General features: G+C 61.5%; 53 protein-coding genes and 2 tRNA genes (2 of these 55 cut by a window edge). 20 read left to right on the top strand and 35 right to left on the bottom strand.

The window, feature by feature from the left end; genetic code table 11:
• Window positions 1-721, top strand: the 3' portion of a protein-coding gene (locus tag RQ865_RS01575; protein WP_311476881.1) for an SDR family oxidoreductase. It extends 83 nt beyond the left edge of the window; 721 of the gene's 804 nt are visible here — the last part of the coding sequence; the start codon falls outside the window, past its left edge; the stop codon is at window positions 719-721.
• 160 nt (window positions 722-881) lie between these two features.
• Here RQ865_RS01575 and RQ865_RS01580 read toward each other — a convergent pair whose 3' ends face one another.
• The 14 genes from RQ865_RS01580 to RQ865_RS01645 form a co-directional block, all read right to left on the bottom strand.
• Window positions 882-1,277, bottom strand: a complete 396-nt coding sequence (locus RQ865_RS01580; protein WP_311476882.1) for a DCC1-like thiol-disulfide oxidoreductase family protein — start codon at window positions 1,275-1,277, stop codon at window positions 882-884.
• Window positions 1,278-1,286: 9 nt separating this feature from the next.
• The gene (smpB, locus tag RQ865_RS01585; RefSeq protein WP_311476884.1) at window positions 1,287-1,772 is read right to left on the bottom strand and encodes an SsrA-binding protein SmpB; all 486 of its coding nucleotides are present in this window, start codon (window positions 1,770-1,772) and stop codon (window positions 1,287-1,289) included.
• Between the two features lie 10 nt (window positions 1,773-1,782).
• Window positions 1,783-2,700: a permease-like cell division protein FtsX gene (ftsX, locus tag RQ865_RS01590; protein WP_311477053.1), complete on the bottom strand. Its 918-nt coding sequence runs from the start codon at window positions 2,698-2,700 to the stop codon at window positions 1,783-1,785.
• Window positions 2,697-3,611 carry a cell division ATP-binding protein FtsE gene (gene ftsE / locus RQ865_RS01595; RefSeq protein WP_311476887.1) on the bottom strand — a complete coding sequence of 305 codons (915 nt, stop codon included), beginning with the start codon at window positions 3,609-3,611 and terminating at the stop codon, window positions 2,697-2,699. Before ftsE ends, ftsX begins: the two co-directional genes overlap by 4 nt.
• Window positions 3,612-3,738: 127 nt before the next feature.
• Complete coding sequence (locus tag RQ865_RS01600; RefSeq protein WP_311476889.1) at window positions 3,739-3,849, bottom strand: methionine/alanine import family NSS transporter small subunit; 111 nt, start codon at window positions 3,847-3,849, stop codon at window positions 3,739-3,741.
• 13 nt (window positions 3,850-3,862) lie between these two features.
• On the bottom strand, window positions 3,863-5,566 hold the full coding sequence (locus tag RQ865_RS01605) for a sodium-dependent transporter (RefSeq protein ID WP_311476891.1): 1,704 nt from the start codon (window positions 5,564-5,566) through the stop codon (window positions 3,863-3,865).
• Between the two features lie 177 nt (window positions 5,567-5,743).
• Window positions 5,744-6,865, bottom strand: coding sequence for a peptide chain release factor 2 (gene prfB, locus RQ865_RS01610; protein ID WP_311476893.1), 1,122 nt, complete (start codon window positions 6,863-6,865; stop codon window positions 5,744-5,746).
• A 73-nt stretch (window positions 6,866-6,938) separates the two neighbouring features.
• Window positions 6,939-7,385 (bottom strand): pilus assembly protein TadG-related protein, encoded by a 447-nt coding sequence (locus tag RQ865_RS01615; RefSeq protein ID WP_311476895.1) that lies wholly within the window; start codon window positions 7,383-7,385, stop codon window positions 6,939-6,941.
• A complete protein-coding gene (locus tag RQ865_RS01620) occupies window positions 7,385-7,885 on the bottom strand; it encodes a hypothetical protein (protein WP_311476896.1) in 501 nt (166 codons plus the stop codon). Before RQ865_RS01620 ends, RQ865_RS01615 begins: the two co-directional genes overlap by 1 nt.
• Window positions 7,869-8,201 carry a TadE/TadG family type IV pilus assembly protein gene (locus RQ865_RS01625; protein WP_311476898.1) on the bottom strand — a complete coding sequence of 111 codons (333 nt, stop codon included), beginning with the start codon at window positions 8,199-8,201 and terminating at the stop codon, window positions 7,869-7,871. The genes RQ865_RS01620 and RQ865_RS01625 overlap by 17 nt, the downstream gene beginning before the upstream one ends.
• A gap of 109 nt (window positions 8,202-8,310) precedes the next feature.
• Entirely contained in the window at window positions 8,311-8,556 is a 246-nt protein-coding gene (locus RQ865_RS01630) for a hypothetical protein (RefSeq protein WP_311477060.1), read from the bottom strand.
• A 28-nt stretch (window positions 8,557-8,584) separates the two neighbouring features.
• Entirely contained in the window at window positions 8,585-9,532 is a 948-nt protein-coding gene (locus tag RQ865_RS01635) for a type II secretion system F family protein (protein ID WP_311476900.1), read from the bottom strand.
• Window positions 9,520-10,386, bottom strand: a complete 867-nt coding sequence (locus tag RQ865_RS01640) for a type II secretion system F family protein (protein ID WP_311476901.1) — start codon at window positions 10,384-10,386, stop codon at window positions 9,520-9,522. The genes RQ865_RS01635 and RQ865_RS01640 overlap by 13 nt, the downstream gene beginning before the upstream one ends.
• Window positions 10,383-11,693 (bottom strand): ATPase, T2SS/T4P/T4SS family, encoded by a 1,311-nt coding sequence (locus tag RQ865_RS01645; protein WP_311476902.1) that lies wholly within the window; start codon window positions 11,691-11,693, stop codon window positions 10,383-10,385. Before RQ865_RS01645 ends, RQ865_RS01640 begins: the two co-directional genes overlap by 4 nt.
• Window positions 11,694-11,802: 109 nt before the next feature.
• Between RQ865_RS01645 and RQ865_RS01650 the strand changes: the two genes are divergently transcribed.
• Window positions 11,803-12,543 (top strand): VIT family protein, encoded by a 741-nt coding sequence (locus tag RQ865_RS01650; RefSeq protein WP_311476904.1) that lies wholly within the window; start codon window positions 11,803-11,805, stop codon window positions 12,541-12,543.
• A 72-nt stretch (window positions 12,544-12,615) separates the two neighbouring features.
• Window positions 12,616-12,696, top strand: a tRNA-Leu gene (locus RQ865_RS01655).
• On the opposite strand, the gene rdgB is transcribed toward RQ865_RS01655, so the two are convergent.
• From rdgB to murI, 3 genes are read right to left on the bottom strand one after another with little or no spacing between them, the layout of a single operon-like run.
• Window positions 12,678-13,316 carry an RdgB/HAM1 family non-canonical purine NTP pyrophosphatase gene (rdgB, locus tag RQ865_RS01660; protein WP_311476906.1) on the bottom strand — a complete coding sequence of 213 codons (639 nt, stop codon included), beginning with the start codon at window positions 13,314-13,316 and terminating at the stop codon, window positions 12,678-12,680. The two genes, RQ865_RS01655 and rdgB, sit on opposite strands and share 19 nt — an antisense overlap.
• On the bottom strand, window positions 13,313-14,041 hold the full coding sequence (gene rph, locus RQ865_RS01665) for a ribonuclease PH (RefSeq protein ID WP_399521793.1): 729 nt from the start codon (window positions 14,039-14,041) through the stop codon (window positions 13,313-13,315). The genes rdgB and rph overlap by 4 nt, the downstream gene beginning before the upstream one ends.
• Window positions 14,041-14,925: a glutamate racemase gene (gene murI, locus RQ865_RS01670; protein WP_311476910.1), complete on the bottom strand. Its 885-nt coding sequence runs from the start codon at window positions 14,923-14,925 to the stop codon at window positions 14,041-14,043. Before murI ends, rph begins: the two co-directional genes overlap by 1 nt.
• Window positions 14,926-14,993: 68 nt before the next feature.
• Here murI and RQ865_RS01675 point away from each other — a divergent pair, with 68 nt between their 5' ends.
• A complete protein-coding gene (locus RQ865_RS01675; RefSeq protein WP_311476912.1) occupies window positions 14,994-16,361 on the top strand; it encodes a nicotinate phosphoribosyltransferase in 1,368 nt (455 codons plus the stop codon).
• Window positions 16,362-16,435: 74 nt separating this feature from the next.
• Here RQ865_RS01675 and RQ865_RS01680 read toward each other — a convergent pair whose 3' ends face one another.
• From RQ865_RS01680 to RQ865_RS01695, 4 genes are all read right to left on the bottom strand, one after another.
• Window positions 16,436-16,711, bottom strand: coding sequence for a DUF3039 domain-containing protein (locus tag RQ865_RS01680; RefSeq protein WP_311476914.1), 276 nt, complete (start codon window positions 16,709-16,711; stop codon window positions 16,436-16,438).
• Between the two features lie 54 nt (window positions 16,712-16,765).
• Window positions 16,766-18,310, bottom strand: coding sequence for a hypothetical protein (locus tag RQ865_RS01685; RefSeq protein ID WP_311476916.1), 1,545 nt, complete (start codon window positions 18,308-18,310; stop codon window positions 16,766-16,768).
• Window positions 18,310-19,728, bottom strand: coding sequence for an ABC transporter ATP-binding protein (locus RQ865_RS01690; RefSeq protein WP_311476918.1), 1,419 nt, complete (start codon window positions 19,726-19,728; stop codon window positions 18,310-18,312). The genes RQ865_RS01685 and RQ865_RS01690 overlap by 1 nt, the downstream gene beginning before the upstream one ends.
• A gap of 110 nt (window positions 19,729-19,838) precedes the next feature.
• The gene (locus tag RQ865_RS01695; protein WP_311476919.1) at window positions 19,839-20,657 is read right to left on the bottom strand and encodes a carbon-nitrogen hydrolase family protein; all 819 of its coding nucleotides are present in this window, start codon (window positions 20,655-20,657) and stop codon (window positions 19,839-19,841) included.
• A 134-nt stretch (window positions 20,658-20,791) separates the two neighbouring features.
• On the opposite strand from RQ865_RS01695, the gene RQ865_RS01700 reads away from it, so the two are divergent.
• The 3 genes from RQ865_RS01700 (at window position 20,792) to RQ865_RS01710 (ending at window position 22,426) form a co-directional block, all read left to right on the top strand.
• Window positions 20,792-21,118, top strand: a complete 327-nt coding sequence (locus RQ865_RS01700; protein WP_311476921.1) for a hypothetical protein — start codon at window positions 20,792-20,794, stop codon at window positions 21,116-21,118.
• Window positions 21,119-21,356: 238 nt separating this feature from the next.
• Window positions 21,357-21,881, top strand: a complete 525-nt coding sequence (locus tag RQ865_RS01705) for an Lrp/AsnC family transcriptional regulator (RefSeq protein WP_311476923.1) — start codon at window positions 21,357-21,359, stop codon at window positions 21,879-21,881.
• Window positions 21,882-21,901: 20 nt separating this feature from the next.
• On the top strand, window positions 21,902-22,426 hold the full coding sequence (locus RQ865_RS01710) for a MarR family transcriptional regulator (RefSeq protein WP_311476924.1): 525 nt from the start codon (window positions 21,902-21,904) through the stop codon (window positions 22,424-22,426).
• A 23-nt stretch (window positions 22,427-22,449) separates the two neighbouring features.
• On the opposite strand, the gene RQ865_RS01715 is transcribed toward RQ865_RS01710, so the two are convergent.
• On the bottom strand, window positions 22,450-22,719 hold the full coding sequence (locus RQ865_RS01715) for a metal-sensitive transcriptional regulator (RefSeq protein WP_311476926.1): 270 nt from the start codon (window positions 22,717-22,719) through the stop codon (window positions 22,450-22,452).
• A gap of 533 nt (window positions 22,720-23,252) precedes the next feature.
• Between RQ865_RS01715 and RQ865_RS01720 the strand changes: the two genes are divergently transcribed.
• The 5 genes from RQ865_RS01720 (at window position 23,253) to RQ865_RS01740 (ending at window position 29,946) form a co-directional block, all read left to right on the top strand.
• Window positions 23,253-24,941 carry a thiamine pyrophosphate-dependent enzyme gene (locus RQ865_RS01720; protein ID WP_311477055.1) on the top strand — a complete coding sequence of 563 codons (1,689 nt, stop codon included), beginning with the start codon at window positions 23,253-23,255 and terminating at the stop codon, window positions 24,939-24,941.
• Between the two features lie 163 nt (window positions 24,942-25,104).
• Window positions 25,105-26,319 (top strand): hypothetical protein, encoded by a 1,215-nt coding sequence (locus RQ865_RS01725; RefSeq protein WP_311476928.1) that lies wholly within the window; start codon window positions 25,105-25,107, stop codon window positions 26,317-26,319.
• A complete protein-coding gene (locus RQ865_RS01730) occupies window positions 26,316-27,929 on the top strand; it encodes a substrate-binding and VWA domain-containing protein (RefSeq protein WP_311476930.1) in 1,614 nt (537 codons plus the stop codon). The genes RQ865_RS01725 and RQ865_RS01730 overlap by 4 nt, the downstream gene beginning before the upstream one ends.
• A gap of 13 nt (window positions 27,930-27,942) precedes the next feature.
• The gene (locus RQ865_RS01735) at window positions 27,943-28,665 is read left to right on the top strand and encodes a hypothetical protein (protein ID WP_311476933.1); all 723 of its coding nucleotides are present in this window, start codon (window positions 27,943-27,945) and stop codon (window positions 28,663-28,665) included.
• Between the two features lie 33 nt (window positions 28,666-28,698).
• A complete protein-coding gene (locus RQ865_RS01740) occupies window positions 28,699-29,946 on the top strand; it encodes a toxic anion resistance protein (protein WP_311476934.1) in 1,248 nt (415 codons plus the stop codon).
• Window positions 29,947-30,020: 74 nt separating this feature from the next.
• Here the strand turns inward: RQ865_RS01740 and RQ865_RS01745 are convergent, their stop codons facing one another.
• The 3 genes from RQ865_RS01745 to RQ865_RS01755 all read right to left on the bottom strand — a co-directional run bounded on the left by RQ865_RS01745 (window position 30,021) and on the right by RQ865_RS01755 (window position 31,480).
• The gene (locus RQ865_RS01745) at window positions 30,021-30,629 is read right to left on the bottom strand and encodes an MBL fold metallo-hydrolase (protein WP_311476936.1); all 609 of its coding nucleotides are present in this window, start codon (window positions 30,627-30,629) and stop codon (window positions 30,021-30,023) included.
• Between the two features lie 83 nt (window positions 30,630-30,712).
• Entirely contained in the window at window positions 30,713-31,153 is a 441-nt protein-coding gene (locus tag RQ865_RS01750) for a hypothetical protein (RefSeq protein WP_311476938.1), read from the bottom strand.
• A gap of 135 nt (window positions 31,154-31,288) precedes the next feature.
• Complete coding sequence (locus RQ865_RS01755) at window positions 31,289-31,480, bottom strand: CsbD family protein (RefSeq protein ID WP_311476940.1); 192 nt, start codon at window positions 31,478-31,480, stop codon at window positions 31,289-31,291.
• A gap of 335 nt (window positions 31,481-31,815) precedes the next feature.
• Here RQ865_RS01755 and RQ865_RS01760 point away from each other — a divergent pair, with 335 nt between their 5' ends.
• The gene (locus RQ865_RS01760; protein ID WP_311476942.1) at window positions 31,816-32,838 is read left to right on the top strand and encodes a hypothetical protein; all 1,023 of its coding nucleotides are present in this window, start codon (window positions 31,816-31,818) and stop codon (window positions 32,836-32,838) included.
• Between the two features lie 475 nt (window positions 32,839-33,313).
• Here RQ865_RS01760 and RQ865_RS01765 read toward each other — a convergent pair whose 3' ends face one another.
• Complete coding sequence (locus tag RQ865_RS01765; protein WP_311476943.1) at window positions 33,314-33,889, bottom strand: hypothetical protein; 576 nt, start codon at window positions 33,887-33,889, stop codon at window positions 33,314-33,316.
• Window positions 33,890-34,034: 145 nt separating this feature from the next.
• Here RQ865_RS01765 and RQ865_RS01770 point away from each other — a divergent pair, with 145 nt between their 5' ends.
• Entirely contained in the window at window positions 34,035-35,240 is a 1,206-nt protein-coding gene (locus RQ865_RS01770; protein ID WP_311476945.1) for a Fic family protein, read from the top strand.
• Between the two features lie 284 nt (window positions 35,241-35,524).
• Here RQ865_RS01770 and RQ865_RS01775 read toward each other — a convergent pair.
• From RQ865_RS01775 to RQ865_RS01790, 4 genes are all read right to left on the bottom strand, one after another.
• A tRNA-Met gene (locus tag RQ865_RS01775) sits at window positions 35,525-35,601 on the bottom strand.
• An 88-nt stretch (window positions 35,602-35,689) separates the two neighbouring features.
• A complete protein-coding gene (locus RQ865_RS01780) occupies window positions 35,690-36,976 on the bottom strand; it encodes an MFS transporter (RefSeq protein ID WP_311476947.1) in 1,287 nt (428 codons plus the stop codon).
• Window positions 36,977-37,077: 101 nt separating this feature from the next.
• The gene (locus RQ865_RS01785; protein WP_311476949.1) at window positions 37,078-40,068 is read right to left on the bottom strand and encodes a UPF0182 family protein; all 2,991 of its coding nucleotides are present in this window, start codon (window positions 40,066-40,068) and stop codon (window positions 37,078-37,080) included.
• 47 nt (window positions 40,069-40,115) lie between these two features.
• Window positions 40,116-41,273 (bottom strand): S16 family serine protease, encoded by a 1,158-nt coding sequence (locus RQ865_RS01790; RefSeq protein WP_311476951.1) that lies wholly within the window; start codon window positions 41,271-41,273, stop codon window positions 40,116-40,118.
• An 82-nt stretch (window positions 41,274-41,355) separates the two neighbouring features.
• Between RQ865_RS01790 and RQ865_RS01795 the strand changes: the two genes are divergently transcribed.
• Window positions 41,356-42,744 (top strand): zinc-dependent metalloprotease, encoded by a 1,389-nt coding sequence (locus RQ865_RS01795; RefSeq protein ID WP_311476952.1) that lies wholly within the window; start codon window positions 41,356-41,358, stop codon window positions 42,742-42,744.
• Window positions 42,745-43,570: 826 nt separating this feature from the next.
• Here RQ865_RS01795 and RQ865_RS01800 read toward each other — a convergent pair.
• The gene (locus RQ865_RS01800) at window positions 43,571-45,343 is read right to left on the bottom strand and encodes an ATP-dependent helicase (protein WP_311476954.1); all 1,773 of its coding nucleotides are present in this window, start codon (window positions 45,341-45,343) and stop codon (window positions 43,571-43,573) included.
• Window positions 45,336-46,313, bottom strand: coding sequence for an NAD(+) diphosphatase (gene nudC, locus RQ865_RS01805; protein ID WP_311476956.1), 978 nt, complete (start codon window positions 46,311-46,313; stop codon window positions 45,336-45,338). Before nudC ends, RQ865_RS01800 begins: the two co-directional genes overlap by 8 nt.
• A gap of 86 nt (window positions 46,314-46,399) precedes the next feature.
• Between nudC and RQ865_RS01810 the strand changes: the two genes are divergently transcribed.
• On the top strand, window positions 46,400-47,482 hold the full coding sequence (locus RQ865_RS01810) for a phosphotransferase (RefSeq protein WP_311476958.1): 1,083 nt from the start codon (window positions 46,400-46,402) through the stop codon (window positions 47,480-47,482).
• A 73-nt stretch (window positions 47,483-47,555) separates the two neighbouring features.
• Here the strand turns inward: RQ865_RS01810 and RQ865_RS01815 are convergent, their stop codons facing one another.
• Window positions 47,556-51,011 carry an ATP-dependent DNA helicase gene (locus tag RQ865_RS01815; RefSeq protein ID WP_311476960.1) on the bottom strand — a complete coding sequence of 1,152 codons (3,456 nt, stop codon included), beginning with the start codon at window positions 51,009-51,011 and terminating at the stop codon, window positions 47,556-47,558.
• Entirely contained in the window at window positions 51,008-54,403 is a 3,396-nt protein-coding gene (locus RQ865_RS01820; RefSeq protein ID WP_311476961.1) for a PD-(D/E)XK nuclease family protein, read from the bottom strand. Before RQ865_RS01820 ends, RQ865_RS01815 begins: the two co-directional genes overlap by 4 nt.
• Before the next feature lie 88 nt (window positions 54,404-54,491).
• On the opposite strand from RQ865_RS01820, the gene RQ865_RS01825 reads away from it, so the two are divergent.
• Window positions 54,492-54,704, top strand: coding sequence for a DUF3107 domain-containing protein (locus RQ865_RS01825; protein ID WP_201517214.1), 213 nt, complete (start codon window positions 54,492-54,494; stop codon window positions 54,702-54,704).
• Window positions 54,704-55,048 (top strand): hypothetical protein, encoded by a 345-nt coding sequence (locus RQ865_RS01830; protein WP_311476964.1) that lies wholly within the window; start codon window positions 54,704-54,706, stop codon window positions 55,046-55,048. Before RQ865_RS01825 ends, RQ865_RS01830 begins: the two co-directional genes overlap by 1 nt.
• 63 nt (window positions 55,049-55,111) lie before the next feature.
• Here the strand turns inward: RQ865_RS01830 and RQ865_RS01835 are convergent, their stop codons facing one another.
• On the bottom strand, window positions 55,112-56,371 hold the full coding sequence (locus RQ865_RS01835) for a glutamyl-tRNA reductase (RefSeq protein WP_311476966.1): 1,260 nt from the start codon (window positions 56,369-56,371) through the stop codon (window positions 55,112-55,114).
• A gap of 62 nt (window positions 56,372-56,433) precedes the next feature.
• On the opposite strand from RQ865_RS01835, the gene hemE reads away from it, so the two are divergent.
• Together hemE and RQ865_RS01845 are read left to right on the top strand one after the other, a co-directional pair.
• Window positions 56,434-57,474, top strand: a complete 1,041-nt coding sequence (hemE, locus tag RQ865_RS01840) for a uroporphyrinogen decarboxylase (RefSeq protein ID WP_399521791.1) — start codon at window positions 56,434-56,436, stop codon at window positions 57,472-57,474.
• Window positions 57,471-57,671, top strand: partial view of an FAD-dependent oxidoreductase gene (locus RQ865_RS01845; RefSeq protein WP_311476970.1) — the beginning only. Its footprint extends 1,137 nt past the window's final position; 201 of the gene's 1,338 nt are visible here — the first part of the coding sequence; the start codon lies at window positions 57,471-57,473; the stop codon falls past the right edge of the window. The genes hemE and RQ865_RS01845 overlap by 4 nt, the downstream gene beginning before the upstream one ends.

The raw sequence follows: 57,671 nt of genomic DNA on the forward strand, positions 1-57,671 counted from the left end.
GGTCATCGGAGTCGACCTCCAGAACGCTGATATCAACGCTGACCTTTCAACCGTCAAGGGTCGTCACGATGCCGCTGCACAAACCACCGAACTCGCCGGCGGCACCATCGACGCTGTGATCGCCTGTGCCGGCATCGCAGCCCCAATCCCCAAGACCGTGTCGGTCAACTATTTCGGCGTCGTCGAATTCGTTGAGGCACTGCTGCCCGCGCTCAAGACCTCGGCCGCACCGCGCGTCGCCGTCGTCTCGTCGATGGCCTCGCTGCAGCAGAACGACCCCGACATGGTCGAAGCGATGCTCGCCGGCGACGAAGCGAAGGCCCTCGAAATCGCCGCAAGCCACGTCACCGACGACCCGATGACCGGCTACGTCTCGTACCCGTCGTCGAAGCGCGCACTCGCCCGCTGGGTGCGCCGCGTGTCGATCAGTGACGAATGGGCCGGCGCCGGCATCCCGGTCAACGCGGTCGCACCCGGCACCGTACTCACCCCGATGACCGAGCAACTGCTCTCAACTCCCGAACAGATCGCTTTCGTTGACAGCCAGGTACCCATGCCGCTCAACTACCACCAGCCGCCAGAGTCGGTTGCCAACGCCCTCATCTGGATGACCAGTGTCGAAAACACCCACATGGCTGGCCAGGTCGTCTACGTCGACGGGGGTGCTGAAGTAACGCTGCGTGGCGAAGATGTCTGGGCCTGGAACGACGCCAACCTCTAACCACCAGCTACATGGCAACCGCGCAAACACGCAGCGATTGCGCCGCAAAACCACGGTGGGGTGTGTGTCCGCAACGGGCACGCACCCCACCGGTGTTTTCCTAAGCCGGCAGCCAAACGTGTTCCAGCTAGTCAACAGCCGGCAGCCAAACGCCTACCGGCTACTCAACAACCCGGCAGTTATCACCACAATCGGAGCTACCAAATAAACCACCGGCCCGCAGCCGCATCCGGTTCGCCGCCACCCACGCATAGCCGCGATCAGCCAGCCCACGCGCCGGCGCCCACGAATACAGTCGCGACCCCCACCGCCAGCCGCACACCGCATCCAGCGCACACAGCACCGCGCCAGCACCACCGACGAGCACGCCCGAAGGATGCCGCAGCCACACGCGAGCCTGCGCCTGCGCAGCCGTCAGACCGCACGCATCCAGCACACCCGGTGTCTCGCTCGAAACACAGCGCACCCGGCCGCGTCGATCAATCCGCCGCAACCGGCGCACCATCGCCACACAAAACGGGCACCGGCCATCGTAAATGAGCACCGGCCCGGGCATCAGCGCCGCCTACTCACCCACGTATCCGCGCGCCGACATCGCCCGCTGCGCCTCACGCTTATCTCGTTTTTCGCGCAGCGCCTGTCGCTTGTCGTATTCGCGCTTACCCTTGGCAACACCGATCTCAACTTTCGCGCGACCGGCCTCATTGAAGTAGAGCTGCAGCGGCACAATCGTGTAGCCGCCCTCGCGGGTCTTCGCCGCAATTTTCGCGATCTCGTGCCCGTTCAGCAGCAGCTTCCGCCGCCTGCGGGTGGCATGGTTGTTCCACGAACCCTGAAAATACTCGGGAATGTGCACGTTTTCGAGCCACACCTCACCGCGGTCGACCATCGCGAATCCGTCGACGAGCGACGCACGCCCCTGCCGCAAGGCTTTCACTTCGGTGCCGTGCAGCACCATGCCTGCCTCGTAGGTGTCTTCAATCGTGTAGTCGTGGCGGGCCTTCCGGTTTGTGGCCACTACCAGGCGACCGTCCTTCTTTGCCTTCGCCATTCAACCAACTTTACACGCGCAGATAGCGTCGAATCGAGATGCTCGATGCCAGCGCGGCCAACCCGACGCCCAGCACGACCAGCACGCCGCACACGATCACCGCATCCGGCCAGACGCTCACCAACTGCAAAGCTGGCATCCGCGGCGAAAGGTAGCCCTGCACGAAGAAGTGCGTTCCGGCAAGAATCGCGCCCGAGGCCAGCAGCGAACCAACCAGCCCCGAGAACACACCCTCGAGAATGAACGGTGTTTGGATAAACCCGTTGGATGCACCCACCAGGCGCATGATCCGCAGCTCACGACGGCGAGAAAACGCCGACAGTCGAATCGTCGTCGATACCAACAGCACCGCGGCAACCAGCATCACGATCGCCACCGAGAGCGCGGTAAACGAGGCTGCATTCAACACCGAAAAAATCGAGTCAAGAAATTGACGCTGGTCGGTCACCGACTCAACGCCGGGCATCCCACTAATGGTTTGGATGATCACATCCGAGTCTTCGGGGTTGACCAGGTTCACCCAATAGGCCTCGTTGAGCTGTTCGGGACGCACAAATGAAACCATCGGGTCATCAGCAAACTGTTCAACAAAGCGGTCGTAGGCTTCCTGCTGCGACTCAAAGTAGAACTGGTGCACATAGGGTGCCAGGGCTCCCCCGCTTAGCTCGGCCTTAACCGCGTCTATCTGTTCGCTGGTGGCTTTGCCTGCCGCACAGTCGGGTGATGCTGACACCTCGGTGCAAAAATCGACCGCTACCTGAGCTCGGTCGTACCAGTAGGTTTTCATCGATTGGATCTGCAACTGGATGAGCCCTGCCGCACCCACGAAGGTGAGCGACACGAACGTCACCAGCACCACCGAGATCACCATCGAAGTGTTGCGACGCAGCCCCTGCCACATCTCGTTCATGACAAAGCCGAACATCAGCGCGCCTCCTTTTCGTCGGCGGCTGCCCAATCGTCAGTCTCTTCTTCGTGTTCTGGCAGTCGCGTTGTGGGCGAGTCGATGTCTGCCGCATTGCTGCCCCGCGCCTTCGTGCGGGCAGCAGCTCCGTCTTCACCGGCAACCCGTTTAGCCATGACTTCAGCGATGGTTGGGCGGGCCGGTGCGGGTTCGGCAACCTCGGGCGACTCGGGTTCTTCGTAAAGCACGATCTCGGGGGTGTACACACCGCCCGACTCGTCACGCACCAGGCGTCCTTCCAGCAACTCGAGCACACGTTGTTTGGCCTCATCCACAATCGACACATCGTGCGTGGCCATGATGACGGCGGTGCCGTTGCGGTTGATACGGCGCAGCACGCGCATGATCTCGCGCGAGGTGGCGGGGTCGAGGTTACCGGTGGGCTCGTCAGCCAGCAGAATGGCGGGCTTGTTTACCACGGCGCGCGCAATTGCCACTCGCTGCTGTTCACCACCCGAAAGCTCGTGCGGGAAGCGGTTTTCTTTGCCGTCGAGCCCGACGGTTTCGAGCACCTCGTTGACCGCCTGGCGAATGTGGCCGCGCCGCTTTCCGATCACCTTCTGGGCGTAGGCCACGTTTTCGTACACCGTCTTATTGGCGAGCAGCCGAAAGTCTTGGAAAACCATGCCAACGTTGCGGCGATAGTACGGAACCTTGCGCGATGAAATCTTGCGCAGATCCTGACCGAGCACGTGCACGGCTCCCTCGGTGGGGAGATCTTCGAGCAGGATGTGCCGTAGCACGGTCGATTTACCCGAGCCTGATGGGCCGACGAGAAACACAAACTCGCCGCGGAGAATCTCGAATGTAACATCATCGAGTGCCGGAGCGCTCGAGCCCCGGTAAACCTTGGATACCTGGTCGAATCTGATCATGGTCTTCCCCAAGTTACGCCCGACAGGTCGTACAAGACGCGCGACTCGCGCAAGATTACGGGATGCATCAAAAAAGCCGGCAACGGCCCGCCAAAGTTGCGGAGCCGCTGCCGGATACGAGAGCTGCTTAGTGCTCGCGGTCGGAGCTGCGCAGGCGCAGGTTCACGATCGCAGCCACCAGACCACCCCACACGGTGAGCATGGCGACCAACATCATGATGATGGCTTCTGCAGTCATGATTCAGTACCTCCTAGTTCGCTTCGGTGTCGGTGGAAATGGGGCGGCCTGCTGCGTGGCGACCCGGAATATGCCCCGGTGGCACTTTGGTGTCGTCGAAGCCGTCGCCGTCGAGGTCATCGGCATCGAACTTGCCAGCAAACGCGTCGTCGAAGTCGCAGGTCAGTTCATCCTCACTCACCTTGACGGTAACGTTTCGGTTCCAGGGCAGCATCGCAAGCACGATGGCAATCACAACCAGCGCGCCAGCCATACCCCATCCGAGCAGGCCGACCAGCTCAGGCGGGTAGCCGCCATAGACTTCACCCATCTTGACGATGAAGTCATCAACGAGCACATAGGTGAGGATGAGCGGCACGATCGCGGCTACCGCTACGATCCACCAGCCGCCAACGCGCACCGACGACACCCTGGTGAGGTGAGCGCTCAGTGTGCTCGACTTGCGGGCAATCCAGACGACACCGATCACTGAAACGAGGGCGGCGGCAAGGATGCCGTACTTGTTGACGAACTCATCCATGATGTCGAGGGCAAACAGGCCGGTGGTGGTGGGGAAAAGCAGCACCGATATCGTCGCCAGCGGTAACACCACGATGATGGTTGATACCGGTCGTGACAGGTTGAGCTTGTCACGCACGGCGGCCACGACTACCTCGACAATCGAGATGAGCGAGGTAAGCCCGGCAAACACGAGTGAGCCGAAGAACAGCACACCGATCAGCTGCCCCGCTGGGGCTTCGGAGATGATTGTCGGGAACGCGACGAAGGCGAGCCCGATACCGGCCTGTGCCACCTCATCCACCGCAATGTTCTGCGCGTGCGCCATGAATCCGAGCGCCGAGAACACACCGATACCGGCGAGCAGTTCAAAGCCCGAGTTCGAGAAGGCGACGACCATACCCGAGCCGCTGAGGTCGCTGCGGTGCTTGAGGTAGGAGGCGTAGGTGATCATGATGCCGAAGCCCACCGAAAGCGAGAAGAAGATCTGGCCCACGGCTGCGGCCCACACCTGCGGGCGACCAAGCGCACTCCAGTCGGGGGTGAACAGTGTGTTGAGGCCGTCGGTGGCGCCCGGCAGCAGCAGTGCCTGTACCACCAGCGCGAGGAACATCAGCAGCAGCAGCGGCATGAAGATCAGGTTGGCGCCGGCAATACCGCGTTTGACACCCAGGATGATGATGACCAACACCGCCGCCCACACCAGCAGGTGCGGAACGAGCACGCTGGGTACGAAGTCGAGCCCGATTCCCGGTGCGTCGGCGAGCTGCAGGAAGGTGTCCTCGAAGAAGCCGCCGGCACCGTCGGGGTTTTGTTCCCATGCCTTGGTTGCCGAAAAAATCATGTACATGGCGGCCCAGGCGACAATCACCGCGTAGTAGATGGCGATGATGACGCACACCAGCACCTGCCACCAGCCGATGGTTTCAAGCCACCGCTGGATGCGCGCGAACGACAGCGGCGCCGAGCCGCGGTAGCGGTGGCCGATGGCGTAGTCGAACAGCAGCAGTGGAATACCGGTGACCAGTAGCGCCACCAGATAGGGAATGATGAACGCGCCGCCGCCGTTGTCATAGGCCGTGTACGGGAATCGCCAAATGTTTCCCAGACCTACCGCCGAGCCGATGGCCGCGAGGATGAAGAAATTTCGCGATGCGAAGAACTCGGTACGCCCGCCGGAACCAGTGCGTGGTCGAGGCGTCTGCTGCTGTGCAGTCATGATGACTCCTGTGTCTTCTAGCCAAACCACGAGGTCGCGAGGAGGTTCGCGACTGCGGAACCGCTGCTACAAACGGCGGGCCCTGGTTCGTGGTAGGGCACAGCCTAGCACTTCCTGAGCGTTCGCTGAGTGTTTCTTGGGCTGTGTGACAGTGACTGCGGAGTGGGTTTGGCGAAGCTATTCGGCGGCAGACTCTTGCTGGCTGGTTTTGCGCCAGCGGATGCCGGCATTGATGAAGTCGTCAATATCACCATCGAACACTCGATCGGGGTTAGAGGTTTCGAATCCTGAGCGCAGGTCTTTCACCATCTTGTAGGGCGCAAGCACATAGTTGCGCATCTGATCACCCCAAGACGCGGTGATAGTGCCCGCGAGCTCTTTCTTTTTGGCTTCTTCTTCTTCGCGCCGCTGCAGCAGTAGTCGTGATTGCAGCACCCGCATCGCCGCGGCGCGGTTCTGAATCTGTGATTTTTCGTTCTGACAGCTCACCACGATGCCGGTGGGCAGGTGCGTGATGCGCACTGCCGAGTCGGTGGTGTTCACCGACTGACCGCCGGGGCCCGATGAACGGTACACATCCACGCGGATATCGTTGTCGGGAATTTCGATGTGCTCGGTCTGCTCAATTAGCGGCACCACCTCGACCGCCGCGAAGCTCGTCTCGCGGCTTCCGGCTGAGTTGAACGGGCTCATACGCACAAGCCGATGCGTGCCCGCCTCAATCGACAGCGTGCCGAAAGCATACGGGTGGTCAACTTCGATGGTCGCTGATTTCAGCCCGGCCTGTTCGGCGTAGCTCGTGTCGAGCACGTTGACGCGGTAGTCGTGCTGTTCGGCCCAGCGGGTGTACATGCGCAGCAGCATCTCGGCAAAGTCGGCCGCATCCACACCGCCGGCCCCGGCACGGATCGTCATCACGGCTGGCCGGTCATCGAACTCGCCGTCAAGTAGCGTCTGCACTTCGAGATCGCCGATGAGTTTGGTGATTGCTTTGAGTTCACGTTCGGCTTCGGCCGCGGTATCGGCGTCATTGGCTTCGTTGGCCAGTTCGACCAGCACTTCGAGATCGTCTAGCCGCTGCTCGGTTTGTGCCAGCCGTTTGAGATCGGCCTGGGCGTGCGAGAGTTTGCTTGTGACCAGCTGCGCGTTTTCGGGGTCATCCCACAGATCAGGAGCAGCCGCCTGCTGCTCGAGCTGCGCGATCTGGCGTTCGAGTTCGGCAGGGTCGAGCACATCGCGAATCTGCCCGAATGTGGTGCGCAGCTCGCCGATCTCGGCAGAATAATCCAGGTTGATCATGATCGCTCAAGCCTACCGGTTTCGGTTCTGAGAGCCGCAGCAGCCACCGTGGGTGATGGGTTTCGCGGGCACGCTAGCTGCCGTCTGCCCGTTCGAGCACGGCCCGCGAAGTTACCGTTACCTGCAATTGCTGTTTCGGCGTCACAAGCTGCCCGGTGAAGGGGTTCGTCCACTCGATGCTGAGCGTCACCGTTACCCGGTCGCCGTCCACGTGTAAATCGATCAGCTGGTATGCATCCCCAAAGTGAGCTAGTTGCGCCTGGGCGGCCTGTCTCGCCCGGGCCGGCGACAGGGTGAGCTGTGGTGTCGAGTCTGCAGCAAGCTGCGGTGCGACTTCGGCGGTGCCGCTCGCCGCGAGCGCAGCCGCGTCCGCCACCGAATAGAGCCGTTTGTTGGCGAGGTAGAGGTTGGCTGCGCTTGCCACGATGAGGGTGGCAACCAGTGCAATGAGCACATACACCGCGATGAGTGGGCTGATCGAGCCGCGTTCGGCGGTGGCTGGTTGCGTAACGGGACGCATTAGGGACCTCCCGGTGCGAGGGTTGGCGGTGTTGGTTCGGGCACCGGTTGTGGCCCAACGTTTGCTCGCGGATAGGTGGCGCGTGCTTCCACGGGAATGCCGAGACTTCCCGTGCCGGCTGGTAGCCCCGGTAGTGTCGCTCGGATGCGTACCGTCACCGTGATCGATTGGCCTGCGGGCGCCGGGTCGGCAAGACAGTTGGGATCGGGGTGGCAATGGGTTTCGATGGTGGCATCGGCGGGGTCGATTCCCTGGTCGATGAAGGCGTGGTGCAGATGCTCCCGCGCCAGTGATTCGCTAGCGGCAGCGTCGTCGCCGAGCACACGGGCCGCGTTGCGTGCGGCGAGTTCAGCCGCGAGCGTTGTCTGTTCGAGCCCGACTAGGGTGAGTGTACCGTAGCTGATCGGCACGAGGAGCAGCACTCCCAGCCCGAGAAATTCGAGGGTTGCCGAACCGCGCTCATCACGCATCCGAGCTACGAAGCTATTCCACCGGCGCATGGGCGCTCACCTCGATACCTTCGGGGATGCCAACGAGCCCGAGTAGCGGCATCGGACTTCGTACGGTGACGGTGATGATGCGGTCGGTGCGCGTGACTTCGATATCGTCGGAATACTGGTCGTTGAGAGCAGCACTAATGAGTTCCCGGGTGCGGATGTGGCCATCGGCGTTGCTGGCTCCCGAAAGCCCCGCCGCGCGGGCCCCCTCGGCGGCAGCATCAATGAGGGTGGTGCGCACGTGCAATGCGAACGATACCTGCAGCACTGCGAGCAATAGCAGTGTGAGCAGGGCCGCAACCAGGGTCCATTCGACCACCGCTGAGCCTCGGTCTGCGTGCAGTCGACGTGTAAGCAGAGTCGACTGCGATGGCAGCTGTTGCGTGTTTTGCTGTCGGATGCCTCGCGTGTAGCGAGTGCCGCGAGCGCTAGAAGTTGCCGGTAACGCGCGCCAGGGCATCTTCAAACACCTGGGTGAGAAGCGGCCCAGCCAGGGTCCACAACACGATTACGAGCCCGGCCGACATGAGTGCAACCAGCACCCATCCGGGCACGTCACCTCGCTCGACAATTAGGCAGTGCTGGATGCGTTGGCGCAGACGTGCGTGCCAGCGGAGATTGTTGAGGCTGTTGTCGGGCAGTGGCTTGGGTGTCGCTGAAATGCGGTGGTTCATTGCGTGTCCTTTCGAGTTGCGCAAAGCGCTAGAACGTGGTGGTGAGAACGAAGTAGGAGGGATAGATCGCGAAGAGCACGGTCACGGGCAGCACAAGTAGCACGAGGGGCACCATCATGGTGATTTCTTTTCGCCCGGCTTGTTCGAGCAGGTCGCGTTTGGCGAGCTCTCGGGCGTCTTGGGCTTGAGCGCGCAACACCTCAACCAGCGGCGCGCCACGTTCAAGCGCGGTGACGATGTGGTCACAGCTGCGTTCCCACGGCCGGTAACCGAGTTCGCGTGCCACTGTGGTGAGTGCCGAGGTGGTGCTTTCGCCCGATTGCACTCGCACCACCACACGTGAGATCTCGGCGGCGAGCTCGCCCCGCCCCGTGCGGCTTACTCGCTGCATTGCTGCGAATATGCCCTCACCGGCCGACAGTGACAGCGACAAGAACTCGAGCACGGTCGGGTATTCGTCGGCAATGCGCCGCAGTCGTCGTGTGACGCTCATGCGCAGCAGCAGATCGCGGCAGGCGGCTCCCGCAACCGCGAGCATCGGCGGCAGCATGATTGCAGCCGGCAGGTTGCGGCTGCTCTGCTGCAGCAGTGCGGCCGCTAGCAGCCCACCCAACGCAAAACCGAGCACTGCAGCCGCGGCCTGTTCGGTGCGATATCGTTCGACGTTCACGCTGCCACCTGCACGGCGCAGCCGCTGCTTGAGCCTGTGGTCGTTGCCAGTGATCGCGGCGATGGCCCGTTTCGCTGCTCGCAGCACGGGGCTAAACAGCCACCAGATCGCCGGGAGTGTCTCGAGGCGTTTGCGGGCCACATCGTGGCGAGCGGTTTCGGAAATATCTACAAGCTGTGGCGCGATCCGTTCGGCAAGCCGGGGCCGGGTCATAGCCGGCAGCATCGACATGAGCGTCCACAACCCAATACCGAGCATGGCACCCAGTAGTAGGGCCAGGCCGAGCTGTTCTGTTAGGCGAACCATCGGCCCTCCTCTCGGAAGCGACCAATACGTGTCATCAGTCGGTACGTCACCACCGTGATGGTTAAACCACTGAGGATGACGATGGCACCGGCTGGTGTGTTGTAGGCCGCCGCTGCTTCGGGGCGGCTCGCCAGCATGATCAACACCAGCCACGGAGCGACCACTGCCAGCCGGGCGGCGTTCATCACCCACCCCTGGCGGGCTTCGGCTTCGTGACGCACCGCCTGTTCTTCACGCAAGAACGTTCCCAGCGACCGCAGCACCGTCACCAGTTCTGTACCACCCACTCGCCGGGCCATACGCAGTGTTTCAAAGATTCGATCGGCGGTGGGGTCTGCGAGCCGGTCTTTAATCTCGTTCACAGCGTGGTCGAACGACCCGGTGGCCCGGTACGAGCGCGAAAAGTGGGCGAAGTCGTCCCGTAGCAGCTCCGGCCCCACCTTGGCCAACTGCGCGATCGACTCGCCCAGCCCCAGTCCTGACCGCACCGCCGCAATCAGGTGATCGATTGCATCCGGCCACACACCACGGTGGGCACGTCGACGCTGCCGCGCCCGCCACTGAATGATCGCAATCGGCGTCCATCCGCCAACCACCGCCGCTAGCAGCGCCAGCACCGCAATACCGGTGGTGGCAAGCGCGGTCGCACCGCAGACAATCCCGATGAGCACGATCGCCACTATGAACGCCACCGGCGGCACCCGCTCGATCCCGGCCCGCACAAGCACATCTTCGAAGCGCCGCGCCAGCGAGCGCGAATTCGCGGCCTCACGGGTGACGGGATAGCGCAACGCCACCAGGATGAGTGCCATCCCCGCACCCATCAAAAGTGTTGGCAGCAGCACTCCGTTCATGCCAAACCTCCACCGTAGCCGTAGTTTGTTGGCGCAAAAACGCCACCATCACCATTCCACCGAGCTGGCTGCGTGGCAGCCGCGCGCGAGACCGGTGCCCGGGTCGGATCATCAGAATCAACCGGTGCCACTCGCCTCGGCCGCGGGGCAGGAGCACCGGTGGCCGCTAGTTCACCACTGCTTCGATCAAACAACGCCACCGCCTCAACTACACCCGCATGCACTGCGCCGGTGGGCGCAATAATCTCAGCCACGCGGCGTTTGCCGTGTGCTGTCATCTCTAGATGCACCACCAGATCGATCGTGCTGGCGATAGTTGGCACCACAAAGGATGCGTCAATGTTTCGCCCCGCCAAAAGCGGTAGCGTCGACAGCTTCACCAGCGCATCCCGGGCCGAATTTGCGTGAATCGTGCACATTCCGGGCACACCCGAGTTCAACGCGATGATGAGTTCAAGGGCCTCCGCTTCACGCACCTCGCCAACCACCAAGCGATCAGGACGCATCCGCAGCGCCTCTTTCACCAGTCGCCGCAGCGTGATCTCGCCCGTCCCCTCAAGTGACGGCTGGCGACACTGCAGCGCAACCACGTCGCGAGCCACCACATCCAGTTCGAAGGTCTCTTCCACCGTGACGATTCGTTCGCGCGCCCCAATCGTCGCCAGCAGCGCCGTCACCATCGTTGTTTTCCCGGTGTGTGTGGCACCCGATACCAGCACATTTGCACCGGCAACCACCGCTGACCGCAGCATCGCGGCTGCTTCAGCGGTGAGCGAGCCTGCATCGACCAGCGCGTTCAGATCACGCATTCGCCGGCCGAACTTACGGATATTGATGGATGGGTACCGTCGCGCGATCTCGGGTATCACCACGTGCAATCGCGAGCCGTCCGGCAGGGAAGCATCCACAAACGGACTCGAAACATCCACCCGTCGGCCAGTCGATTGCAGCATCCGGTCGATGAGGTCACGCAACTCATCGACCGGAATCACCGTAGAGGTCAACTCGGCAACACCGTTTCGGGCAACAAACACCCGCGTTGGCGCATTCACCCAAATCTCTTCAATTTCAGGGTCGTCAAGATACGGCTGCAACGCGCCGTATCCAGCAACCTGTGCCAGCACAGCCGCGATCACCGCCTGCTCGTCGGAAATCACCGGACCATCATCGACCAGAGTGCGTTCCACATAGCCGCGCACCTGCTCGGCCACAAGATCGCGAGCGATCGCCTCGGAACCAAGTTCGATTCCTTCCCGACGCACGCGCTCACGGACAAGCTGCGTAATTTCTGCAACGGCTGTGTTCACGGTCGCTATCTTGAACCAATTTCGAAGCCGCTGCAGAAGTTATCCACAGGTATAGAAGGGAAGCCAAACCTAGCTACCAGCCGGCTCAAATCGGTGCTGGAATTGACACATGATCACTAATCAGGCCCATCCCGCTGAGCCACAGCATCCGGTCGATGACTTCCACGCCGGCGACCACTCCCAACGCCTCAATTGGCTGCGAGCCGGTGTGCTCGGCGCTAACGACGGCGTTGTCTCAACCGCCGCACTGGTGGTGGGTGTGGCTGCCGCAACACCCGAGTTCACTCCCCTGCTGATCGCCGGTGTCTCGTCGCTGCTGGCTGGCGCCATGTCGATGGCCGTCGGTGAATACGTCTCGGTATCAACCCAACGCGACACCGAGAAAGCACTGATCGCGAAAGAAAAGTGGGAGCTCGAACACATGCCCGAACAAGAGCTCGAAGAACTCACCCAGCTGTACGAAGCCAAAGGTCTGCAACGGGAAACCGCGGCCCAGGTAGCCCGTGAACTGCACGAGCACGACGCACTCGCGGCTCACCTTGAAACCGAACTGCATATGGGAGGTGAGGATGAACTCACCAACCCCTGGGCCGCTGCCGGGGCGTCTGCGCTCGCCTTCACGCTCGGTGCAATCCTGCCGCTGTTGGCGGTGCTGCTTGTGCCGGGTGTTGCGAAGATCCCAGTAACTTTCGCGGTGGTGCTCATCGCGCTCGGCGTCACCGGTTGGTTGTCGGCAAAGCTCGGTAGTGCCCCCATCCGCCCGGCTGTGCTGCGCGTCATCGGTGGTGGAGCACTGGCCCTACTCATCACCTACGCGATCGGTTCGCTGCTTGGCACCTCAATTGCTTAGCGGCCGGGCGCGGCGCACTGATCGAAACTCCGGCTGCGAACCGCTAAACTGAACTGTCCCTTGATGGGATTCGCGGGCGTGGTGGAATTGGTAGACACGCAGGATTTAGGTTCCTGTGCCTTGCGCGTGGGGGTTCAAGTCCCCCCGCCCGCACACTCTGTTTCAGCACCGGCACACACGCGGCGCAGCTCTACCGCCAGCTCCGCAAATGCCCGGTGACGGTGACTGATCGAGTTCTTCTCCGCCGCCGAGAGCTCGGCTGCGGCATGAGTCTCGCCCTCCGGCAAGAAGATCGGGTCATACCCGAAGCCGCCAGTGCCACGCCGTTCACGCAGCACCGATCCCGGCCACTCCCCGCGCACCGCAAGTTCTTCCGCACCCGGTATCACCAGGGCGGCGGCACAAACGAACCTGGCAGCGCGCGCTTCATCGGGAATATCTGCCAGCTGCCAAAGCAGCAGGTCGACGTTATCGGCATCATCACGACCGGGGCCCGACCAGCGCGCCGAGAGAATGCCCGGCGCGCCACCCAAAACATCGACACACAGACCAGAATCATCCGCGATCGCGGGCAGACCGGTGCGCTCGGCCGCGTCTCGCGCTTTTATGAGTGCGTTGGCCTCGAATGTCAGCCCGTTTTCAACCGGGCTCGCCCCGGTATCACCGATCAGTTCTAGCCCCAACTCGTCGAGCACCGGCCCCAGGATGCACTGAAGTTCTGCAAGCTTGTGGGCGTTGCGCGAGGCCAACACGATCTGCTTGCGGTCGGTCATCTTGCGAGCACTTCCTGCTGCACACGCACGAGCTCTCTGTTGCCTAGCAGCGCAAGGTCAAGCAGCGTGTCCAGTTCGTTGCGGTCGAATGGTGTGCCCTCAGCGGTGCCCTGCACCTCAACAAATTTTCCGTCACCGGTCATCACCACGTTCATGTCGGTTTCGGCGCGCACATCCTCTTCATAGGGCAAATCGAGCATCGGTACGCCGTCGACGATACCCACCGAGATCGCGGCGATCGTATTGGTGAGCACTTCGGCTTTACGGCCGATAAGCCGCCGGCGGCGAGCCCACTCGATCGAGTCGGCCAATGCCACAAAAGCACCGGTGATTGCGGCGGTGCGGGTGCCACCGTCAGCCTGCAGCACGTCACAGTCAAGCACAATGGTGTTCTCGCCCAGCGCCTCGGTGTCGATCGCGGCGCGTAGCGAGCGACCGATTAACCGTGAAATCTCGTGTGTGCGGCCGCCGATCTTGCCCTTCACCGACTCACGCTGGCTGCGTTCGTTGGTGGCGCGCGGCAGCATGGCATATTCAGCGGTCACCCAGCCGCTCCCCTGCCCGGTGAGCCACTTGGGTACGCCCGCGGTGAACGATGCGGTGCACAGCACACGGGTGCGACCAAACGAAATCAGCGCCGAGCCCTCAGCCTGTTCGCTCCATCCTCGCTCGATCGTGACCGGACGCAGTTCGTTCGCAGCACGCCCATCGGCACGCTTGTTCATCATTCCGAAGTTTCCTCTCCATCAGTTTCGGTGACCGCGGCGGCCGAACTGAGCGCTTTCTTGTCCCGCTGCGGCAGTGTGATCGCGCCGGTACGAAGCAATCCCACGTGTTCGACACTGGCACCTAGAAAACGGTTTGCCAGTGTCCGGAAGGCGGCGGTGTTTGCCCCGGTGGCGCGGTAGTTATATTTCGGCACCGTACTCGTGTCGTTTAACAGTTGGTGTTCGAGCAGCGTTCGGTAAACATCCTTGGCAGTTTCAACATCACTCGACACCAGCTGCACCTGCGGCCCAAGCACATAACCCAGCACACCTTTGAGGTAGGGATAGTGCGTGCAGCCAAGCACGACCGTGTCGACTTCGGCTTCTTGAAGCGGCGCAAGATATTCGCTTGCCACGGCCACTAGTTCTTTTGAGGTGGTGTCGCCACGCTCAACAAAATCAACGAATGCGGGGCAGGCCCGTGCGCTCAGCCGCAGATCAACCGCGGCTGCGAAAGCATCCTGGTAGGCGCCGGATGCGATGGTTGCTTCGGTGCCAATCACGCCAACGCGACCGGAGCGGGTGGCACGCACAGCTGCACGCACAGCCGGCGCGATAACCTCAATCACGGGCACGTCATAGCGTTCGCGTGCGTCTCGCAGCACTGCTGCCGAGGCGGTATTGCAGGCGATCACGAGCATTTTGGCACCCTCGCTGGCGAGCTCATCGAGAATCTCGAGCGACCAGCGCCGCACATCCGCAATTGCTTTTGAGCCGTAGGGAGTGTGCAGTGTGTCACCCACATAGGTGATCGACTCGTGTGGCAGCTGTGCGCGTATCTCTCGAGCCACCGTCAGGCCGCCGACTCCCGAGTCGAAGATTCCAATGGGTGCGCTACTCACAGCCGACTATCTTACGACGCATGCCCGGGTATCAGATGCGCGACCAGTGGCAGCGCTAGGGTGCTGATATGCCGCAAGCTAATACAAACGCGTCCCTATCAAGCCCGGTTCCAGCATCCACCGCGTTGCTGACCGATCATTACGAACTCACCATGGTCGATGCAGCGTTGCAGGATGGCACCGCTAATCGCGAGTGTGTGTTCGAACTGTTTGCCCGCAAACTCCCCAACGACCGCCGATACGGCATTGTCGCCGGAGTGGGACGGGCACTTGAGCAGCTCGCGCACTTCCGTTTTGACGATGCCGAACTTGAGTTTTTGCGTCAACAACAAGTGGTGTCTGACAGCACCCTCAACTGGCTCGCGAACTACCGTTTCTCGGGCTCGATTCGCGGCTACCGCGAGGGCGAGGTGTATTTCCCGCAGTCGCCCCTGCTTGAGGTTCGTTCGACTTTTGCCGAGGGCGTCGTACTCGAGACGCTGCTGCTGAGCGTGTACAACTACGACTCAGCAGTGGCTTCGGCTGCCGCCCGCATGGTGGGCGCCGCTGACGGCCGCCCGCTAGCCGAAATGGGTTCACGTCGCACCGGTGAACGCTCGGCGGTTGCTGCCGCCCGTGCCGCCTATATTGCGGGATTCTCTGCCACCTCAAACCTCGAAGCCGGACGCAGCTACGGTGTGCCCACGATGGGTACCGCGGCCCACTCGTGGACGCTACTGCACGATAGCGAACGCGATGCATTCACCTCGCAGGTCGCCGCACTTGGCACCGACACGACGCTGCTGATCGACACTTACAACGTGACTGATGCGGTGCGCACCGCTATCGAGGTGGCCGGCCCGACACTTGGCGGTGTTCGTCTCGATTCGGGTGATCTGCCGGTGCTGGTGCGCGAGGTGCGTGAACAGCTGGATGATCTGGGCGCAGTAGACACGAAGATCACGGTCACAAACGACCTGGATGAGTTTGCTATCGCCGCGCTGGCGGCCTCACCGGTCGACTCGTTTGGTGTGGGTACGAGTGTGGTCACAGGTTCGGGTTCAGTTGCGTCAGGAATGGTGTACAAGCTGGTGGCCCGCCGCGATGATGCTGGCGAGTGGGTACCGGTTGCTAAGGCCTCGCCGGGTAAGCAATCAATTGGCGGGATGAAGTATGCGGTTCGGCGCCGCGACGAGCGCGGCATTGCCACCGGTGAACTGATTTCTGTTGGTGGGCTCCCGGTTGGCGATGCGGATGACCGGCCGCTGTTTGTTGATCTGGTCACCGATGGCGAGATTGCCACCGAGTACACCGGCGCGCCCGGCGTGCAGGCCGCCCGGAAGCACTGTGCTGCAGCGCTTCAAGAGCTGCCACGTACAGCTAGGCGTTTGGGTAAGGGCGACCCAGCAATCAACACCTATTTTGTGCATCCCGATGGCACGATGGAGCGCGACTAGACATACCGGCGCCGATCAGTAGCGGCGGCGTGACTACATTTTTGCCGCGCCGCCGCTACCTTACTCCGTCGCGCCTACTCGTCGCGCATCATCTCGTAGATGCGCTTGCAGTCGGGGCAAATCGGGAAGCGGTCGGGGTTCGCGTTTGGCTTCCATTTCTTGCCACACAGTGCACGTACGGGTTTACCCGTCACCGCTGATTCAACGATCTTTTCTTTACGAACGTAGTGCGCGAACTTATCGTGATCGCCGTCGTCATACTGTTGGCCTTCAAGCAGCTCCTCCAGCTCGCGATCGAGCACGGCAGTGCCACCGGCAGGTGAATCGGTTTCAAGAGGGGCGTTTGTCATGCTGCCATTGTAGGCGCGGCAACCGCTGCGTGGCGGTGAGTTCCCCGTCGCGCACTAGCTTTGTTGCGCAAAGTGCAGCAACTGTACTGTCCGCCGCTCGTAGAGTTTGCCGCCGATGACGATACCTGCCCACAGGCATCCGACACCGATAGCAAGCGCCAACGCGCTTGCTATGACCGCGTGAACCCATGATGATTCGTTAATCGCGACCACCGCCAAGAGCATCACCGGCAGGCATAGGGCGGCTTCGGTGATACCTGCAACCGGATGCGCGAATACGGCCGCTCCCCACGAACGCACCGGTTGGCTCAGCGGCGGGTCATCCGGTCGAGCCACCGCGTAGGGAGCCACCACCGACATGATTGATGAGCCGCCCAGTGACACCAGCAGTAGTGCCAGTGAGACCGCTCCCGTGGCAACCGCCTGCGGCCACCCGTTCACGAACAGCCCCAGAAAACCGACACCGCCGAGCACCGCCACTGTACCGACAATCAGGGTCGGTAGCACCCGGCCAAAGCGATCAGCACTCCCCCGCATCCCCGAAGTGAAGTGAATCCACGAAGCCGACGAATCGAATGCCAGGTCGTTGTGGACGGCCCAGCCCAGCAAAAACGCCGACAGCGGCAGTGGCAGTAATGCCAGCCAGCCGCGATCGGCACCACCAATCAGCAGCGGAATCACGATCAGCACCGGCAGGATGATGACAGTCACCATCACCGTGATGTAGCGGTGATCGCGCAGCCACGCCATCCCGATTCGCCAGGCAATTGCGCGTGACGAACTTCCCGCAGCCGCGCCCATGAGGCCGAGCCTGCTGGCGCCGCCATCGGTGCGGGCATGCATCATCCGACGCCCGGTGCGAACACCGATGGCGGCGAGCACCGCAGCCAGAACGAGCAGCAAAACAACAGCAACCCCGAGCGCGCGGGCGGTGATGGCGGGCTCGTCAACCGTGCTCGCGAGCATCGCACTCGAAACCGGCAACCACAGGGCGACTCGAGCATAGGCCGCGTCGAATTGCGCAATGCCTGTTTGCCAGGGCAGCAAGAGCAGTGTGTAGCCCGCGATCGCCACGGCTCCGGTAACGACGTAACCCCCGACGGCTCGCGCTTCACGGGCCGCACCGTATTCCACAAGCCCCCGGGCGCTCACCACACCGGCACGGTCGATGAGCACCAAAGACACGCCCACCAACAGCCCGGCAAACAGCGTGACGATGCTGAACCCGCTCACAGCGGTCAGCAGCCCCCCGAGCAACCACAGCACGCCCCGTGGCGAACACAGCGAGGCAATTAGTGCGCTCACCGCGGCGGCGACTGGTGGTTGCCCGGCCTGCACCAGCGCTCGTTCATCGAGCGGATCTTCGGCGTGCGAGAACATGCCAAACAGAAATGCGAGTGTGCCGGCAAGAAGGCTCAGGTTTGCGAGCCAGAAACGGTCAGTTTCAGCGGCGCCATGAAGTCGCCAGCTCATGATCACGAACGCGCACACCGCCACGAATACCAGCAGCTGCACCACCAGTTGTCGACCGCGCGCGGGCGCACCCGGTCGCAGCGATTGTCGCAGCGACGTCCATGTCAGTTGAATTAACGCACCCATTAGCCGAACGAGATTTCTAGCCAGTCGAGCCCGGTGGTTTGCTCTGGGCCGCGCACCAGGTTACGGAAACGTTCTTCAAGCGTGATGCCGTCACGCACTTCCTCAACGGTGCCCTCAGCGAGCACTTCACCGTCAACGATTACCACGACGTGGTCACAGGTGCGCTGCACGAGATCCATCGAATGGCTCGACAACAGCACAGTGCCGCCGCGGTCGGCGTAGTCGATCAGCACATCAATGAGCACGCTGGCAGAAACCGGGTCGATAGTTTCAAACGGTTCGTCGAGCACGAGCAGCTGCGGCGAATGGATGAGAGTGGCTGCCAGTGCGAGCTTCTTGCGCATCCCCGCCGAATAGTCGGTCACCAGTCGGTTGGCGCTTGAACGCAGCTCAAACTGGTCGATGAGGGCGTCGGTGCGCTCGAGCGTTTGATCGCGGTTGAGCCCGCGAATCGACCCCACATAGGTGAGGTATTGCGCCCCGGTGAGATGTTCAAACATGCGTAGCCGGTCGGGCAATACGCCTATGCGCTGGGCTGCTTCGCGGCGTGACTTCCACACGTCGGTTCCGGCAATCGTCACCGAGCCTTTCGACGGTGGCAACAGTCCCGAGATGATGTTGAGCAGCGTCGTTTTTCCAGCACCATTGGGCCCAACGAGGCCCGAGAACGATCCTTGACGGATTCCGTAGCTCACCCCGTTCAGGGCGCGTTTCGAACCAAACGACTTGCTCACCTCAGTGATTTGCAAAACGGTGTCGCCATAGTCGCGGTCGGCAGCTGCGGTTTGCATCGCCACCGGGGTCATCGTGGCGAGCCCCTCGGCGGTTTGCTGGCCCAATCGCAGATCGCGCATCTGGGTAGCGGGTGTCTGAGTGCTGGGCTCAGCATCAGCGCGTGCGTTAACGTCAGCGGGCACCTCAGCGTCGGCCGCCGGGGCGTCAACGGCTACATAGATGTTGGCGCTGGCGGGCTGCTCAGTGGCTTCGGCATCGTCTGGTTCGAGCTCAATTTCGGGTTCAGATTCTGACTCCGAGCTTTCAGCTTCTGCGCCGTCGGCTCCGGCATCGTCAGCGTCGAATTCCTCAGCTTCGAGAACGTTAATATCCGGGCCATCAGCGTCTGAGTTGTTCGTTTCGGCTCCGTCCGCACCCGAACCATCTGCGCCCGATGCATCTGCATCCGAGCGATCTGTTTCAGCCGGATCTATCCAGGTCACGACGGTCCACTCGGCGTATTCCTCAACCACTTCGAGCTGGCCAGGTTCCGGTGCCAGTTCCTGGTCGGAGGCCACTTCCGACCCCTCATCGACGGTTATTGCCGCCACCAAATTGAACGGAGTGGAGTTGCCTGACTTTGTGGCGTGTTCTGCCTCACCGCGCGCTTCATCGTCGACTGCGTGTTCGTTCTCAGTGGTCACCGGTACAGGCTAGCAAGAGACGGCAATCCAGTGGATGCAGCAGGCAAACTGCACACGCGGGTATGATGTGCTCGCGTGATTGCGTTAGCTGTGCGGATGTGCGCACCAAGTCACTGTGCACCATCCAGCGCGGTGACCGTATATTTGCGCAGTTTCAGGGCCGGGTTTGTTTTACGCACCTCGGCAATTTCGTCGGGCTCAATCCACGCCACCGCGACACCCTGCTCGACACCGATCTTGGCCATCACCACGCCCCTCGCATCGATAATGCACGAGTGACCGACGGCAACCGGTGGCGCATGATCGGCTGCTGCCACCGCAACCGTGTTTTCAATGGCGCGCGCCCGCAGCAGCGTCTGCCAGTGGTGTTCTTTCAGCGGGCCGCGCACCCACTCAGCCGGGATTACGAGCACCTGTGCGCCCGCATCCACCAGCCGGCGACTCACCTCCGGGAACCGCAGGTCGTAGCAGGTCTGCAAACCGAAACGCATCCCGTTAACCTCGAATGTTGCCGGCGCGTCATTCGGGTTACCCGCCTGCAGCCAGTTGCTCTCGATGGTGCCGAAGGCATCGTAGAGGTGAAGCTTGCGGCTCTTGGCGAGCACTCGACCCTCACCCACTGCGATCAGGGTGTTAAACGGTTTCTCATCTGCCGTCGTGCGTTCGAGCATGCCCGCCACGATCACAAGACCGAGGTCGTTCGCGATCTCGATCAGCCCGGTCACGAACGCGCCGTCAACGGGCTCGGCAACCTCCGTCATCCAGTCGCCAAGCTCGGCGGCGAACCCCTGCGAATACTCGGGGAACACCACCACGCGGGCACCGCGCTGCGCCGCCAGCGCTGCATACGAACTCATCGCTTCGAGGTTCGTTTCACGTTCGAGCGACGGGTTGAATTGAGCGACTGCCACTGGGATTGGTGCAAGCATGTCGACATGCTACGGCCAGCCCGCTGCAACACTCCACAAAGTTACGACCGATTCAGTGGCATCGACCCCACGAACGCGGTAGTTTCGAAGTAATCAGTGAGCAGCAAGCACACTACAAACCAAGGAGCACCGAGATGCCTAAGTACGCGGTGATGATGCGATACGAGGTCGTATCGGCACTGATCGTTGACGCCGACTCTGAAGATGAAGCCGAGCAGATCGCGACCGATTTTGAAGCTGCTGTTCATGACGCCGCCAATGATGATGGCGCGGTGACCCTCGAAGCTCGCATCTGGGGCAACGGTGACGTCGATATCGAGGCCGCGACCGACGAAGATGACGCACAGGAACGCATCGACACCTGGATCGACACCATCGACTGGGATGAGGATGACGACTACGAAGACTATGACGACGATGACGACTACGAAGACTTCGACGAGGAAGACGACGAAGACTAGCCGGATGCGCGCCCGCCGCTAACGCGCCTGACAACGAATCTGCCGGTGGCCGCCACACTCGATTGAGTGGGTGGTCACCGGCGTTTTGAATGCGGTGCAGCGCGGTTACCGAGGGTGAGCGTCGACGAGCACCCCTTGGAAAATGATTTTCGCGCCTGAGGCTTTTCACTCTGTTGAAGAGGTTTGGAGTTTATGAGTAGATTTGTTCACTAATTTCGACAGGCAGGTGCAAGGACGCATGGACCGACTCGATTATCAGATCGTTGAATTGCTCGACCGCAAACCGGGCACGAGCGTGGTGCAGATTGCCCGCGAACTCGGAGTGGCACGTCCCACCGTGCAGTCGCGGCTCACTCGCATGCGCAAGTCGGGCCTATTGGTCGACATTCTGCCGCGACTCGACACCACTGCGCTCGGTTTTCCGGTGACGGCGCTCACCACGCTGCAAATTGATCAGCGCGTGGGTGTTGATCATTTGCACCGTGAATTGTTGCAGGTGCCTGAGGTGATTGATGCGGTGACGGTGGCCGGCGATTGGGATGTGGTGGTGCGCGTGGTTGCGCGTTCGAATGCCGACCTGCAGCGGGTTATCGATCGCATCGCAGGTATCGAAGCGGTAACCCGCACCTCCACCTCGGTGCAGATGCAACGCATCGCCCACGATCGCATCCTGCCGCTTTTTGAAGCAGCCACCGCCGACTCTGCCGATACAACACCGCGCCTTGCAGCGGCCGGCAACTCGGCGCGTATCAGCGACCGGTGAGCTGTGGCAGAGTTGGGAGCATGGTTGCTGTTCCCGAACCGCGCTGGCTTAACCGCGAAGAACGCGGAGTTTGGATGCGCTTGCAGGCCGTTTTGCAGCTATTGCCTGCAGCACTTGACTCACAGCTGCGCCATGATGCCCAATTCACCCATGTCGAGTACTACGCGCTCGCCATGCTGTCGGATGCACCCAACCAGCAGCTACAGATGAAAGAACTGGCCGGGCACACTAACTCATCACTCCCCCGGCTTTCGCGCGTTATCACCGGCCTCGAAAGCGAGGGCTATGTCACTCGCATCCCTAATTGCCGGGATGCACGAGCAACCGATGTGCAGCTCACGGCAAAGGGGCGGGAGGCGCTCATACTGGCCGCACCCGGCCACGTAAATAAGGTGCGCGAAACCATCTTCGACCCGATTTCTTCGGAGGACGTGGCCACGCTGGTGCGAATCTGCGACGCCTGGCTGGATGTGCTTGACCCCAACCAAACCATGAGCCGCGACCCCGACCATCTGCCCGGGCACCCACCACACCACGACCAGTAGCTGCCGTAACCGGCCGCTTGCAGCTAGGCGAGTGACAGAAATAGTTTTTCGAGTTCTTCGGGTGTGAGTTCTGCTTCACCGTCACCGACCACGCACTCACGCATCGAATTGGCGATGATCACATAGCCGGCCCGGTCAATTGCTTTCGACACGGCGGCAAGCTGAATGACCACATCTCGGCAGCTCTCGCCGCGTTCAACTGCCACGGTGACAGCCGCCAATTGGCCCTGTGCCCGGCGCAGTCGATTCACCACTTTGCGTCGCGCAGCTTCCTGTGCCTGCGAATCACTCATTTCGCCTTCCTCTTGTTGCGGCCTCCGAGTACAAGGGCGGCTTAACGCCGCTATTCAACTATGCACGGACGTTTTAACGTCCGATGATACGCGCCAAGAATCCTCTGCGCCCCTGGCGGGCGGCCGCGCGCTCAGTGTCGCTGTGTTTACCCGAGCACCAGTTGCCAGCAGGCACTGATGCGCACACCATTTCAACGTGCTGGCCGCAACCAGCCCAGGTTGTTTTGCCGCACACCTTACAGGTCACCGGTCGACACATCATCATTCCTTTCTGTGGCAGTCACGATCGCACCGCAATAATACCCCCTGGGGTATTAGAGTGCACCGCATTCACCTCATCCACTCGGCCTGGCAACCCAAACCAGCTTGCCCTTTAGGCATGCCCTACCACCGCGATCACTAAATGAATATCAATCAGTTTCGCTTCGCCACTACTGCCGCATAAGAACGTGCAAAAATGAAAGAATCCCGATTCCACCTTTCACGTACAGCGAGGTACCCAAACGATGAGCAGCTACGAGACCATGCAACCAATGACGGGAGCAATCCCCACAGTTGAAGCGGTCACCGCAGCAAAGCACCAAACAACCACGCGAATGTCTGCCGGACACGTGATTGTGAAGTCGCTCGAGGCGCACGGAGTGCGCCGGGTGCACATCGTTCCGGGTGAAAGCTACCTCGACGTGCTCGACGGCTTGCACGACTCATCAATCGAAACGATCGTTTGCCGCCACGAGGGCGGCGCCGCCTACATGGCTGAAGCCGACGGTAAACTGCAACCGCTACCCGGCGTTGCCATGGTCACCCGCGGCCCCGGTGCCGCTAACGCCCATGTCGGTCTCCACACCGCCTGGCAAGACTCCACCGCAATGGTGCTCTTCGTGGGTTTGATCCCCTTCGAACACCGCGAAAAAGAAGCCTTCCAAGAGTTCGATCCCAAGCAGTGGTTCTCGTCAGGAGCTAAGCGTGTGATGGTGCTCGACCACCCCGCCCGCGCGAGCGAGGTCGTTGCTGAAGCCATGTTCGCCGCCTCGGCCGGCCGCCCCGGCCCGGTAGTTGTGGGGCTACCTGAAGACATCATCCGCGAAGAGATCGAGGGCACAATCCACCCCTATATCCCAGTGGCGTCAGGTGGCATGACAGTCGAAGACTGGAAATCGCTGCGCCGGGCGCTGCTCGAATCCGAACGGCCGCTGTTTGTGTTCGGTGGTAACGACTGGACTCATGCGGGCGCCCGCGAGTTCACCAGGTGGCTCGAAGAGCATGAACTCCCCGCCGCGGCCGAGTGGCGTTGCGAGGGCACTGTGCCGTTCGACTCCCCCAGCTACGTCGGCCCCCTTGGTTATGGTCGTCCAAACTTCTCGAACCGGCTGCTCACCGACACCGACCTCATCGTTTTTGTGGGCACCGTGCCGGGCGATGTGATCACCTCGGGTTTCACCGGCCGACAGAACTGGGATCAGCGCAACTTCATCGTCACTATCGACCCTGATTTGCGCGGCCGCTCGGGCCCGCTCTCGCACCAGATCGTCGCCAAACCGGATGTGTTCGTGCGCGATCTGGTGCGTATGGACCTCGAGGTTAAAGACTCGTGGCGTGCCTGGACCCGAGAACTGCGCGCCTACCAAGAGAACTTCAGCAAACTCCCAAGCGCGCAACCGGGCGAAGGCCCGGCACGGATGGATACGCTCATGGCAAATCTCGTGCCGCAACTGCCGTACGATGCCATGGTCACATTCGGCGCGGGCGAACACACCAACTGGGCCCACCGCTACTTCCCTACTCGCGGCTACGCCTCTATGATCTCGGCACGCAACGGCTCGATGGGCTACTCAATCCCGGCAGCCGTAGCGGCATCACTGCAGTACCCCGGCCGAATGGTGGTTTCGATCGCCGGCGACGGTGAATTCTTGATGAACGGACAGGAACTCGCCACCGCCACCCAGTATGGCGCCACACCGCTAGTGATCGTGATGGACAACCAGGAATACGGCACCATCCGCACGCACCAGGAACACAACTACCCTGGCCGTGTCTCGGGCACCCAGCTGCGCAATCCCGACTTCGCCAAGCTCGCTGAGGGCTTCGGTGGTGTCGGCTTCCGTGTTGAGGCCGATGCCGAAGTACCCGATGCCGTTACCGAAGCGCTCAGGGTGGTGCAACGCGGCAAGCAGTTCGCGCTCATCCACCTGATCACCGAACAGCGAAAGAAGGCCTTTTAATTCACTTTTGCGAAAGCTAGAGTTCATCTTTTTCACCTTCCGGCTACCTAGTTCTGCAAAACTCCAGCCAGCTATCGGTTCGCAATCTTCATGATTTCGGCAGGCTCTGGCCTGAATAGCCGGCAGTTGTAAACGACGGCAACGCTGTGGAGGAAATACAGCTATGAAACTGCGAGCCCCGCACATCATCGGTATCGGGCTGCTCATCGTTGGCATAGTCGCGGTGCTGGTTGTGCAGTTCACGGGCATTGGCCGCAGCGGCACCGGCGCGTTGGGAGCGCGGCACACGCTTGTCGAGGGTGTCGTCGGCTCCGAGAAAGTCGCGTTCTTCCAAGACCCACAAGTGCAGCGAGTGTTTGCTGAGCACGGCTACGAGGTGCGAGTGTCGAAGTCGGGTTCGTGGCGCATGGCCGAACTCGACGGCCTCACCGACTTCGATTTCGCTTTTCCGGCCTCTGAGATCGCCGCCACGCATATCGCCACCACACACAAGGATGCGGTGCGCAGCACCCACAAGCCATTCTTCTCACCCATGGCGATCGCCACCTTCAAGCCGATCGTTGAGTTGCTCAGTGCCGCAGGTGTTGCATCCCAAGATGCGGATGATCGCTGGCAGATCGATATCGAGGCCTACCTCAAGCTCGTAGAGTCTGACACCCGCTGGCGCGATCTGCCCGGTGCCGACAAGCTCTACAACTCGCCGCGCACGGTAATGATCACCTCCACCGATATCCGCACCTCAAACTCGGCCGGTATGTACCTGGCGCTCGCCGCCTACGTGCTCAACGACCAGAATGTGGTCAGCGACCGAGCTCAGGCCGACGCCAACCTCAAGCTGCTCACCAAACTCTTTGTTGGGCAGGGCTATGCGGGTTCGTCGTCGACCGCCCCATTCGACGACTACCTTTCACAGGGTATGGGAGCGGTGCCGATGGTGATGGTGTACGAAGGCCAGTTTCTTGAGGAGCAGCTGCACGACAATTCCCGCATCACCGAACAGATGGTGCTCGCCTATCCGTCACCCACCATCTTCTCGGTGCACACCGGGGTCACGTTCAGCGAGGACGGCCAGGCCGTCATGCAGCTGCTCGAGACCGACCCCGAACTGGCGAAGCTGCTCGCGGCCCATGGTTTCCGCCCGCAGGGATCCAATGCCGGCGTTTTCGACAGTTTCTTGCACGACAACAAGCTCGCCGACACCTATCCGAGCAGCTCGTCCTTCGTGAATCTCGCCGTCGAGCCGAGCTACGAAATGCTCGACTATCTGCTCGGCAAGATCGGTGAATCGTACGCCGTCTCGGGTGCCCCGCCGGTGCGTCCCGAAGAAACCGATCTGACTTCTGTGCCCGCACCGAATCACCCTGGAGACAAGCCATGATCGCGCAATTCGCAAAGAAACTGCAGACGCCGTGGCGACGCCTGCTCGCTGCATTTGCCTGCTTGTTTGTAGTGCCCGGAATGCTCACTTCGTGCGCCCTGTTCGGCGGAGGTGACACTCTGCGCGTGCTCGCCGGTAGCGAGGTGAAAGACCTAGAGCCGATCCTTGAAGAGATGACGCGCGAAACCGGTGTCAAGATCGAGTTCGAGTATGTAGGCACCCTCGATGGCACCGAGATGCTGTTGAACACCCCCGACAATGATTGGGATGCGATCTGGTTCCCATCAAATCGCTACCTTTCGCTTTTCCCCGAGGGGGTTGACGTGGCCGCCTCGAGCGAGTCGATTATGCGCTCGCCGGTGGTGCTCGGTGTGCGCCAGGACGTGGCCGACCGGCTCGGCTGGAGCGACGACTCCCAACCCAGCTGGCGAGATGTTGTCGACGCCGTAGGACGCGGTGAGCTCACCTACGGTATGACCAGCCCAATCGCCTCCAACTCGGGATTCACAACCCTGGTGCAGCTTGCCACCGCGATCTCGGGCACCGGCACGGTGCTCGAACCGGGCGATATAAGCAGGGTGCTCCCCGACCTCAAGAAATTTGCCGCTGGCCAGCAGCTGGCTTCGGGCTCTTCGGGTTGGCTCGTCGAAAAATATCTCGAAAACCCGCAGGCTGTTGATGGCATCTTCAACTACGAGTCGGTGCTGCGCGGGGTCAAGATAGACAATAAACCGCTGCACATCGTGCATCCCTCTGACGGTGTGATCACCAGCGACTATCCGCTGACGCTGCTCAAGGGAGCCGATGACGCCACCCGTGAAAAATACGACCAGGTCGTTGAATATCTACTCAGCGATAGCGTGCAGCAGCGCATCACTGAGCAGACCCATCGCTACACCTCATATACACCCAAGAGCCAGTCACCGGCCCCCGTCTACGAGCTGCCGTTCCCCAACCAGCTCGGCACCGTGCAGGATTTGCTTGTGGGTTGGCTCAGCGAAGCGAAAAAGCCTTCGAACATGGTGTTTGCTATCGACACCTCGGGGTCGATGGATGGGGGCGGCAGAATGCAAGAGCTACGGCAAGCCCTCGATGTGCTGTCGAGCCCAGGCGCCGAGGACGGCTCGTCGGCAAGCTTCCTACGACTGCAGCCGCGCGAGACAATCACCTACCTCGAGTTCTCGCACGAGATCAAGAGTGAGCTAACGGTGACGATTCCCGAAGACGACGCCGGGCGCCGAGACAAGCTCAACGAAATTCGATCACACACCGCCAGCTTAGACGCCAACGGTGGCACCGCCATCTATGACGCGGTCCGACGCGCCTATGAGGATATTGACTACGGCAATAGCGACCAGTTCAACTCGATCGTGCTGTTCACCGACGGCGAGAACCTCGACGGAATGCAGGCTCGCGATTTTACAAACTGGTACCTCGAGTTCGTCAAGGCTCACCCCCAGGCGAAGAACGTGCCGGTGTTCACTGTGCACTTCGGTGACTCGAATCGTGACGAGCTCGAGTCGCTGTCGCAACTCACCGGCGGCAAAACTTTCGATGGTACCGGCGACTCGCTTGCATCAGCATTCCGTGAGATTCGCGGATACCTCTAGTCTGAAACCGTCAATGATGCAGAGTTCAAAGAAGGCAAAATCACCGCAGTGGGTTGCCCCAGCCGCCGTGGGCGGTGTGGTCGGCGTTGGTTCAGCGCTGGGGTCAATGTTGCTGCTGTCATTCGCGGCCCCGGTGGGGATAGCCGTCGGGCTCATACTCGGCGTCGGCGCGGCACTCATGTTCACGCCGCTGGCACCAAAGCCGATCGCGATCGCTGCCAAGGTCGCGCCAACCACCGTTGAAGAAACGCTCAGCGAGGTAGCCCGGTCGACCGACGAACTCGATCTGGCACTGTCGCGGCTTGAGAGCCGACCGCTATGGCACAATTCGTCGCTGGATGAAAAGCTCTACCAGCTCACGAACGGAACTCGCTCGCTGGCACGAATGCCAGAACTGCGTAATCGTGCTGTTATGGACGGCGCCATTCAGATGCTCTATACGCTCGCGACCGACTACCTGCCCACTATCGTGAACCTCGCGATTGAAAACGACCGGATGCACAGCACCTTTTCGGGCCAGAAGTCACGTCGGCAGGTGGAGCAGAACATCACCGAGCTTGAACCCCAGGCCGATGTGCTCGGTGAAGTGCTCGACCGTATCGAAACCGATATTGTGCAAGGCACAACCCACTCGGTGCATGAGCACGCCGAGTTCCTGAAGGCACGATTCCAGGAAGTTGGTACCGAGTCGGTGCTTAATTTAAACAACGCCATTCCGTCGGGCACTAGCGAGTAGCTGCCCGCATATCCCACCAGCTGAGGAGACCAAGTGAACGAGAAACTCACTCCCCCGAGCCCTACTGAGCTCGCCCCGATCGAGGCTAGCCCGGCCGTTGAACCGGTCGCGTCCGACGCTGCCGGCGGGATGCTTCCCGATATTGATCCCGAGACCGCTCTCGATCTGCGCAACCGTGCCAACGCGTGGGTAAACAACATCTCGACGCTGAAACCAAAAACGCCCGAGTACACCGAGCAGGTGCGTGCCATCCAGGAAGTTGCGCGCACCGAAATCCGCACCTCGGCAAACACTTCGCAGCGGTTCCTCGAAAAGTCGCTGGCACAGTCGAAAGCAGCCGGCGGCGACGGCCACGCCGTCGAGGTATCGCGTTCGCTGGCCGATCTACGCAATACCGTTGAAGAGCTTGCACCTGAAGAGCGCAAGTTCGGTTCACGCTTCTTGCGGATGCTGCCCGGCGGCAAACAGGTGCAGCGCTACTTCCGCAAATATGAAAGCAACCAGGAGCAGCTCAACACGGTTCTGCTTGCCCTCGACCGCGGCCAAGATACGCTGCGTAAAGACAACGCTGCGCTCGGTGTCGAACGCAAAGCGCTGTGGGAATCGATGGTGCAGTTGAAGAAGCTGTCGGGGCTACTCACCGAGCTCGATAATTCGGTGGTTGAGAAGATCGCTTCGCTGCAGGCTTCCGGTGAGGCTGAAGCCGCCACCGCGATGCAGAACGATGTGCTCTTTGCGATTCGGCAGCGCCATACTGATGTGCAGACCCAGCTGGCGGTGAGTGTGCAGTCGTACCTGTCGATGGACCTCATCCAAGACAACAACCTGAAACTCATCGACGGTGTTGAGCGGGCAAAGACCACCACCATGACCGCGCTGCGCACGGCCGTCGTGGTTGCGCAGGCGCTTGAGAACCAAAAGATCGTGCTCGACCAGATCGACGCGGTCAACAACACCACCAACGACATGATCGACCGCACCTCGCAGATGCTGCGTGACAACACCGCTCGCATTCAGGAGCAGGCGGTCAACTCGGGTGTTTCGCTCGAAACGCTGCAGCGTGCCTACGACAATGTGTTCGCCACTATCGACCAGGTTGAAACCTTCCGGGCCGCGGCGAACAACCACTTCGCGCAAACCATTGCCAACCTCGAGCAGCAGGTCGAGCGGGCGAACCCGTATCTCGAACGATCACGCGAGAATCAGCTCTCGCGTGAGGGTGACAATTCGGCACAGCGCCAGCTCGACAGCGGTAATCTGCCGCCCGAACTGACGATCTAATCGGCTGCGGTCACGCGCACGGGCCCGCATCCCTGTTGTTTGGGATACGGGCCCGCCGCCTATCTCATTGGCCGTTACGACTGTTCGGCACGCTGTTTGCCGATCGTGCAGTCTTCGCCGCGCCCGGGTTTGATGACTGTGTCGTCACCGAGCGGAAATAGCCGTTTGCGCACCGAATATTCCATGGTCGAGTAGTCGCTGCCTCCCTCGGGTGTGGCGTAAGGTCCGCTGGCAAGCAGTGTGTCGCCGGTGAACACGACTCGCAGTTCCGGTGCCGAAAGGCATACGGTGCCGGGGGCATGGCCGGGTGTTTCAAGCACTTCGAGGGTCACATCGCCCACGTGAAATTGTTGACCGTCAACAAGTTCACCCTCGGGGTCAATGCGGGGATGCACTTCACGCCACTGATCGAGCGCGTCGGCATGCAGGTAGACGGTGGCGTTGGTGCGCATCGACACCTCTTGGGCCGCCTCAATGCAGTCGCGGTGTGCGTGGGTGCAGATAATCGCGAGCGTTTCACGCCGCCCAACCGTGTCGAGCACCGCATCCGTATCCGCGCCGGCGTCGATGATGACGCATTCTTTGTCGTCGCCAACAATCCAGCAATTGCATGGCAGCACAGATTCCGATTCGTGGTGGTCGGATGCGCTGATGCTTTGGACGCGGTCGATGCGGACGGTCATGTGGCCTCCGGGGTAGACGAATCTGAGCACCGGAACGTTACCAAAACCAGGCAAGAGGTGCCCAACTTTGATAACAGGTACAACTATTTCGGTTGCTTTTCACCCTCGTCGGGCTGCTGTTGGCTGCGCTCCTCGGCGGTCACTATGGCAGCCACCGCCACCAGTGGAATCCAGACACCAAAGATCGAAGCGAGTAGGCCCAACGTCAGCACTGTGCCGTCAAGGTAACTCGGCAGACTCAAAAGGTTGAACACCGCTGGAGCTACGACACCGGTTCCTAGCGCAGCCTGCCAGATGGCGCGCGTGCGAGAACTTCTCTTCAGCGCGATTGTAAAGAACAAGTGGAACACAACCGCCGTGAGGGTGGCAGCACCCAGCATGATCCAGCCGAAAAGGATCAACCAGCCAAGTTCGCCCCCGAACGCAACAACAAACGCCATCAGCATCACGAATAGCGAGCCAGCAAAAACACCCCAGCTGGTCGCACCCGCGCGGGGTTGGCTTGCATCGTCCTGCCTATCCATGAGTCAGAGCATAGAGCGATTATGGCCACTTTCGCGCAGCTACGCAGATACGAATAGCGGCACCCCACCAAAGGGGGTGCCGCTATCGAGATTCGATGCCCCGGCCTGAATCGACCGGCGGTAATGAGCGTGAATCTACTTCTTGTCGTTGAGCAGGTCGTTCACGCCATCCTTGACGTTCTCGACGCCCTGCTTCACCTTCGACGAGAGCTGGTCTGCCTGGCCTTCGTGCTTGAGCTCTTGGTTGTCAGTCGCCTCGCCAGCTTTTTCTTTGCCTTTGCCGACAAGCTCTTCGGCCTTGTTCTTAGCGTCATCAATGAAACCCATACTGTGCCTCCTCAGTTCAATGTGCACTGCGGTTGCAGTGGTTCTACCCAAACAGACCACCCTGGGCGAGGCTCTCAGATTTCGCGGTAATCAGACTGAAAGGTGATTCTGTTGGTACCGAGATCGGCTCGGGCGTGCGGCAGGTGGCGCTTCCTGACCATCTCCTCAACGTTGAGGATCGACACAGCAGCAGTGAATCGGCGACTGCGTGTTGGAACCGCAAATGGTAGTTATTTCTTCACACTCTCGGCGGCCTCACGTCTCGGGGTAATAACGTTGAGTGTTCTGGTGTAGCTCTAGCCTTGCCGGCGCTACGCCCTCATGGAAAGGACTCGATGATTCCCCTCGCATCCGAAGCCGTTTCGCAATCCCAAGCGGGCAGTGCCGCACTGTCGCACGATGTCGAAGTTTCTCTTGATCCCGCTGCCATGGCTGCCGAAACCCACGACGTTGAGCAGCTCAGCGGATTTGCTCGCCAAATTGACCGTGCACTGGCGGTGCAGCGGCCCCTGGCGATCGCATTCGTGCGCCGTTTGCGCCGGAAGTGTCCGCAGGCGACTCCTGCCGATCTGCTGCCGATTGCCGAACTCTGGTTCCGTCGTTCGGCAATGGGAACAGGCGGCGGTGTTGGTGCCGCCGCGATTGTGCCCGGTGTGGGTACAGCTACCGGTGTCGCGATTGCCGCGGCCGAAGTGTTGAGCTTTATCGAGTTGACGGCGCTGTTTGCCATGACCGTGGCCGAGATGCACGGTGATGCCACCGATGATCCGCACCGAGCACGCACATTAGTGATGGCGCTGTTGCTCGGTGACAACGGTAAGCGCATCATTCGGGAGGTTGCGGCCGGGCAGGATGCGCGGGGCCTGTTCGAGAGTGCGGTTTGGGGAGAACTTGTCACTCGGGCGCTGCCCGATGCAGCCGTGAATGAACTCGGCCGGCAGCTTCGTGAGGCGTTCGTCAAGCGGTTCGGTCAGCGTCAGTTTGGCGGAGTTGCCGGTAAAGTGCTGCCCTTTGGTGTCGGGGCAGCCGTTGGCGCGCTCGGGAATCGTTCGCTTGCCAACGAGGTGATCAAGAACGCCAAGACTGCGTTCGGCGCTCCCCCGGCAGACTTTGTGGGACCTGTGAGCGACGAAGTGTTACGGGCGGTGAAGACCGCGCGCGACGAGCGCCTGCTCGAACGGGCCGCACAGTGTGCCGAACGACGGGCCGCTGCGGCTCGACGTGTGGCTGAGAAACGAGTGCGTCGTGACGCCGCAAGAAAGCGCGTCGACACCGACGGCCGAAGGTTTTCGCTCACACTGCGCCGTCAGTCGAGGCGGAAGCCGTTACCCCAAGAGTCGACAACTGACAGCGAATAGAGCGCCCCGTTACATCCGCAGTTGCTCGAGCTGCTCGCTGCACTACTCGGCAACCTGTTCGAGCTCATCCCGCGCGGTTTCTAGCACCACGTGATTGAGCCGTTCCAAGTTTCGGATGGAATGGCGACCGACTGACAGTAGAGCGCGTAAACGAAAACTGTCGCCACAGCAAGAACGGCGTCCAGACACCGTCGACTATTACCGGGTTCATCCTGGTGTCTGCTTTGATGTTTCCCGATCGAGTTCACAAGTAGCCGGAAATGTCTCGGCCCCGACCAGACTTGCTGGTCAGGGCCTGAATTGGTTGCGGGGCAGGATTTGAACCTATGATCTCCGGGTTACGTGCATCAATAACCCCGATTTCGGCAGCGCCAAGCTGGCAACACTCCAGCCGAAAAAGCCATCACCACGAATTCCAGTCAGCCACGCACACACATAGACGCTCACGCAACCGGCCGACAAACAGTCCCAGCAGCTACGCTCCGGCATGAATATCGTACTCCTCAAATTGGCGACGCAGTTCGTCTGGCTCATGTGACGGCCCGATGCCTAGGTCATACCAGACCGGATCACGGACTGGCCCCTCGAAATAGCAAGAAAGCAGGTAGTCACGCCGATCCGGATTCCATGCATCACCTTCAGTTCCGTAGATACCCACCGCAAACACCCCATCCTGGCGCTGATAAACCACCGACTCCGGCTCCGGAGCCAACTTGTCACGCGAATATCCACCAGGAACCGCATCGGGTCCGATACTTTTCGTCTCCAACAGATCCAAACAGATCTCATATGCATTATCCGCATTTACCACTTCTCCAGCGTCACCGCCCGGAGTAGTCGGTTCCGAAGGAGCACCAGACTCCGGTTCAAGCGGCGCCTCAGTACCGGACTGCTCCCGGGTAGGTGACGGGCTCGCAATCACCGACGGCGCCCCAGTCTCGGGCGCCGACGAAGAAACAGCACACCCAGTCAACGACACCATCGACACCCCGGCAAAGAGCACCGCACACATCCGCCGCCGCAAACACGACACCCCAACCACTGCCATCATGAACCTCCCCCCTTAGGCCCCAAGAGTACTCACGTGCTCTGCTGTGGCACTTTCCTTTCTCTGATCCGTCTCACCAAAGAAAGCTGATAACGAACGAGGTAAAGTATTCTCAACTTACCGATAGTTGAGAATTGAGGTGGTCTGGTTGGCCTCCCAAAACGTATCGATCCCGCCGATTACGTGGTCCGAGCAGGTGTGGCATCCTCAGGCCGGCCGTTATACCGATACGGCCATGATCCCCGACTACGGGCGCACCTATCGGGCCTTGGTTCCGCCGCGAATCGCTGACCTCCAGGTGCGAGTTCCAACTGTGCTCGCACAAGAGCTTGACGATGCTGAAGCGGCGCTGCGCAACTTTGACACCCAACATGGCATCGATATCGCACACTTTGCCGCATTGCTATTGCGCAGCGAAGCACTATCGTCGTCGCAGATCGAACAGGTGGACGCCGGAGCACGGCAGGTGCTTGCAGCCGAGATTGGTGAGTCATCTCGCACAAATGCGTTGCTGATCACTTCGGCCAGCCGCGCCATGCAAACTGCCTTAAGCGACGACACCCCGGTCGATGCGGCACTCGCCCAGAGAATCCACCTCGCACTGTTGCACGACTATCCGCGCGCCCATCCCGGTGAGTATCGGACCGAACCGATTTGGGTCGGCGGGCAAGAAGCGACTTCACCGCTGACTGCCGAGTTTGTTGCGCCACCCGAAAACCTTGTGCCCGAGCTCATGGACGATTGGGGGGCATATGCTGCTCGTCGCGATATCCCACCGCTTATCCAGGCGATGATCGCGCACGCACAGTTCGAAACGATCCACCCGTTCAACGATGGCAATGGCCGCACTGGGCGAGCGCTGCTCCAGGCAATGCTGCAACGTCGCCACGTTGCCACCCGAGCCGTTGTTCCTATTTCAAGCGGATTGCTCGCAGATACGAACAAATATTTTGACGCACTCTCCGCATATCGAAATCAAGACGCCGCACCCATCCTCTCCGCTGCAGTCGAAGCCACCCACCGCAGCATCGCGAATGCTCGGCAGCTGGTTGCCGAGGTCCAAACGATTCAGGCACGCCATGTTGAAGCGGCCCAGGCACGTCGCGGGTCGAGAACAGCACAGCTCATCAGCTTTGCAGCGAAACAGCCAGTGTTCACGCCACGGTTAGCAAGTGAACAGTTAGGAGTTCGCCCCAGTAATTTGCAACGCGACCTCGACCGACTCGTTGCTGCCGGCATCCTACGAAAGTCGGCAAGTGAGCACCGAGGCGGCGGCAAAGTGTATCGCGCTGATGACTATCTTGCCGCACTCGATCGGTTCACGGCTCGAGCGCGTCGCTCGCCCGCGAAGTGATCGTGTGGTTCCAACGGCCCTCGTGCTCGGAGGCGGCCAGTTTTTTGCGCAACCGTCAAGCTAAAACGAACCAATACAACAGCGACTGCCCTGCCATCGATCTCCCGGGCCAGCAACAGTAGCCGGTAGCGCAAGTAGCGAGGAGTTCAACGGAACAAAACGCGGCCAGGAGTGCTGTGGGTGCATCCTGCACCCGAAATCTTCCGCTGAACTCACGAGCACCAACCAAAAACAGCCCGGAAAAGGTCTCGGCCCCGACCAGACTTGCTGGTCAGGGCCTGAATTGGTTGCGGGGGCAGGATTTGAACCTACGACCTCCGGGTTATGAGCCCGGCGAGCTACCGAACTGCTCCACCCCGCGGCACATCAAGCGACTATACCGGATGGATACGGGAAAGTCCAATATCGTTCATATTGCAGCCCGGCCAGGCAGCTCAACACCAGAAAAATCAGTCTTCCCGCACATCCTGCAACCGGCCGCGCCACTGCGCCCACAGCACCACCGGCACAGCGAGCAGCCCCGCAACCCCACCAATCACACTGAGCGTCGCAAAGCTGGCTCCCGCCATGATGAGACCCGACACTCCCCCGCCAGCAGCACCCGCCAGCGAAATCGCCACATCGATCGTGCCCTGTATTTTAGGCCGCGTGGCGGGGGTGGTTGCATCCACCACCAGCGCGGTGCCCGCAATCAACGTGAAATTCCACCCAACACCAAGCAGCACCAGCGCAGTAATGAGCAGCGCCAACGAATCGCCCGGCGACATCGCCGCCACAACACCCGAGGCAAGCAACACGAGCCCACCAAGCACCGCCATCAGCACGCGACCGAATCGGTCGACCATCCTGCCGGTCACAAGCGAGGGCAGGTACATCGCCCCGATATGCAGGCCGATCACCAGCCCCACATGCTCATAGCCGTGCCCGTGGTGCCCCATATGCACCGGCGTCATGGTCATGATCGCCACCATGCTGATCTGTGAACACACCATCACCGCCGCACCAACATAGGCGCCGGCGCCAACACCGGTTACGGGCCCACCTGCCGCCGAAGCAACCACAACCGGCGCATCCGTAGCCCCAGTAATCTGCTTCGCCACCAAAAACGGGTCGGGGCGCAGCAACACCAGCAACACCACACCCGCACTCAAAAACGCCACCGCCGCCAGCAAAAACGGCCCCGAGTGCCGAGGAAGACCCAATTGCAGCGCCAAGCCTCCAAGCGGAACAACCAGGTTCGGGCCCAGCACCGCTCCAAGTGTCGTGGCGACCATCGCCACACTCACCGCCGTGGCACGCTGTGCGGGCGCGGCCAGGTCGGTGCCCGCATACCGTGCCTGCAGGTTTGTCGACGTGCCGGCACCGTAAACAAAAAGGGATGCAAAAAGCGCCCAAATATTTCCGGATGCGGCCGAGATCACCACCGCAATGGCACCAATACCACCAGCCGCAAAACCCAGACCCAAGCCCACACGACGGCCAAACCGCTGCGTCACCCGACCCACCAGAAATGCCGAGAGCGCGGCGCCCAGTGTGAACAACAGTGTCGGCAACCCACCAAAGCGTTCAGAGCCGAGCATTTCGGTGGCAAGCAGTGCGCCAACGGTAATGCCGGCAGCGAGGCCGAGCCCGCCAAGCACCTGACTCACCACCACAACGATGAGTGTGCGCCGCTGCAGTCGTTCGCGCGCCACCGGGTCGACGACTACCTCCGCAGCGAACCGTTTCGTATCCATGTAATTCTCCCGTGGCCGGTGTCCCTCGCCTGTTCGCACAGCGCATCCAAAAACAAGTTTGGCGGCAGAACCACACAAGTTCTGCCGCCAAACTCACATCGCTATGGTTTGATGCGTTTTTCTGCCTCGGCTGCACGCTCGAGCGCATCGGTCATGCGCTTGTCAGCTTCGGCCGCGCCCACCAGGTCGTTGTTCTCGTAGGCCTTGGTGCGGTCTTCGAGCGCCTGGCTGGCATCGTTCAATGCCTGCTCAAGATCGGCCCGGGCATCGCCACTGGGTGCGCTCGGGGTCTCGGTAGCCCGGGGAGTTTGCGGCTTTTCGGGTTCGGGGTCAACCGGTGCGTCATCTCCTGTTTCAGGAACCTCGACATCGGGGTTGTCGGCCTGGCTTTCGGTGTTGGAGTCGCCCGCGGTAGTACCCGAGTCGCCACCGAAGAGTTTGTCGAGCGCCTCATCAAGCGTCGACTCAAAGGCAATGTTGTCACCGAAGGCAACCAGCACACGCCGCAGCAGCGGATAGCTGGTTTCACCGGTCGACTCAACATAAACCGGCTGCACATACAGGAAGCCATCACCCATCGGCAGCGTCAGCAGGTTACCGCGACGCACTCGCGTCTGCCCGCCGCGCTCAAGCAGGTTGAGTTCGGTGGCCACCTCGTTGTTCGAGTTGAAGATGTTCTGCACCTGGCCGGGGCCGTTCACTGAGTCGTTCTGAATGTTCAACAGGGTGAGCCGGCCATAGTCTTCGCTCACCTTGCCGTCGATCGAGCCGGCGTCGGCGTTGGCCGACAGATATCCGGTGAGCACGTTACGCGACTGCTGCCCCTGACGCACATACGGGATGTAGGTCGAGTACAGCGAGAATGCTGGGTCGTGGCCGGGCATGCGCATGGTCATGTAGTACGGGGGCTGCTTGGGCCGCTCACCCTCACGCTGCCAGGTCGGCTCACTCGGCAGCTGCCACGCATTGTTCTGGTTGTAGTACTGGTTTGCGTCGGTCACGTGGTAGGTGGCCAGCACCGAACGCTGCACCTTAAACAGATCTTCCGGGTAGCGAACGTGGCTGAGCAGCTCGCCCGACATCTCACTCACCGGCTTCACCGTGGCCGGATACACCTTCTGCCAGGTCTGCAGAATCGGGTCGTTTTCATCCCAGGCGTAGAGGGTCACCGAACCGTCGTAAGCGTCAACCGTCGCCTTGATCGAGTTGCGCATGTAGTTCACCGTGTCGCCACTGCTGAACCGCTGCGGAGTGTTGGTGTCAGCAATCGCCTGCGAGATCGAAGTCTCTGACGAATACGGATAGTTGTTCGTCGTGGTGTAGCCGTCAACGATCCACACGATGCGGCCGTCAACCACCGACGCATACACATTGCTGTCGAGCGTGAGGTACGGCGCTGCCGCTTGCACACGCTGGGCCGGGTTGCGGTCGTAGAGAATCTGCGACTGCTCATTCACCGCATCCGACAGCAGAATCTGCTCAGAACGGAACTTCACGGCGTAGACGATGCGATTGAACCAGTTGCCAAGGCTCGGGCCGCCCTCACCACGGAAAGTGGTATAGGTCTGGGCCGCGCCGTCTTCGCCGGTGACATGGTCGAACTCGCGGTGGTCGCTGCCCTCGGGCGCGCCCACAACCGAGTATTCGGGCGAGTTCTCGCCAAAATACACGCGCGGTTCGAACTCACCCAACTGGCCCTGCTGTGGCATTCCGGATGCGAAAAACAGCGGCTGCCCGTCGGGGCCGCGCTGATTACCGTAACCGGCTACCAGACCGTAGCCGTGGGTGTACACCGTCGCGCGGTTCACCCACGACTGGGCGTCGGCGCCGAGCCCATCGATGTTGATTTCACGCACCGCCATGACCGCATCCTGCGTTTTACCGTCAATGGTGTAGCGGTCAACATCAAGCTGCTTCGGGAAGGCATAGTAGGCCTTCTCTTGCTCGAACTGTGCGTAGGTGGGTGATACGAGAGCGGGGTCAAGGATGCGAATATTCGCGGCGGTTTCAGCGTCTTGCCGCAACTGGCCGGGCTCAGCCGTGGTCACACCGGCGTACGGCACCACCTCAACATCATCCACGCCATATGCGACTCGGGTGGCATCAATGTTGTGCTGAATGTATTCAGTTTCGAGCTGCTGCTCGTTGGGGCCCACCTGTAGCTGTTGCACACCCCACGGGTAGGCGAGCGACACCACGAGCCCCACCACCACGAGCGAACCCACCCCGATGGCCGGCAGCCGCCAGCTGCCCACCACCGCGGCGAAGAAAAACAGCAGCGCCACCACCACGGCAGCGCCGGCGAGAATAGCGAGCCCGGGGATATTCGCGTGCACATCGGTGTAGAGGGCACCCGCCCAGCGGCCCTGGTCTTGGGTGAGCCGGTCGTAGCGGTCGAGCCAGAAGTTCACGCCCTGCAGCAGCACGAACAGACCCGCCAGCACCGCCACCAGGATGCGGGTGGCTTTCGAAATAATCAGCTGGTTACCAGTGATGCGGATGCCGCCGTACAGGTACGAAACCGCCACTGCCAGCACCAGCGACACCAGCAGCGCCGCCGAAGCGAACATCGCAACCCCGCGCCAGAACGGCAGCTGGAAGACGTAGAACGACACGTCGAGCCCGAAAAGCGGATCGGTCTGACCAAACGGCGTCGAATTAAAAAACGCGAGCACTGCCGGCCAGGCGTTGGCGGCGGCCATACCCGCGAGCACACCCGGAATGATCGGCACGATCAAGAACACGACGCGGCGCACCGGCTCCAGCATCTTCTGATATTCGTTGAGCTGCTGCGAGAGTTTCGCGTAAACGGGACGGGTTCGGTAGGCAAGCTGCGTTACGAGGTATAGCGGCACCACCATCGCCACAAAGCCGATAACGAACATCACTGCGCTCGAGATCCAGCGGGTGAGCAGCACTCCCTTAAAGCCAAGCTGGTCAAACCAGAGGTAGTCGGCGTAGTAGTTGGTGAACCAGAAGAACACCACTACCAGCGCGATCACAACGGCGACCGTCACCACCAGCGGTGTGAATCGGCGTGTTGTATCGCTATTTGAGGCGGCAGCCGGGCTGGGTACCTGAGAAGAGCTCACATCTGTCCCGTCGTCGAGTGTCGTTCAATCGAACGATCCTACCGGGACTACTGCACTTGTGGCACCCCGGCGGCGATGGCATCGGCGCAGGTGCGCAGCCCCTCGGTATCACCCGCGGCGTTACCCTTCAACACATCCACGGCTTCGCGCAGATCTGCCACAGCGTACACCGTCATGTTTCGAGGCGCCGACCCACCGCTGAGCGCCTCACCGCAATTTGCTTCGGGTGCGATGAAGTAGTCGGCGCCATTGTCGCTGGCGGCAAAGATTTTTTGGCGCACCCCGCCAATGGGCGACACCGTGCCGTCGGGGGCGATGGCTCCGGTTACCGCCACCGACAAACCGCCGGTGAGACTACCCGGCTCGAGCTTGTCGATGGTCGCCAACGCGAACACCAGCCCGGCGCTTGGCCCTCCAACGTCGGCGAGACTGATGTGCACGTCAATCGGGAACTCGTGTTTTTCTTGCACCAGGATGCCCAGCAGCGGGCGCCGGTTGCCCTGCCCGTCATCAGCCAGCTTCGGTGTGACTTCGACCACTTTCTCTTCGCCATCACGGCGGATGCGAACCCGCACCGGTTCAGTGGTCAGCTCCATTTTCTGCACGTCGGCGAGCGAACCGACGGGTTCGCTGCCGTAGGCGAGCACCACATCCCCCACCTTGAGTTTGTCGGTGGCGGGGCTGCCCTCAGGCACCTGCGCTACCACCACCTGGGTTTTCACGTCATAGCCGAGATAGGTGAGTGCCGCCGCCACCGAGGTGTCTTGCGAGCTGGTCATCATCGCCGCGGTCTGTTCGTCACGCTCCTGTTTCGACACGCCCATCGGGTAGTACAGCTCCATCGGCAGCACGTCCCTGGTCGGGTCGAACCACGCCCCGGCAAGTTCAAGCCAGTTGAGCTGATGCTCGGGGTTCCCCACCACCGACACCGTCATCACCGTCAGCTCGCCCTCATCCGCGGGGTAGGTTTGCGCACCCGAGATGCTGATTACCTCCTGCTCCTGTCCCTCGGCGCCTGCTGAGCCAAGCGCGTTCGCAACCGGTCCCGGTCCGCGAATGACATATGGCGAGGGGGTGAGCGCCAAAATCAGCAGCAGTACCAGCCCGGCAAGCATAGTCACCGCACCCGGATGGATGCGGCGACGTTTCGACACTGTGTCGGAAGTGGGCTGGGGGTTCGCGGAGGGCGCAACAGATTCGGTCACTGACTACAACTTTCGTAGGTCGTGGTGCGGAAACGCTTCGCACACCGCAGCTACTGTAGAACGACGCGCTGAGAGGAATGACATGAGCGATCACACAGAACGCAACGATGCCAATAATGAGCGCCCAGAAGACGAGCTGCGCAGACTGCTTGAACAATTACTGGGTGGCGGTTCGGGAGCGCCCGACGGCATTGACATGTCGCAGCTTGCCGCCGCTGCGGGGCTCCCCACCGACCCGGGGTCGCTAACGCAGTTTCTCGCGCAGCTGCAGCACTCGATGCAGGTGTCGGCCGAGGGTATCGACTGGAATCTCGTGCGCGATGCCGCTAAACGCGCTGCCGTGGGCAATAGTGAGGTGGATGCATCCCAGCGGCAAGAGTTTGATCAGGCGTTTACGCTCGCGCAACTGTGGCTGGGTGAGGTGACCTCGGTGGGCGACCTCACCGAGGCTGGTCGCACACTCACCCGGCACGAGTGGATCGTGCAAACACTGCCCGCCTGGCAGGAAATGTGTGACCCGGTGGGTCGGCGCATCTCAGATGCGCTGGTTGACACTCTCGCCGAACAAACCCCCGAACAGTTACGCGATATGGTCACCCGCTCGAGCGGCATGGTGCGCTCGATGGGGCATTCGATGTTCGCGATGCAGATGGGGCACACCATTGGCAAACTCGCCGAGGTTGTGCTCGCCGGTGGCGATATCGGGATGCCGGTACTCCCCCACGGCCGAGCCGCACTGGTGCCACAAAACGTGATCGCCTGGGCCGAGGGCCTCGAAGTTCCGCAGCAAGAGGTGGTGCTGTGGTGTGCGCTGCGCGAGGTCGCTCACGCCCAACTTTTTCAACACGCCAAGTGGCTGCGTCTGCACCTCGAAACCAGCATCGCCGAGTTTGCCGCCGGTATCTCGATCGACACCGACCAAATTGAGCAAACCGTGCGCGAACTCGACCTGTCTGATCCCACTGAGATTCGTCAGGTGCTGGCCTCGGGCGAACTCATTCCGCCGCGCACTCCCGAACAGCAGGAGGCACTCGATCGGCTCGAAACCATGGTTGCGCTCATCGAAGGCTGGGTGGATGTGGTCACCACTGAAGCAACCCGTCGCTTGCCCCACGCCGATGCGATCGCCGAGATGATGCGCCGTCGTCGCGCCACCGGTTCGCCTGCAGAACGGGCATTTGGTTCCCTTGTGGGGCTCGAAATCCGTCCGCGTCGGCTGCGTGAAGCAGCCGCCATGTGGCGCACCGTTTCGGAACGGCTCGGAGCCGATGTGCGCGATTCGCTGTGGGATCACCGGGATGCGCTTCCCGATGCGAACGATATCGATAGCCCCGAGGCGCTCGTTGACCGTTTGGCAGGTGCCGAGCATGAACGGCCCATGGATGAGCTTGATAGCGACCTGCAGCGGCTGCTCGACGACCCCGATGCGTTCGGGGATGCACCGGCCGACGGTGATTTGCCGCGCAACTAATCGGCGCATCCCCTGTGGATAAGTGCAACGGCCGGAGTGATTTTTTGTCACGCTGAACGCATGCGTTTTCGACTCAATCCTGCCCTACCGGTGACGCTCTGTTCGCCCACACAATTGCGCATCGGCGATTCGGAGGCGCAACTCACGCTGCCCGACACGCCGCTGGTACGCACACTTATCGAGCACGCGCAGCTCGGCACCACACGTGCCGAGCTGCTCACCGACGCCAAAAAATGGGCACTGCAGCGTCGGCAAGCTACCGAGGATTTCCCAGCACTGGTTGATTCGCTAATGAATATTTGCGAACCGATCGAGTTGCGCGACACGATCAGTCGGCAGCTACTCATCCGCACCACAACGACGTCCAGACCACTGGCTGAACTCATCGCGGGTTCGGTGAACCGCGGGGGCCATCGTGTCGCCATTGGTGACGAGCACACCAACCCTGCACAACTCGACCCGCTACCGGATGCGGTGGTCGATATTGCCGAGCGCGTGCTCGCACCGCGCCGCTACCTGCACATGGCATCGCTGCAGATCCCCCAGCTGGCGATTGTGCGCGAAACCACTCAAGATCTTGTCGGCCCGCTCAGCCTGCCACCGGCCACCCCCTGCCCCAATTGTGATGAACGGCACCGTGTTGAAACCGAGCATGGCTGGTTTGCTGTAGCCACACAGCTGGCTGCATCCCCACCACCAACCGACGACGAAACTCGCCGCTGGTGCACCGCGCTAGTGGCCGCCGAACACCTGTGCCGCCTGCTAGCGCAGCCGGTTACCGAGCAGCGTGTCGCGGCGCATCAGCTCGCCAAGCAAACGCTCGTGGTTAGCCCTCGCTTGCTGTCAAGCCGGCAACGCCGAAACTACCACGCCGAATGCGGTTGCCGAGCTCAGCTACAAACCGACTCGTTGCCGCAGGTTCGCCCGGGCGGATCGTGCGCGCGTAGCTCAGATGCAACTGCCGCCGGGCACGGGTTAGCGCCACATACAGCAACCGACGCTCCTCATCTAGCAGCGGCGGCGTCGTAGCCTGCGGCACCGGCAGTAACCGCTCCGCTAGCCCCGCAACGAACACGTGGTCCCATTCCAGACCCTTCGCGGCGTGCATAGTGGTGACCGTCACCGCATCGAGTTCCGGCTCATGCTGCAGCTGTGCCCGCAGCTGCAGCTGTGCTGAAAACTCGGCGATCGTGGTGTCTGGCTCGGCCCGGTCTGCGAGTTGCATCAGTGCATCCAACGACGCCCACACTCGCTCAAGTTCACGGTTACCGCTCGGGCGCTGCATCGACCAGCCTCGATCACGCAGCACATCCGACACCACCTGAAACAGTGGCCGGTCATCGCCGGCAACGGCCGCAGCCCGAAAACCGGTGAGTGCGGCCCGCACCTCGGGGCGCCGAAAAAACGGCTCACTACTGGGCAGCCGGTGCGGAACATTCGCCTGTTGAAACGCCTGGACAAACGGCTCAGTTTGCGCGTTGGTGCGCACCAGCACAGCGATTTGCGAAGCGGCGACTCCATCGTCAACGAGGTGGCGGATGCGCGCGGCAATCGATGTGGCTTCAGTTTCGCTGTCGGGGTAATCAATGAGGTCGGGGGCGGCGCCGGTTTCGGTTTCGGCATCAGCGCTCACGAGCGTGACTGCGTGTGAAATCTGCCCGGCGAGCGCGTTCGCGGTGGCAAGGATCGCGGGAGTCGAACGATAGTTTTCGTCTAGCTCAACGGTGTGGGCATCCGGAAACTCGCGATCAAAATCGGTGAGGTAGTGCGAGCTGGCGCCCGCGAACGAGAAGATCGTCTGCGCCGCATCCCCCACCACGCACAGCTCGCGGCGGTTGCCCAGCCATAGTCGCAGCAGTTTGTGCTGCAGTGGTGAAACGTCCTGGTATTCATCCACCACGAAAAATCGATACTGCTCACGCACCTGCTGGGTCACCCAGGTCTCAGTTTCAAGCATCCCGGCGGCGGCAAGCAGCACATCCTCGAAGTCGATCACCCGCCGCTCGTTGTTGATTTGCTCATACATTTCGCTCAGCGCGACGAGCTGTTCGACAGCCAACCCGGCCGCCAGCGGTTGGTTGCCCGCGTTAAGCATCTCGGCAAACTGGTCGTGCGTCAGTTCTCGAACCTTGCGCCACTCGATCTGTTCACCAATGGCATGCACCCGGGCTGGATCAACACGAACCTCCAACCGGTTCGCTGCCTCGGCAATGGTTTTCGACTTCGATGCGACCACCCTCGGCATCGAGCCACCAACAACATGCGGCCAAAAATAGCCGAGCTGTCGCATCGCCGCCGAGTGAAAGGTTCGTGCCTGCACCGTGGGCACCTGCAATTGCGCCAACCGCCCACGCAACTCGCCCGCGGCACGGGCGGTGAAGGTGAGCGCCAACACCCGATTGGGGTCATACACGCCCTCGCGCACGCCGTAGGCGATGCGGTGCGTAATGGTTCGCGTTTTACCGGTTCCAGGGCCGGCCAGGATGCGCACTGGACCCACCAGCGAGAGCGCCGCCCGACGCTGCTCAGAATTAAGCGGAGCCAGCAGTTCTGAGCCGCTGACAACACGCGGCGGCTGCGGTGATGTCGGTTCACTCAATTGGTTGACCGTTCCATTGCTCAATCATGGCCCGAGCGATCGAGCTGCGGCCGGGCAAAAGTTCGGGATGCTCACGGATTTCGGCGCGGGTGAACCACCGCACCTCGGCGAGTTCGAACTCATCGGCGCAAACCGTTGCCGGGTCTTGGTGTGGGGCGAGTTTCGCGGTGAAACCAACCATCAAACTCGCGGGAAACGGCCACGGCTGCGAACCCACATAGTTGAGCTCGACGATCTCGGCCGCTGCTTCTTCGAGCACTTCGCGGGCAGCAGCCTGTTCGAACGATTCACCCGGCTCAACAAAACCCGCCAGCAGTGAATAAAACCGCGGCGACCAATTGCGGTTGGCGCCCAGCAGAATGCGATCATCTGCGTCGGTCACCAGCACGATCACCGCGCTATCAGTGCGTGGGAATACCGCACCGCCTTCACTATCGCGAAGCACCCAACCACCCTCGGTTGAGGTCAGCGGCGCCCCGGTGCGCGGCGAGTAGCGGTGGCTCGTGTGGAAATTCCGCAACGCCAACGCTTCGGTGAACAGCCCCACATCGAGGTCGCTCAGCTCGAGCGCCACCTCGGTGAGCTGCTCCCAGCGACGTTGATTGGGTTCGATTTGTTGCGCGTGAAAATCATCAACCTCGATGGCGATCACAGATGTGCCCACCGGGTCGACTCGCCCGTCGGTATTAGTGCGCTCGTGCAGTATCTTACCGAGGTAGAGCGGATTGGGCGCGGTGGCAGCGGTGACCGGCCGCAGCTGTGTGAACACACGCAAATCAAGCGCGAGCCCGCCTCCGGGCAGAGCGCCCACCAGCACGGTGTCGCGATTTTGCAGTAGCACGCGAGTATTCGGATGCATGAGCAGATGCTCTAGCAGCTGTGGGTCTTGGCGGCCGTTGGCGTCGCGGTCGACCGCGCAGCGGGCCAGCGGCAGCCAGCTGCCGAGCGGTAAGTTGTGCTGTGCGTCCATGCTGCGAGTGTAGTGCTGGCCGGTCAATGCCCCCATTAACGGCGCGGCAGCGCGCTGCACCCTACCGACCGTTTTATGGTGTCGGCATGGATTACCTGAAGCTCGCCGGTTTGGCCTCTGCCGCCGTGCCCGGTCTGGATATCGTGGCCGCCGCGCCGTATTCCACCGGCACCACCGGCGACTACGACGCGGCGTTGCTGCGCACCACCGACGGTTTGATGGTGATTGTGCGGCAGCCACGCCTTGAGGCCGCGGCTGCCGAGCAGCTGGCCCAGGCACGAGCACTCGAGGCGCTCACCGAGGGCTTGCGTTCGCGGTTGCCGTTCGCGGTACCCACGATGCTCGGCCAGTGGCGCGGCCGTGAAACACAGCTGGCGGTGTTCAGTTTTATTCCCGGCCAAGACTGCGCCCAGGTTGAATTGACCCACGACTCGTTGCTGGTGGCCGAGATGGGCCGTTCGATTGCGGCCATCCACGCGCTGCCGAAGTCGTTTGTCGGTAAGGCCGGGCTACCGGTGCTCGATGTTGAGGCGGTGCGTGAGTCGGTCGAGCAGCTCATCGATCAGGCTGACACCACCGGCCGGCTACCCAACGCGCTGGCAACTCGCTGGGGTGCTGCGCTTGATGACCCGTCACTGTGGGAGTTTTCGCCCTCGGTGATTCATGGTTCGCTCGAGCGGTCGTCGTTTATCACCAATGCTGCGAGCGTGGTAGGGGTGCTCGGCTGGAGCGATCTGCGCATTGGTGACCCGGCCGAAGATATGCGTTGGGCGCAGACTCTCGACGGGGCGACTGAACGCGCGCTCTTTGACGAGTATGTGGATGCGCGTGGCGCCACCGTAGACCGTCAGCTGCGCCAGCGCGCGATGCTGTACGCCGAACTCGAGCTGGCACGCTGGCTGCTGCACGGTGTCGAGACGCAAGACGCCACGGTGATTGCGGATGCGGAGCAGCTGTTGGATGGGCTGGTTACGCGGGTGCGTGCCCTGGAGTCGACCGAACTGCGGCATGAAACGCTGCCGGTGCTCGATTTGGCCGAGGTGCAGGAGCTGCTAGCCGAGGCAGGCACGAAGGCTCGCCACCACGAAGCAAGTTTACCCAAGCGCACTGAGACCGACGCTGCCGAAAGACATTCGGAAGCGCGGCTCGGTGGCGGCTCTGACAGCTAGCAGCTTGTCTCCCACTTGAGGCTGCCACAATAGCGCCGGCCTGCTGCTGCGGCGGAGTTTTGTGCGGCTGGCACTAGTGCAGTGCCTCGTTCGCTCGGGTTTCGGCTGCCCGCAGCAGTTCGAGCAATTGCTGTTTGGGCAAGATTCTATCCACGTGCAGTTCTTCATCGGCGGCGAGATAGTAGAGCGTAACGGTGATGCGGTTGAGCGGCACCCGATAGCTTTCGGCATAAGCGTGGGCGTAGAGCATGAGCTGCAGCTCTCGTGACCGTCGCTGTTCAGCTCCTCGGGGAGGCGCACCGGTTTTCCAATCGACGATTTCAACTGTGCCGTCGGGATGCTCGTATACGGCATCAATCTTGCCGCGCACGATTCGCTCCCCCAGCGGCGCATCAATCGGCAGCTCTACGTGTGTTGGCCGTATTTTCGAGGGGGCGAAACGGCTACTCATGAACGTGGTTTTGAACGTCTCTAGCCGATCGCGGTCGGTTGTGCTCGCCCGCGCCAACCCAGCATCTCCACCCTCGTCGATATCGGGTTCGAGACCGTCAAGGAATCGTGCTCCGGAGCTCTGATCGGTGAACAGCGACTCAACCCAACCGTGGAAGAGGTTCCCCACGAGCGAGGCGACAGTGGGTCGCTGCGGCATCGGCCGGGCGTAGTCGAGTGCTGATTGTTCGGGATGCTCAATGAGCTCGTGGAAGTACGAGGCACCGAATTGCTCGGGCAGATCGAATGATCGCGGCTGCTGCTTGTCATCGTGTTCGGCGAGCATCAGGTCAATGAGCAGGTCGTAACGGCCAGCTTCTAGTTCGGTCTCGCTATCGATCATTTCGCGCAATTGCTGCGCCTGTCGACGCCGCTGGGCCAGTGGTTCTGCGGCCATTGGTGGCCGCGGCCAGAGTTCAATTTCGCGTTTGGCAAGCACCGGCGAGTCGGAAAGCACACCTTTCCGGTCGGTCTGTTCGTATCGGCCTGAGCTATCAAGCAGGTAGGTGGTGTTTCTGGTGACCACCAGCTGCGGTGTTTGTTCAACGCTGTCTGGTGCGGGCACTAGAGCCAGTGCATCGCTGAGGTCGGCTACGGGCTGCGAAAATAGCGTCGGGTTAAAGACGGCGGGGGTCGTGAAGCGAGGTTTTGTCTCGCCATCGGCGGCCAAAGCGGCAACCGCTTCGTGCAGGAACGGTGAGGGATATGCGGGGGTCGAGTTGCGGCCCACCCAGCGGCAGGAGCTTAGCCACAGATCACTGCGTGCGCGGGTGATGGCCACATAGGCAAGTCGTCGATCGTCGTCGATGCCCCGCTGCCGGTTTTGTGCCGCGAACGAGTCGGTTGCTTGCCTGTCGAACTCTTGCTTGATGTCGTAGAGCGTGTGGTGCGAGGCTCGCAGCGCCAACGGGTCGCGAAAGTCGAGGTCGGCAAAGCGCGGCAGATCGTCGCGGTCTTGCCGCAGCGGATAGGGAAGCTGGTTTTGGTTAAACCATCCCTTTCCGGCGTCGGTTTTCGGCATTTTGCCGTCGTTGAGCTGTGGAATCGCCACCGCATCCCACTCCAAGCCCTTGGCCGAGTGCATCGTCGTGATTTGCACAATGCCGCGGTCTTCGGGAACGTCATCGACCTCGGCGTGCTGGTCATCGGCTTCTGCCGCTTCGAGCCATTCGAGAAACTCATTGATGTCGGCGGTGGGGTTGGTGGCAGTGTAGGCGCGCACCGCATCCAGATAGGCGTCAAGATTGGCTGCACCCACCACCTTGTTGGGGTTGGCCGCGGTTTCAATTTCAAGTCGGCTACGGCGGATCGTGCTGTCAACCAGCTCCACCAGCGGCAGTGTGAGATCGTGCCGCACTTCGCGCAGCAGTTCAGCCGCTTCGCACAGCCGTTCGTAGCCGGCCTCGCTCAGTCTCAGTTGCTCACGTCGTTCGGCGCTGAGCGCTGGCACCATATCGAGTGCTTCGGCCAACGAATCGGTCTCTTGTTGCGCGTGGTGGCTGCCGCGAAGCTGCCGCGACTGCCCGGTTTGTCGAGCCAGAAGCGAGAGGGCTTCGATATCGGCGAGGCCCAGTTCAAATCGGGCCCCCACGAGTAACCGCAGCAGTTCGTTACCCGCCGACTCGTCGCTGGCCGCGCGCAGCAAGCAGTTGAGATCAACCACTTCTGGGGTGCCGAGCAGCCCTCCGAGGCCGATCACCCGGTAGGGTATGCCGCGCGCGGCAAGGGCATCGACAATTGACTGCATCTGATTGCGCGCCCGAACCAGCACCGCGCCGGTTTTTTCACGCCATACGACCTCGTTGTCGATGAACCGCTCGGCAAACCAGTCGGCAATTGCCGCAGACTCTTGGTCTTGGGTGAGGAAGTAGCCTGCGCAGATGTTTCCCGTAGCAGCTCCGTCGCGGGCGGCGAGCGTGACGCCGTGACGGCTTTCAGGAAGCGGCTGGGCCACCCGGTTCGCTGCCGTGAGTATATCGCTATCGTTGCGCCAAGAGGTTGAGAGTGTGAACTTGTTTCGCGGCTGTTGGGCGGTGGCGAAATCGCGGTAGAAGCAGCGCATATTGCCGGCCGAAGCGCCTCGCCAGGCGTAGATTGACTGTTTGGGGTCGCCCACCGCCATCACTCCGTGGCCGCGGAATAGTGTGGCGAATAGCGCGGTCTGCCCCACCGAGGTGTCTTGGTATTCGTCAAGGATGACGAGCTTGGTCTGGGCGCGGAGTTCGTCTCCGATAGCGGGGTCTTGGGCGAGGATTTCGGTGGCGGTGGCTACCTGATCACTGAACTCGATCACGCCGTATTGGCGTTTGCGTCGCTGGTATTCGTCGGCGAGACGAGCGAGCACCGGTAACCGCTCGATGTTGTCGACCAGTTTGTGCACGGTTTCAAATTTCGGCCCCGGTCGGCCGGAATCGGTCACACCGCGTTCACGCGAGGCGAGCCAGTCGGTAAAGGTTGCCACAAACCCTTCGATATCACTACCGGTGAGGCCGTTATCGCGCATGGAATTGGCCAGTTCAAGTGCCTTTTCAGCGACCTGGCCTGGGTTGCGCCACTGCCCGAGCATGAGTTCAACATCGTTGCTGTCGATGGCTACCTGTCGCATGAGCGAGAAGGCTGCCGGCTGGTCGAGCAGCATCGCGTCGGGTTCGCGGCCAACTAGCAGCGCATACTGCCGATAAATCGTGCTGGCATACGAGTTGTAGGTGCTGATTTGGGGCGCCTCGAACTCGTCAAAGTCGATGATGCCGTGCTGCCGCAACGCACGCAGCCCTGCCTCAAGTCGGGTGCGCAGCTCGCCGGTGGCCTTGCGAGTAAAGGTAAGCCCCAGCACCTCGCTTGGGTGCACCTGGTGCGTGGCAATCAACCACAGGATGCGCAGCACCATCGTGTGCGTCTTACCGCTGCCAGCACCCGCCACCACCAGCGCCGGTTCGATCGGCGCCTCGATTATCTTGCGCTGCTCGTCGGTGGGCAGATAAACAGGTTTCCCGCTGGGGGTCAGTGCCCGCGCAATCTGCAGGTGAAGTTGCTCGGTCATTCGGTTACCTCCGGCACCGTGTACAGAGCGCAGGAAGCCGGCATACCCCAGCTGCCGGCACAGTGAGTGCCAAGCTCTGCGATGAACTGAGGGGCTGCATTGACCGACCCCACGGTGGGCCGGTCGGGGTCTACTGCTGTTGAGATCAGCACACCGTGCTGTTGCAGCGCTATGCGAGCAAAGAGCTGGCGAACACATGCCAGTTCGGTTTCGCTGAGTGCGGGCTGCTCAACCAGTTCGTACTGCGGCGGGTTAACAACGTCTTTTTCGAACACGAGTCTCCCCACATCAAACCGTTTTGATTCGCCCTCTGGCTCGATAACCCGCTCGAGCTGTTCGTCGAGCGCTCCCAATTGATACCCGATCTGATAGGCCCACAGCTGCGGGAAATAGTCGCTGTGCTCACTTCTCGAGGGACGGCGGCCAGTCTTGAAATCTACGATACGAACACCGTTTTCGTCAGTTTCAATACGGTCGATTTGCCCGGAAATATTGAGAGTGATATCGAGGTCGCCCGTTTCTGTGACGAGCTGTTCGGCAAACGAGCAGCGCATATTTGTTTCATACCCGATTGCTCGCCCCGATCCTTGCCATTGCAGATACTGCCAGAAGCGCAGGGCCTTTTCTTCGGCACGACCGCGTTGCACTTCGCCGGTCCAGTCGGCTTCGAAGTCGAGCAACTGCAATTGGTCGTGCACCCACTGCTGATATTCAATGATCGAGGCGAAATCAAGTTCGTGCTCGAGTGCTTCGTGAATGATGTTTCCCACTGTCTGCGCGGGTGAGGGGCTACCGAACGCATGCTGCTCAACAAACCAGTTGAGCGGGCAGGTGAGGAATCCTTTAATCGAGGATGGTCGCAGCCACAGCTCGGTATGTGCCTCACTCACCGTCAGTAGCGGTGCTTCGGTGCTGCGCCCGCGAGCAGCAAACCAATCGGCCGGGTCCGCTCCCGGCACTCGGGCGCGTGCCAGACGAGCCAGCGCCAGGGCTGAATCGCGGTCGCCGCTTTCAGCGAGTTCGCGGCGCAAATGCCCCGTGAGTGCGCCCATTCCCAATAGCCGATAGTCGACTGCCAGCTGTTCACTCAGCACCAGCCGCGGGTCGAGCGCAGGCAGTGGTAATTGCCGCAGATACGGCGAGGGCTGCACTTCGTCACTATTGATCGCGGTGAGTAACAGATAGTCGCTGGCTCGGCTCATCGCTGCAAGCAACATCCGTGACTCGTCGTACAGCACCTGACGGCGCCGATCGATCGCGCCTGGCGTCGGTTCGTTTCGCAGCGCCTCAACTAGCCGGCCGGCGCCGAGCAGTGTGTCGCGCACCCGCAGGTTTGGCCAGGCGCCCTCGTTCACGCCCACAATGGCAACGCCACGCCACGAGTTCCCGATCGCAGCTGCCGGTGTGGTGAGCGTCACTGCTTCGGTGCGACGTGCCCCGCCAAGCGAGTCGTCGACCACATTATTGTTCTGCCACTCGGCAAGAAACACTTCGAGTGATGCATCAGGGTTGCGTTCCACGAATCGCTTGGCACGGTCGAAGAGCGCGACAACCGCATCAAGCCGCCGGTTAATCGCAACCGCATCGGGAGTGTTGTTAAGTGCAGCGCGCTGCCAGCGGGCATTACGCTCGGAATCGTCCCAGGCCACAAATAGCACGGTGTCGAGCGGTGCGTGGGCGGCCAGACGCTGGCGCATCCCGCGTAATATCTCGATCATCTGCCGCACCGCGCGAGCACCCCGCGAGGTTGTGCTGCGCCGCTGCTCGATGGCATCGAGCACATCCGAACCGACGGGGTGGCGTTTGTCCTCAATCTCAGCAGCAATCGTGGCGATCACCAGGTCGCTGCCCGAAAACAGTTCACCGGGAAGCGTGGCCGAGCCCGTCGCTGCCTGGCCGTGCTGTTGAGATGCTGCAATATCGGCGTGCACCATCGACCGCCGCAGTCGACGGAACTTCAACGCGTCTACTCCGAAAAGCTCGGAGGCCAGCACCCGCTGCACAGCCCCCAGCGACCAGACCTTGGGGTCGGATTGCGCCAGCTGCGCGAGCGTCAGAATTGCCTGCACTGTCGAGTCGTCGGTGGCTCGCACCGGCGCGTTCGTTGCGGTTGGGATTCCGGCGCGGTTGAGGGCACGTTCGACTGTCGCGAGTGTGGCGCTGCTGCGAGCAATCACCGCCAATTGCGACCACGGCACCGATTCGAGCAGATGCAAACGACGCAGGTAACCGGCAACCAGCGTGGCTTCTTCATGGATGCTGCCAGCCTCTGCCTTCGCCACCTCGGGAATCGTCTGGCCAACAGTGGCTTCGACTTCGGTGCGGGTGGCGCGTGCACTGACCGCGGCGCGATGCTGCCAGGCACCTTCAGCAACGCCGATTCGTTCGGCAAAGCCAGCGAAGATTCGGCTGGTAACCGGCGTGTGCCGGTATCGGCGATCAAGCACCTCGATTGACGGAGCCGGTTGATCTGCCGACCGCCAACTGCGGGCATATTCGGCGACGCCGCCGTGATAGGGGCCGGTGGCGACATCGGGATCACCAAAACTGATGATGCGGGCACCGCGCCTTTCAAATGCGGCGACCAGCTGTCGACCCGACTCGGTGAGTTCTTGGGCGTCGTCAACCACCACGAGCTTGATCTCGGTGCCGGCTGCCGAGAGCGCCCCCGCCGCCACCAGTTTGGCTGCCAACGCGGTCATATTAGCGACGTCGTAGCTGGCTTCATAGGCCGAGCCGAGCACATCCTGGTAGTCGCGCGCCAGCTGCGAGGCCCCCAGCCACAGGGCACGGTGACGTTGCCGTGCGGCCACCGCTTCGTCGTACGGCAGGCTCAGTTTTGCCAGTTGCTCGGGGCTGACGCTGTGAGTGGCCATCGCCGCAAGCAGTTCACGTAGCTCGGCGCGAAACCCCGCCAGGTGGGGAGTTTCGGGCGAGAAGCTTTCGGGCCAGGGCAGCTCTCCACGGTGGCGTATCGGTGCCCCATCTGGATCGGTGGCGCCGGCGATAACATCACGCAGAATTGCATCCTGCTGCGAACCGGTCAGCAATCGCGGCGCAGTCTCGCCATTGCGAGCTCGATCAAGTGACACAATTTCGTGCGAAATCGAAGCGACCGTGCGCCCAAGCCCACCACCGCGCACCGCGGTCTGCAACCGAGCGGCGATACGATCTCGCAGATCGGCGGCCTGTTTGCGGTTGGCCGCCACCGCAAGAACCTGATCGGGTGGTGTACCACCCCCGACATGCTCCGCAACCACTTCGATGAGCAGCGAGGTTTTTCCGGTGCCAGGAGCACCCAATACGGCGAGGGGTTCGTCGTGGGTGCGGGCGAGGATATGCCGCTGTCGATCGCTCAGCGGAATCGACACGCTACCTACTTGTTCGCTCATGGCATTCACCGTACTTGCTGCCTCCGACACTTTTAGCCAAGTAGGCTGTCCATCGGCAAGCATCCGCATTTGAGCGAAAGGTTTCTCCGTGGAACTGCGTATCGGTATCCTGCACTCGCCCCGTGAACTCAGCTTTGAAACCAACGCCTCTTCGGCCGAGGTTGAGCAGCTGGTAACCGGAGGCGACTCGATCATTCGCTTCGAGGATGACCGCCAGCGCGTCTACCTCGTCAACCGTGAGCAGATCGCCTACGTAGAAATCGGCGAAGAGGCCGCCCGCCGCGTTGGATTCGTGGCCTAATGGAGACGCTCATTGCACTGGCAATCGGTGTGCTCTGTGGTATTGCAGCCCACGCCGTTGCCGCTCCGAAGGGGCTACTGCATCCGCTACTGCTGCCGGGTATCGGCGCCGCAGTGGCTGCCGGCACCTGGACAGCACTGATCTGGTTGGGCCGGCTGCTTACCTGGTCGGCGTTGGCTCCCACCGCGGTCGCGCCGTGGGTGGTGCTCGTGATTGTCGTTACGGTTACCGTGTTTCTCAGCGCCACCGGCATGGCGAAACACCGCCAGGCGGATGATAAAGACCTCTTCGACCGCCTCAGTCACGTAGGCCGCGTCAATATCCAACCCGGCGAGAGCAACTGAGCACCAGCCCGTCGCAATCCGACACCACCGAACCAACCGGTCTGTCATGCCGGGCCCCGGTGGCTAATGTTTGAGGTCAGACACGCCCAGGTGTGTCACCGGGCAGACATCTTCTTCGAGCGTGTCGGCGTCAATTTCGCGACGCTCACCGATGCCGTACAGATGCTGCATAGCCCGCAGGTACTCGGCGGTGCGGCCCTGTTCGGCGGCGAGCCGGGCACGGGTTGATGGCACGTGCAGCAGTCGGGTCGCCAACCGCCGCAGTGATCGCGCGGCGTCTTCGTGCGTGAGCTCGCGCTGCGGCAGCCGGGCGACTTCGTCATCTACCAGCGCCATCACCGATTCGCGCAATCCGACCACCGCCGGGTCGACCGCGCGCACGCGCAGCTTGGTGAGGGTCTCGGCGATGCCTTCATTCACAATCGCACTGGCCCGGCGCGTGTCTTCATCAATCCCGCTACCGAGCGCCTCTTGGATGCGGGCGAGATCAATCAGCTGGGTTTGTTCGCGCTGGCCGACTTCGGGATCAACATCGCGTGCGAGCGACAGGTCGAGAAAAATCTTCGGCCCACTCACCTCCGTCAGCGTCCGCGGGGTGATGACATGCCCGCCACGGCCACGGCAGGTGACGATGAGATCTGCTGCGGCGATACCGGCAGTCAGATCGGGCTCGTGCGCAACCTCGTGACCTTCAGCAAAGCGCTCACCGCGGCCGCTGGCCGAGTGCACGGCAATATCTGCCACACCGCGGCGGCGCAGCGCGGCAATTACCGCACCGGCATAGGCGCCGGTGCCGACGATCAGCACCGACAGCTTCGCCCAGTCATCGACCTCAAGCAGGTCGAGACCCTCGCTCACTACCGAACGACCGGCACCCTCGAGCGCGGTTTCGTGTGAGACACGGCGCGAGGTGCGTAGCGCATCGTCAATCGCAATATTGAGCACATGTGTCGACTCACCCGCGTCGCGCGCGTCGGTGAGAGCTCGCTTGAGCTGACCGGCGATTTCACGCTCACCAACCACCATCGATTCGAGCCCGGCAGCCACACGGAAAAGATGCCCGAGCGCCGCCTCGCCGAGGTAGAGATCCCAGGCCGGTGGCGTAGCAAATTGCGCGTTCAGCACCGTTCGCAGGTCGGCTGCGCCGGATTCATCGGTGTCAAGCAGCACCTCAACCCGGTTGCACGTGCTCAACACCACCGAACCGGTAACCGCCGATGACTTTCGAAGCTCGGCTACCGCTTTATCGATGCCGTTGGCGATTCGCTCAACTTCCGAGAGCCCTTGACGATCATGCTGGAGAGAAAAAACATGCAGAGTCACAGTGCTGCCTATTCAACCACTTTTCTGGGCGGTAACGTTGCACCCAACCGCCTTGCCCTGGCATGCACACGCCTGTGGCACAATCGATAGTCACTATGAGTGCTCTTCTTTCTGCGCTGCAGGGCAAACGACCAGACCGACTGCCGGTGTGGTTCATGCGCCAGGCAGGTCGTTCGCTGCCCGAATATCGCCAGGCTCGCGAGGGCACCACTATCCTCGAAGCCTGCTTGGTTCCCGATTTAGCTGCCGAGATCACGCTGCAGCCGGTGCGTCGTCACGGCGTGGATGCGGCAATCTTCTTCTCTGACATCATGACGCCGCTCGTTCTGGCAGGCGTGGATGTGGATATTGTTTCGGGTGTCGGCCCGGTGGTCGAAAATCCGGTGCGCACCCGCGCGGATGTTGACCGCATCGTCGCACACGAAATTTCAGACAGCAGCGCCATCACTGAAGCGATATCGATCATCGTCAGCGAGCTCGGTGATGCGACACCGCTTATTGGTTTTGCTGGCGCCCCGTTCACTCTCGCCGCCTACCTGGTCGAGGGGCGCGGCACCCGCGATCACCTGCGAGCCCGCAGCATGATGCATGCCGATCCCGAAGCGTGGAATCGTCTGCTCGACTGGGCCGCGAAACTTTCGGGCCAGTTCTTGGATGCGCAGATCGCGGCGGGCGCTCGCGCCGTGCAGCTGTTTGATTCGTGGGCCGGTTCGCTGAGCCGTGCCGACTACCTCGAGTATGTGCAGCCGCACTCGGCCACCGCGCTTGCAGCAGTGGCCGACCGGGTGCCGCGCATCCACTTCGGTGTGGGTACCCGTCATCTGTTGCCCGATATGGCCGCTATCGGTGTTGATGCCCTTGGTGTCGACTACCGCACGCCGCTCGATGAGGCGGCGCAGCTGGTGCCAGGCCTGCCGTTGCAGGGCAATATCGACCCCGCGCTGCTGGCTGCCGGCTGGCCAGCCCTCGAAGCACACGCACGCGATGTGGTGCGTCGCGGGCAGGCAGCTCCGGCGCACATCGTGAATCTCGGTCACGGAGTTCCGCCCACAACTGACCCGCAGGTGCTGACCGACCTGGTTGCCCTCATCCACGAGCTGTGAGTCGCGTCGTCATTGTCGGCGGCGGTATTGCCGGGCTACTGGCAGCCGTGCGGCTGCGCGAACGCGATCACGAGGTGACGCTGCTCGAGGCAAAGCCACAGCTCGGGGGCATGATCAGCCCGGTCACGGTTGGCGATGCGCTCGTAGATGCGGGAGCGGAGGCCTACGCGGTTCGCGGTGGCACGGTGCGCACCCTG

Origin of the sequence: uncultured Gulosibacter sp., assembly GCF_963509965.1 — a bacterium.
In the GTDB taxonomy this organism is placed as follows: Bacteria; Actinomycetota; Actinomycetes; order Actinomycetales; family Microbacteriaceae; genus Gulosibacter.

Coding starts and splice junctions, on each gene's coding strand:
- RQ865_RS01580 (WP_311476882.1), bottom strand. CDS start 1,277: ATGCCCGGGCCGGTGCTCATTTACGATGGCCGGTGCCCGTTTTGTGTG.
- smpB (WP_311476884.1), bottom strand. CDS start 1,772: ATGGCGAAGGCAAAGAAGGACGGTCGCCTGGTAGTGGCCACAAACCGG.
- ftsE (WP_311476887.1), bottom strand. CDS start 3,611: ATGATCAGATTCGACCAGGTATCCAAGGTTTACCGGGGCTCGAGCGCT.
- RQ865_RS01600 (WP_311476889.1), bottom strand. CDS start 3,849: ATGACTGCAGAAGCCATCATCATGATGTTGGTCGCCATGCTCACCGTG.
- RQ865_RS01605 (WP_311476891.1), bottom strand. CDS start 5,566: ATGACTGCACAGCAGCAGACGCCTCGACCACGCACTGGTTCCGGCGGG.
- prfB (WP_311476893.1), bottom strand. CDS start 6,865: ATGATCAACCTGGATTATTCTGCCGAGATCGGCGAGCTGCGCACCACA.
- RQ865_RS01615 (WP_311476895.1), bottom strand. CDS start 7,385: ATGCGTCCCGTTACGCAACCAGCCACCGCCGAACGCGGCTCGATCAGC.
- RQ865_RS01620 (WP_311476896.1), bottom strand. CDS start 7,885: ATGCGCCGGTGGAATAGCTTCGTAGCTCGGATGCGTGATGAGCGCGGT.
- RQ865_RS01630 (WP_311477060.1), bottom strand. CDS start 8,556: ATGAACCACCGCATTTCAGCGACACCCAAGCCACTGCCCGACAACAGC.
- RQ865_RS01635 (WP_311476900.1), bottom strand. CDS start 9,532: ATGGTTCGCCTAACAGAACAGCTCGGCCTGGCCCTACTACTGGGTGCC.
- RQ865_RS01640 (WP_311476901.1), bottom strand. CDS start 10,386: ATGAACGGAGTGCTGCTGCCAACACTTTTGATGGGTGCGGGGATGGCA.
- RQ865_RS01650 (WP_311476904.1), top strand. CDS start 11,803: ATGATCACTAATCAGGCCCATCCCGCTGAGCCACAGCATCCGGTCGAT.
- rdgB (WP_311476906.1), bottom strand. CDS start 13,316: ATGACCGACCGCAAGCAGATCGTGTTGGCCTCGCGCAACGCCCACAAG.
- rph (WP_399521793.1), bottom strand. CDS start 14,041: ATGAACAAGCGTGCCGATGGGCGTGCTGCGAACGAACTGCGTCCGGTC.
- RQ865_RS01675 (WP_311476912.1), top strand. CDS start 14,994: ATGCCGCAAGCTAATACAAACGCGTCCCTATCAAGCCCGGTTCCAGCA.
- RQ865_RS01680 (WP_311476914.1), bottom strand. CDS start 16,711: ATGACAAACGCCCCTCTTGAAACCGATTCACCTGCCGGTGGCACTGCC.
- RQ865_RS01685 (WP_311476916.1), bottom strand. CDS start 18,310: ATGGGTGCGTTAATTCAACTGACATGGACGTCGCTGCGACAATCGCTG.
- RQ865_RS01695 (WP_311476919.1), bottom strand. CDS start 20,657: ATGCTTGCACCAATCCCAGTGGCAGTCGCTCAATTCAACCCGTCGCTC.
- RQ865_RS01700 (WP_311476921.1), top strand. CDS start 20,792: ATGCCTAAGTACGCGGTGATGATGCGATACGAGGTCGTATCGGCACTG.
- RQ865_RS01705 (WP_311476923.1), top strand. CDS start 21,357: ATGGACCGACTCGATTATCAGATCGTTGAATTGCTCGACCGCAAACCG.
- RQ865_RS01710 (WP_311476924.1), top strand. CDS start 21,902: ATGGTTGCTGTTCCCGAACCGCGCTGGCTTAACCGCGAAGAACGCGGA.
- RQ865_RS01715 (WP_311476926.1), bottom strand. CDS start 22,719: ATGAGTGATTCGCAGGCACAGGAAGCTGCGCGACGCAAAGTGGTGAAT.
- RQ865_RS01720 (WP_311477055.1), top strand. CDS start 23,253: ATGACGGGAGCAATCCCCACAGTTGAAGCGGTCACCGCAGCAAAGCAC.
- RQ865_RS01725 (WP_311476928.1), top strand. CDS start 25,105: ATGAAACTGCGAGCCCCGCACATCATCGGTATCGGGCTGCTCATCGTT.
- RQ865_RS01730 (WP_311476930.1), top strand. CDS start 26,316: ATGATCGCGCAATTCGCAAAGAAACTGCAGACGCCGTGGCGACGCCTG.
- RQ865_RS01735 (WP_311476933.1), top strand. CDS start 27,943: ATGATGCAGAGTTCAAAGAAGGCAAAATCACCGCAGTGGGTTGCCCCA.
- RQ865_RS01745 (WP_311476936.1), bottom strand. CDS start 30,629: ATGACCGTCCGCATCGACCGCGTCCAAAGCATCAGCGCATCCGACCAC.
- RQ865_RS01750 (WP_311476938.1), bottom strand. CDS start 31,153: ATGGATAGGCAGGACGATGCAAGCCAACCCCGCGCGGGTGCGACCAGC.
- RQ865_RS01755 (WP_311476940.1), bottom strand. CDS start 31,480: ATGGGTTTCATTGATGACGCTAAGAACAAGGCCGAAGAGCTTGTCGGC.
- RQ865_RS01760 (WP_311476942.1), top strand. CDS start 31,816: ATGATTCCCCTCGCATCCGAAGCCGTTTCGCAATCCCAAGCGGGCAGT.
- RQ865_RS01765 (WP_311476943.1), bottom strand. CDS start 33,889: ATGATGGCAGTGGTTGGGGTGTCGTGTTTGCGGCGGCGGATGTGTGCG.
- RQ865_RS01780 (WP_311476947.1), bottom strand. CDS start 36,976: ATGGATACGAAACGGTTCGCTGCGGAGGTAGTCGTCGACCCGGTGGCG.
- RQ865_RS01795 (WP_311476952.1), top strand. CDS start 41,356: ATGAGCGATCACACAGAACGCAACGATGCCAATAATGAGCGCCCAGAA.
- nudC (WP_311476956.1), bottom strand. CDS start 46,313: ATGGACGCACAGCACAACTTACCGCTCGGCAGCTGGCTGCCGCTGGCC.
- RQ865_RS01810 (WP_311476958.1), top strand. CDS start 46,400: ATGGATTACCTGAAGCTCGCCGGTTTGGCCTCTGCCGCCGTGCCCGGT.
- RQ865_RS01815 (WP_311476960.1), bottom strand. CDS start 51,011: ATGACCGAGCAACTTCACCTGCAGATTGCGCGGGCACTGACCCCCAGC.
- RQ865_RS01820 (WP_311476961.1), bottom strand. CDS start 54,403: ATGAGCGAACAAGTAGGTAGCGTGTCGATTCCGCTGAGCGATCGACAG.
- RQ865_RS01830 (WP_311476964.1), top strand. CDS start 54,704: ATGGAGACGCTCATTGCACTGGCAATCGGTGTGCTCTGTGGTATTGCA.
- hemE (WP_399521791.1), top strand. CDS start 56,434: ATGCACACGCCTGTGGCACAATCGATAGTCACTATGAGTGCTCTTCTT.